Source organism: Actinomycetospora sp. 2LY8.5, from assembly GCF_057180585.1.
Window position 1 is genome coordinate 56,258 of record NZ_JBXUHE010000018.1, and the last position, 53,719, is coordinate 109,976.

47 protein-coding genes and 1 pseudogene (1 of these 48 only partly in view) are annotated in these 53,719 nt (G+C 67.5%); 38 read left to right on the forward strand and 10 right to left on the reverse strand.

The window, feature by feature from the left end; all coding sequences use genetic code 11:
• From AC2A1K_RS19545 to AC2A1K_RS19570, 6 genes are all read left to right on the forward strand, one after another.
• On the forward strand, nucleotides 1-152 hold the end of the coding sequence (locus tag AC2A1K_RS19545; protein ID WP_483897980.1) for a thiolase family protein. 997 nt of this gene lie to the left of the window's left edge; the window shows 152 of its 1,149 coding nt (coding positions 998-1,149); its start codon lies beyond the left edge, outside the window; the stop codon is at nucleotides 150-152.
• Between the two features lies 1 nt (nucleotide 153).
• Complete coding sequence (locus tag AC2A1K_RS19550; protein ID WP_483897981.1) at nucleotides 154-1,413, forward strand: NAD(P)/FAD-dependent oxidoreductase; 1,260 nt, start codon at nucleotides 154-156, stop codon at nucleotides 1,411-1,413.
• 208 nt (nucleotides 1,414-1,621) lie between these two features.
• A complete protein-coding gene (locus tag AC2A1K_RS19555; RefSeq protein ID WP_483897982.1) occupies nucleotides 1,622-2,920 on the forward strand; it encodes an acyl-CoA dehydrogenase family protein in 1,299 nt (432 codons plus the stop codon).
• A gap of 46 nt (nucleotides 2,921-2,966) precedes the next feature.
• Nucleotides 2,967-3,626, forward strand: coding sequence for a TetR/AcrR family transcriptional regulator (locus tag AC2A1K_RS19560; protein ID WP_483897983.1), 660 nt, complete (start codon nucleotides 2,967-2,969; stop codon nucleotides 3,624-3,626).
• A complete protein-coding gene (locus tag AC2A1K_RS19565; RefSeq protein WP_483897984.1) occupies nucleotides 3,623-4,687 on the forward strand; it encodes a phosphotransferase family protein in 1,065 nt (354 codons plus the stop codon). The genes AC2A1K_RS19560 and AC2A1K_RS19565 overlap by 4 nt, the downstream gene beginning before the upstream one ends.
• 96 nt (nucleotides 4,688-4,783) lie before the next feature.
• A complete protein-coding gene (locus AC2A1K_RS19570; RefSeq protein ID WP_483897985.1) occupies nucleotides 4,784-5,749 on the forward strand; it encodes an NADPH:quinone oxidoreductase family protein in 966 nt (321 codons plus the stop codon).
• Between the two features lie 65 nt (nucleotides 5,750-5,814).
• On the opposite strand, the gene AC2A1K_RS19575 is transcribed toward AC2A1K_RS19570, so the two are convergent.
• Nucleotides 5,815-6,489, reverse strand: coding sequence for an aromatic ring-hydroxylating oxygenase subunit alpha (locus AC2A1K_RS19575; protein ID WP_483897986.1), 675 nt, complete (start codon nucleotides 6,487-6,489; stop codon nucleotides 5,815-5,817).
• A gap of 64 nt (nucleotides 6,490-6,553) precedes the next feature.
• Nucleotides 6,554-7,192, reverse strand: a complete 639-nt coding sequence (locus tag AC2A1K_RS19580; RefSeq protein WP_483897987.1) for an O-methyltransferase — start codon at nucleotides 7,190-7,192, stop codon at nucleotides 6,554-6,556.
• Nucleotides 7,193-7,291: 99 nt separating this feature from the next.
• Here AC2A1K_RS19580 and AC2A1K_RS19585 point away from each other — a divergent pair, with 99 nt between their 5' ends.
• From AC2A1K_RS19585 to AC2A1K_RS19610, 6 genes are all read left to right on the forward strand, one after another.
• A complete protein-coding gene (locus AC2A1K_RS19585; RefSeq protein ID WP_483897988.1) occupies nucleotides 7,292-8,935 on the forward strand; it encodes an FAD-dependent oxidoreductase in 1,644 nt (547 codons plus the stop codon).
• A gap of 95 nt (nucleotides 8,936-9,030) precedes the next feature.
• Nucleotides 9,031-10,560, forward strand: a complete 1,530-nt coding sequence (locus AC2A1K_RS19590) for a class I adenylate-forming enzyme family protein (RefSeq protein ID WP_483897989.1) — start codon at nucleotides 9,031-9,033, stop codon at nucleotides 10,558-10,560.
• 49 nt (nucleotides 10,561-10,609) lie between these two features.
• A complete protein-coding gene (locus AC2A1K_RS19595) occupies nucleotides 10,610-11,440 on the forward strand; it encodes a mycofactocin-coupled SDR family oxidoreductase (RefSeq protein WP_483897990.1) in 831 nt (276 codons plus the stop codon).
• Nucleotides 11,441-11,568: 128 nt separating this feature from the next.
• Nucleotides 11,569-12,486, forward strand: a complete 918-nt coding sequence (locus AC2A1K_RS19600; RefSeq protein WP_483897991.1) for a DUF7064 domain-containing protein — start codon at nucleotides 11,569-11,571, stop codon at nucleotides 12,484-12,486.
• A gap of 42 nt (nucleotides 12,487-12,528) precedes the next feature.
• Nucleotides 12,529-13,431, forward strand: a complete 903-nt coding sequence (locus AC2A1K_RS19605; protein ID WP_483897992.1) for an SDR family NAD(P)-dependent oxidoreductase — start codon at nucleotides 12,529-12,531, stop codon at nucleotides 13,429-13,431.
• A complete protein-coding gene (locus AC2A1K_RS19610) occupies nucleotides 13,428-14,489 on the forward strand; it encodes a phosphotransferase (protein ID WP_483897993.1) in 1,062 nt (353 codons plus the stop codon). Before AC2A1K_RS19605 ends, AC2A1K_RS19610 begins: the two co-directional genes overlap by 4 nt.
• A 231-nt stretch (nucleotides 14,490-14,720) precedes the next feature.
• Here AC2A1K_RS19610 and AC2A1K_RS19615 read toward each other — a convergent pair whose 3' ends face one another.
• Both AC2A1K_RS19615 and AC2A1K_RS19620 read right to left on the reverse strand, forming a co-directional pair.
• Nucleotides 14,721-15,413 carry a TetR/AcrR family transcriptional regulator gene (locus AC2A1K_RS19615; RefSeq protein WP_483897994.1) on the reverse strand — a complete coding sequence of 231 codons (693 nt, stop codon included), beginning with the start codon at nucleotides 15,411-15,413 and terminating at the stop codon, nucleotides 14,721-14,723.
• Complete coding sequence (locus tag AC2A1K_RS19620; protein WP_483897995.1) at nucleotides 15,400-17,703, reverse strand: molybdopterin-dependent oxidoreductase; 2,304 nt, start codon at nucleotides 17,701-17,703, stop codon at nucleotides 15,400-15,402. The genes AC2A1K_RS19615 and AC2A1K_RS19620 overlap by 14 nt, the downstream gene beginning before the upstream one ends.
• A gap of 28 nt (nucleotides 17,704-17,731) precedes the next feature.
• Between AC2A1K_RS19620 and AC2A1K_RS19625 the strand changes: the two genes are divergently transcribed.
• The 11 genes from AC2A1K_RS19625 (at nucleotide 17,732) to AC2A1K_RS19675 (ending at nucleotide 30,370) form a co-directional block, all read left to right on the forward strand.
• Nucleotides 17,732-19,954 (forward strand): molybdopterin-dependent oxidoreductase, encoded by a 2,223-nt coding sequence (locus AC2A1K_RS19625; protein WP_483897996.1) that lies wholly within the window; start codon nucleotides 17,732-17,734, stop codon nucleotides 19,952-19,954.
• Nucleotides 19,955-20,965: an SRPBCC family protein gene (locus AC2A1K_RS19630; protein ID WP_483897997.1), complete on the forward strand. Its 1,011-nt coding sequence runs from the start codon at nucleotides 19,955-19,957 to the stop codon at nucleotides 20,963-20,965.
• On the forward strand, nucleotides 20,962-22,626 hold the full coding sequence (locus AC2A1K_RS19635; RefSeq protein ID WP_483897998.1) for an AMP-binding protein: 1,665 nt from the start codon (nucleotides 20,962-20,964) through the stop codon (nucleotides 22,624-22,626). Before AC2A1K_RS19630 ends, AC2A1K_RS19635 begins: the two co-directional genes overlap by 4 nt.
• Complete coding sequence (locus AC2A1K_RS19640; RefSeq protein ID WP_483897999.1) at nucleotides 22,623-23,417, forward strand: enoyl-CoA hydratase-related protein; 795 nt, start codon at nucleotides 22,623-22,625, stop codon at nucleotides 23,415-23,417. Before AC2A1K_RS19635 ends, AC2A1K_RS19640 begins: the two co-directional genes overlap by 4 nt.
• Before the next feature lie 375 nt (nucleotides 23,418-23,792).
• Nucleotides 23,793-24,770 (forward strand): cytochrome P450, encoded by a 978-nt coding sequence (locus AC2A1K_RS19645; protein ID WP_483898000.1) that lies wholly within the window; start codon nucleotides 23,793-23,795, stop codon nucleotides 24,768-24,770.
• A 3-nt stretch (nucleotides 24,771-24,773) separates the two neighbouring features.
• Nucleotides 24,774-25,526: an enoyl-CoA hydratase/isomerase family protein gene (locus AC2A1K_RS19650; RefSeq protein WP_483898001.1), complete on the forward strand. Its 753-nt coding sequence runs from the start codon at nucleotides 24,774-24,776 to the stop codon at nucleotides 25,524-25,526.
• A complete protein-coding gene (locus tag AC2A1K_RS19655) occupies nucleotides 25,523-26,989 on the forward strand; it encodes an MFS transporter (protein WP_483898002.1) in 1,467 nt (488 codons plus the stop codon). The genes AC2A1K_RS19650 and AC2A1K_RS19655 overlap by 4 nt, the downstream gene beginning before the upstream one ends.
• Nucleotides 26,986-27,180 (forward strand): ferredoxin, encoded by a 195-nt coding sequence (locus AC2A1K_RS19660; RefSeq protein ID WP_483898003.1) that lies wholly within the window; start codon nucleotides 26,986-26,988, stop codon nucleotides 27,178-27,180. Before AC2A1K_RS19655 ends, AC2A1K_RS19660 begins: the two co-directional genes overlap by 4 nt.
• An 85-nt stretch (nucleotides 27,181-27,265) precedes the next feature.
• Nucleotides 27,266-28,720 carry an aldehyde dehydrogenase gene (locus AC2A1K_RS19665; RefSeq protein ID WP_483898004.1) on the forward strand — a complete coding sequence of 485 codons (1,455 nt, stop codon included), beginning with the start codon at nucleotides 27,266-27,268 and terminating at the stop codon, nucleotides 28,718-28,720.
• A 55-nt stretch (nucleotides 28,721-28,775) separates the two neighbouring features.
• A complete protein-coding gene (locus AC2A1K_RS19670) occupies nucleotides 28,776-29,744 on the forward strand; it encodes a PDR/VanB family oxidoreductase (RefSeq protein ID WP_483898005.1) in 969 nt (322 codons plus the stop codon).
• Nucleotides 29,745-29,809: 65 nt separating this feature from the next.
• Nucleotides 29,810-30,370, forward strand: a complete 561-nt coding sequence (locus AC2A1K_RS19675) for a CBS domain-containing protein (RefSeq protein ID WP_483898027.1) — start codon at nucleotides 29,810-29,812, stop codon at nucleotides 30,368-30,370.
• A 254-nt stretch (nucleotides 30,371-30,624) separates the two neighbouring features.
• On the opposite strand, the gene AC2A1K_RS19680 is transcribed toward AC2A1K_RS19675, so the two are convergent.
• A complete protein-coding gene (locus AC2A1K_RS19680) occupies nucleotides 30,625-30,822 on the reverse strand; it encodes a hypothetical protein (protein WP_483898006.1) in 198 nt (65 codons plus the stop codon).
• A gap of 109 nt (nucleotides 30,823-30,931) precedes the next feature.
• A complete protein-coding gene (locus tag AC2A1K_RS19685; RefSeq protein WP_483898007.1) occupies nucleotides 30,932-32,221 on the reverse strand; it encodes a bifunctional 3,4-dihydroxy-2-butanone-4-phosphate synthase/GTP cyclohydrolase II in 1,290 nt (429 codons plus the stop codon).
• Nucleotides 32,222-32,581: 360 nt separating this feature from the next.
• On the opposite strand from AC2A1K_RS19685, the gene AC2A1K_RS19690 reads away from it, so the two are divergent.
• The 8 genes from AC2A1K_RS19690 to AC2A1K_RS19725 all read left to right on the forward strand — a co-directional run bounded on the left by AC2A1K_RS19690 (nucleotide 32,582) and on the right by AC2A1K_RS19725 (nucleotide 41,280).
• Nucleotides 32,582-34,207, forward strand: coding sequence for an AMP-dependent synthetase/ligase (locus AC2A1K_RS19690; protein WP_483898008.1), 1,626 nt, complete (start codon nucleotides 32,582-32,584; stop codon nucleotides 34,205-34,207).
• Between the two features lie 103 nt (nucleotides 34,208-34,310).
• The gene (locus tag AC2A1K_RS19695; RefSeq protein ID WP_483898009.1) at nucleotides 34,311-35,624 is read left to right on the forward strand and encodes a PucR family transcriptional regulator; all 1,314 of its coding nucleotides are present in this window, start codon (nucleotides 34,311-34,313) and stop codon (nucleotides 35,622-35,624) included.
• A 150-nt stretch (nucleotides 35,625-35,774) separates the two neighbouring features.
• Entirely contained in the window at nucleotides 35,775-37,058 is a 1,284-nt protein-coding gene (locus AC2A1K_RS19700) for a cytochrome P450 (RefSeq protein ID WP_483898010.1), read from the forward strand.
• Nucleotides 37,059-37,068: 10 nt separating this feature from the next.
• A complete protein-coding gene (locus tag AC2A1K_RS19705; RefSeq protein WP_483898011.1) occupies nucleotides 37,069-37,617 on the forward strand; it encodes a cupin domain-containing protein in 549 nt (182 codons plus the stop codon).
• Nucleotides 37,618-37,654: 37 nt separating this feature from the next.
• Nucleotides 37,655-38,074: a nuclear transport factor 2 family protein gene (locus AC2A1K_RS19710; RefSeq protein WP_483898012.1), complete on the forward strand. Its 420-nt coding sequence runs from the start codon at nucleotides 37,655-37,657 to the stop codon at nucleotides 38,072-38,074.
• A 159-nt stretch (nucleotides 38,075-38,233) separates the two neighbouring features.
• Nucleotides 38,234-39,490, forward strand: a complete 1,257-nt coding sequence (locus tag AC2A1K_RS19715; RefSeq protein ID WP_483898013.1) for an LLM class flavin-dependent oxidoreductase — start codon at nucleotides 38,234-38,236, stop codon at nucleotides 39,488-39,490.
• A 33-nt stretch (nucleotides 39,491-39,523) separates the two neighbouring features.
• The gene (locus AC2A1K_RS19720) at nucleotides 39,524-40,696 is read left to right on the forward strand and encodes a CaiB/BaiF CoA transferase family protein (RefSeq protein WP_483898014.1); all 1,173 of its coding nucleotides are present in this window, start codon (nucleotides 39,524-39,526) and stop codon (nucleotides 40,694-40,696) included.
• Nucleotides 40,693-41,280: a TetR/AcrR family transcriptional regulator gene (locus AC2A1K_RS19725; protein WP_483898015.1), complete on the forward strand. Its 588-nt coding sequence runs from the start codon at nucleotides 40,693-40,695 to the stop codon at nucleotides 41,278-41,280. Before AC2A1K_RS19720 ends, AC2A1K_RS19725 begins: the two co-directional genes overlap by 4 nt.
• Before the next feature lie 75 nt (nucleotides 41,281-41,355).
• Here AC2A1K_RS19725 and AC2A1K_RS19730 read toward each other — a convergent pair whose 3' ends face one another.
• The gene (locus AC2A1K_RS19730) at nucleotides 41,356-42,504 is read right to left on the reverse strand and encodes an acyl-CoA dehydrogenase family protein (protein ID WP_483898016.1); all 1,149 of its coding nucleotides are present in this window, start codon (nucleotides 42,502-42,504) and stop codon (nucleotides 41,356-41,358) included.
• A gap of 420 nt (nucleotides 42,505-42,924) precedes the next feature.
• Entirely contained in the window at nucleotides 42,925-44,808 is a 1,884-nt protein-coding gene (locus AC2A1K_RS19735; protein WP_483898017.1) for a flavin-containing monooxygenase, read from the reverse strand.
• Between the two features lie 292 nt (nucleotides 44,809-45,100).
• Between AC2A1K_RS19735 and AC2A1K_RS19740 the strand changes: the two genes are divergently transcribed.
• The 4 genes from AC2A1K_RS19740 to AC2A1K_RS19755 all read left to right on the forward strand — a co-directional run bounded on the left by AC2A1K_RS19740 (nucleotide 45,101) and on the right by AC2A1K_RS19755 (nucleotide 48,214).
• Nucleotides 45,101-45,547, forward strand: coding sequence for a nuclear transport factor 2 family protein (locus AC2A1K_RS19740; RefSeq protein ID WP_483898018.1), 447 nt, complete (start codon nucleotides 45,101-45,103; stop codon nucleotides 45,545-45,547).
• A 135-nt stretch (nucleotides 45,548-45,682) separates the two neighbouring features.
• The gene (locus AC2A1K_RS19745; RefSeq protein ID WP_483898019.1) at nucleotides 45,683-46,168 is read left to right on the forward strand and encodes a flavin reductase family protein; all 486 of its coding nucleotides are present in this window, start codon (nucleotides 45,683-45,685) and stop codon (nucleotides 46,166-46,168) included.
• Between the two features lie 92 nt (nucleotides 46,169-46,260).
• Nucleotides 46,261-47,409, forward strand: coding sequence for a thiolase family protein (locus AC2A1K_RS19750; protein ID WP_483898020.1), 1,149 nt, complete (start codon nucleotides 46,261-46,263; stop codon nucleotides 47,407-47,409).
• Nucleotides 47,410-47,455: 46 nt separating this feature from the next.
• Nucleotides 47,456-48,214: an SDR family oxidoreductase gene (locus tag AC2A1K_RS19755; protein WP_483898021.1), complete on the forward strand. Its 759-nt coding sequence runs from the start codon at nucleotides 47,456-47,458 to the stop codon at nucleotides 48,212-48,214.
• 219 nt (nucleotides 48,215-48,433) lie between these two features.
• On the opposite strand, the gene AC2A1K_RS19760 is transcribed toward AC2A1K_RS19755, so the two are convergent.
• On the reverse strand, nucleotides 48,434-48,706 hold the full coding sequence (locus AC2A1K_RS19760) for a hypothetical protein (RefSeq protein WP_483898022.1): 273 nt from the start codon (nucleotides 48,704-48,706) through the stop codon (nucleotides 48,434-48,436).
• Nucleotides 48,707-48,910: 204 nt separating this feature from the next.
• Between AC2A1K_RS19760 and AC2A1K_RS19765 the strand changes: the two are divergent.
• The 3 genes and pseudogenes from AC2A1K_RS19765 to AC2A1K_RS19775 all read left to right on the forward strand — a co-directional run.
• A pseudogene (locus tag AC2A1K_RS19765) lies at nucleotides 48,911-49,141 on the forward strand (reverse transcriptase domain-containing protein); the annotation flags it as partial.
• A 124-nt stretch (nucleotides 49,142-49,265) separates the two neighbouring features.
• Complete coding sequence (locus AC2A1K_RS19770; protein ID WP_483898023.1) at nucleotides 49,266-49,658, forward strand: group II intron maturase-specific domain-containing protein; 393 nt, start codon at nucleotides 49,266-49,268, stop codon at nucleotides 49,656-49,658.
• Nucleotides 49,659-50,382: 724 nt separating this feature from the next.
• Nucleotides 50,383-52,758 (forward strand): xanthine dehydrogenase family protein molybdopterin-binding subunit, encoded by a 2,376-nt coding sequence (locus tag AC2A1K_RS19775; protein ID WP_483898024.1) that lies wholly within the window; start codon nucleotides 50,383-50,385, stop codon nucleotides 52,756-52,758.
• A 385-nt stretch (nucleotides 52,759-53,143) separates the two neighbouring features.
• Here AC2A1K_RS19775 and AC2A1K_RS19780 read toward each other — a convergent pair whose 3' ends face one another.
• The gene (locus AC2A1K_RS19780; protein WP_483898025.1) at nucleotides 53,144-53,443 is read right to left on the reverse strand and encodes a hypothetical protein; all 300 of its coding nucleotides are present in this window, start codon (nucleotides 53,441-53,443) and stop codon (nucleotides 53,144-53,146) included.
• Nucleotides 53,444-53,719 lie beyond the last annotated feature (276 nt).

Sequence of the window (53,719 nt, forward strand, 5' to 3'; positions counted from 1 at the left end):
CGATCGCCCTGGGCCACCCGCTCGGCGGCTCGGGCGCGCGCCTCATGACGACGCTCGTGCACCACATGCGCGATCACGGGCTGCGCTACGGCCTACAGACGATGTGCGAGGGCGGCGGGCAGGCCAACGCCACGATCCTGGAGCTGATCTGAGGTGGCCGGTGGACTGGTCGTCGTCGGCGCCTCGCTGGCCGGGCTGCGCGCGGTGGAGGCCGTCCGCAACGACGGATTCGACGGCGACGTGACGCTGGTCGGGGCCGAGGAGCACGTGCCCTACGACCGGCCCCCGCTGTCGAAGGAGTACCTCGCGGCCGACGAGTGCCCCGACCCGCGCTACCGCGCCGAGGAGACCTTCGTCGGCGACCTCGACGTCGAGACGGTGCTCGGCACGCCCGCCTCCGCGCTGGACACCGCGGCCCGCACCGTCACGGTCGGCGACCGCACGCTGTCCTACGACGGCCTGGTGATCGCCACCGGCGCGCACGCCCGGAGCCTGCCGGGCACCGAGGGCCTGGCCGGCGTGCACACCGTGCGCAGCCTCGACGACGCGATCGCCCTGCGCGCCGCGCTGCGCGCCGAGCACGCGCGGCGCCTCACCGTCGTGGGCGCCGGGTTCATCGGCTCCGAGGTGGCCGCGGTCGGCCGCAAGCTGGGTCTCGAGGTCACGATCGTCGAGGCGCTGGGGACGCCGCTCGTCCGCGCCGTGGGCGAGCGCATGGGACGTGCGCTGACGCGCGTGCACGAGCGGCACGGCACCCGGGTGCGAGCCGGGGTCTCGGTGGAACGCGTTCTCGGGGACGATCGGGTCACCGGCGTGCGCCTGGGCGACGGGACCGAGCTCGACACCGACGTGCTGGTCGTAGGCATCGGTGCCGCGCCGGCCACGGGCTGGCTCGAGGGCTCGGGGCTGACGCTCGACGACGGTGTGGTCGCCGACGCGACGCTCGCGGCCGCGCCCGGCGTGTACGTCGCCGGCGACGTGGCTCGCTGGCCGAACGCGCTGTTCGGCGACGTCTGCGCGGCCCCGATGCGCCTCGAGCACTGGACCTCGGCCGCCGAGCAGGGCGCCCGCGCCGCCCGCAATGCGCTCGACCCGACGGCGGCGAAGGCCTACGAGACCGTCCCGTACTTCTGGTCGGACTGGTACGACAGCCGCGTCCAGTTCGTCGGGCTCGCGCACGCCGACGACGGTGTGGAGATCGAGGTCGTCGCGGGCGACGAGACCGACGGCCCGTTCACGGCGATCTACCGTGCCGGTGAGCGGCTCGTCGGGGCACTGGCCGTCGACATGCGCGCCGAGGTCATGAAGTACCGCCGCCTGATCGGCAAGCGTGCGAGCTGGGACGAGGGTCTCGAGCTCGCCGCCGAGCGCCGCGCGGCGCGGGAGGCGAAGGCTGCCGCGGTGACAGCCTGATCACAGCTCCTGCTCTCGGACCGTCGAGGACCAGGTTCGCGCGCTTCACGATCGGCACGGGTCGTGTCGGCGACGCGTCGTAGGAGCGCGGGCTCGAGGTTTGCCACATGGCTGTTCACTCGGCAGGCAGTCCGATACGACCCCGGTGAGCAGCATACTCGGATGGTGCAGTTGCACTGAGTCTTAGTGCGGTTGCACTATGTCTGGTATGGCGTGGGACTTCGAGACGGATCCCGAGTATCAGCTGAAGCTCGACTGGGCGAGCGACTTCGTGCGGGCCGAGGTGTGCCCCCTTGATCTGGTCCTGGGCGATCCGTTCGACAAGAGCGATGGGCAGGCGAGGGCCGTTGTTCGGCCGCTGCAGCAGGCGGTCCGCGCAGCCGGATTGTGGGCTTGCCACCTGCGGCCCGAGCTCGGAGGGCAGGGTTACGGGCAGGTCGAGCTAGCGCTGTTGAACGAGATCCTCGGTCGTTCACGGTGGGCTCCGACGGTGTTCGGCTGCCAGGCGCCCGACTCCGGGAACGCGGAGATCCTGGCGCGCTACGGGACGCAGGAACAGCGCGGTCAGTATCTCCAGCCGCTGCTGGACGGGACGATCTCGTCCTGCTATTCCATGACCGAGCCTCATGCTGGCTCCGACCCCGGTCTGTTTACGACCCGCGCGGTCCGTGACGGCGACGACTGGGTCATCACCGGCGAGAAGTGGTTCTCCTCCAATGCGCGCTATGCGTCGTTCTTCATCGTCATGGCTGTCACGGATCCCGACCTCGGGACCCGGGGTGGCATGTCGATGTTCATCGTGCCGGCCGGGGCCGAAGGGCTGAAGATCATTCGGAACGTCGGCATCGGCACCGAACCCGAGGAGTCCGGAGCCCACGCCTATCTGCAGTACGACGACGTCCGTGTACCGGCGGACCACCTGCTCGGAGGAGAAGGCGACGCCTTCGCGATCGCCCAGGCGCGGCTCGGTGGTGGCCGCATCCACCACGCGATGCGGACGATGGGGCGCGTGCGGCAGGCGTTCGACGCCATGCTCGAGCGCGCGGCCTCGCGCCGGCTCAAGCGCGGGACGCTCGGTTCGTACCAGATCACGCAGGAGCGGATCGCCGAGTCGTGGTTGCAGATGGAGCAGTTCCGGCTGCTTCTGCTGCGCACTGCGTGGCTGATCGACAAGCACCAAGACTACGAGGCGGTCCGTAAGGACATCGCCGCGATCAAAGCCTTGATGCCGCAGGTGCTGTCCGACGTCGTCCGCCGGTCGATGCACCTCCATGGGTCACTGGGAGTGTCCAACGAGATGCCCTTCGTCTCGATGCTGGTGAACGCCGAGGTGATGGCGCTGGTGGACGGTCCGACGGAGATCCACCAGACGACTCTGGCCAAGCAGCTGCTCGCCGAGGCAACCCCGAGTCGGACGGGCTGGCCCTCCGAACACCTTCCGACCCGCCGTGCCGAGGCGCAACGACACCTGGCCGAGCTCGTCGACCTCGATGCGCTGGCGCACTGACCCGGGGCCCGGGGCAGCTCGCGCCGACGTCACGAGGAGCACGCTGGTGACACCCAGGAACCACGACGCGCCGGCCCAGCTCGTCCAAGCCGCCGAGCGCCTGTTCGCCGAGCACGGCATCGATGCCGTCAGCCTCCGTGAGGTCGTCCGCGAGGCCGGAGTCAAGCATGCGACCGCTGTCCAATACCATTTCGGGAACCGTGAAGGTCTGCTCGCCGCGGTCCTCGAGGAGCACCTCCGAGCCGTCGACGGGCGCCGCGACGTCATGCTCGAGCAGGCGGCGCTGTCAGCGGACCGCGAACCCCGCCTCCTCGCCGAGGTCCTCGTCCGGCCTTTGGCCACGGCCCTCGGCGACCTCCGTGGGCGCCTGTTCCTGCGCGTGTATGCACAAGTCGTTCTGCGTTCGGAGGCCCTGCACGAGGACGACGGCACGAGCATCTGGCGATGGCGCGAGGTCGTTCGTTCCCGCGGGATCGCGCGCTACGACGAACTCCATCCCCGTTTCACGGCATTGACCTACGCTGCCGTGTCGCTCGCTCGGCGGGCGGCGTCGCCGCCTCACGCCGACGACCGCCTGTTCGTCAGCAGGCTCGTCGACGTCGTCACGGCGATCCTCGACGCCCCCGTCTCGTCCGAGACACAGCGATATCTCGACGAGCGCATCGGTACGAGGGCCAGGGGCCACCGGAGGGGAGACGAGCGATGACCGCCGAGCCGGCGACAGCAGGATCGGCGGGTGGTGTCGACTTCCACCGGGTCCAGGAGTGGATGGACGTCCAGGGGCTCGGTACGGGGCGGATCGAGGGGATCGAGCCGATCCTCGGCGGGACCCAGAACGTCCTGTTCCGGTTCGTGCGCTCCGGGACGCCCTATGTCCTGAGGCGACCACCGGTGCACAAACGTTCCCAGAGCGACGCGACCATCCGCCGGGAGGCGCGGGTCCTGCGGCACCTCGTCGACACCGCCGTACCTCATCCTCGCCTGATCGCGGAGTGCCAGGACCTCGACGTCATCGGGGCCGCCTTCTACCTGATGGAGGCTGTCGACGGCGTGAATCCCACCTCTGGTCTGCCCGCGACCTGGGGTCAGGAACCGACGAGCCTCCACCGGCTGGGACTGGCGATGGTCGAGGCGCTCGCCGCGCTCGCCGCGCTCGCCGCGCTCGATGTCGAGGCAGAAGGACTCCTCGACTTCGGCCGGGCCGACGGGTGGCTCGAACGTCAAGTGCCGCGCTGGCGAGCCCAACTCGACTCCTACTCGTCGCTGGCTGGCTATCCGGGCCCGGACCTCCCGCACCTCCGGGACGTCACGGCGTGGTTGAACGCGCACCGACCTCGCGACTTCCGTCTCGGTCTGATCCACGGGGACTTCCACTTCGCGAACGTCCTGGTGCGGCCCGACGCGCCCGAGCTTGCCGCCGTCGTCGATTGGGAGCTCTGCACGCTCGGCGACCCCCGTCTGGATCTCGGTCATCTCCTCGCTCTGTGGCCATCACCGAGCCGGCCCGACTCCGGCCTGAATCCGAGCCTGCCGCCCGGCCTCCCAGACCCCGCCACCGTCGCCGAGCATTACGCCCGAGTCGCCGGACTCGACCTCGACGACCTGACGTGGTTCCGCATCCTGGCCTGCTACCGACTCGGCGTTCTGCTCGAGGGCAGCCATGCGCGAGCTCACGCCGGAACGACGTCGCGTGAGGTCGGCGAGCGTCTCGGCGGTATGGCCGTCGAGTTGTTCGACCTGGCGGCGTCGCTCATGTCTCCGAGCTGAGCGGCGCGGGGCGGGGCGGCTCGGCAGTCCGACGCGGCCGACCGTCCAGGGAGTGTTCCGGGTCAGGTGCAGTCCATGCGAGATGGGAGGTAGTACATGCGCGCAGTTCGTCTGACAAGTACGAACGGACCGTCGGCACTCGAGGTCCATGAGATCGCCGAACCGGTGGCGGGCGCGGGCGAGGTGCTGATCGAGGTCGAGGCGGCCGGTGTCACGTTCCCGGATCTCCTGCTCACTCACGGCCGTTACCAATTCGAGTTCCCCACACCGTTCACGCTCGGAAGCGAGCTAGCCGGCACGGTGCGTCACGCACCCGAAGGTTCCGGGCTCATCGCCGGTCATCGGGTCGCCGCATTGTGCGCCACGGGCGCGTTCGCCGAGGTCGCAGCGGTCCCGGCGAACCACGTGTTCCCTTTGCCGGCCCACATCCCCGCCACGGCCGGAGCCTGCCTCCCCGTCAATTACCTGACGATGAGCTACGGCCTCGGCGCACGCGGACGCCTGTGCTCCGGCGAGACCGTCCTGGTGCTCGGAGCGGCAGGCGGCATCGGCACAGCCGCGATCCAGATGGCGAAGGCAATGGGTGCCACGGTTGTCGCCGCGGCGTCGACGGACGAGAAGCGACGGTTCGTCGCGGATGTCGGTGCCGACGAGGTGGTGCCGACCGACCACCTCCGGGAACGGGTGACCGCGGTCGTGTCCGGCCACGGCGTCGACGTCGTTGTCGATCCCGTCGGCGGAAGTCGGTTCGGCGAGGCCCTGGGATGCCTCGCCCCGCTGGGTCGCCTGCTCGTCGTGGGCTTCGCCGCGGGGCAGATCCCCGTCGTCGAGGTCGACCGGCTGGCGCTCGACAACATCGATGTCCGTGGCGTGTCCTACAGCGCCTACGCGATCCCGCAGCCGACACGTCATCAGCGCGAATGGCGGAACCTGTGGCCCCATCTGGCTGCGGGCGCACTCGATCCGCCCATCGGCGGCCGCGTACCGCTCGAGGGCGCAGCGCAGGCTGTCAGTGCCCTGGGTCATCGAGCCGTGCTGGGCAAGATCGTCATCGAACCATGAGCTGAGGGTGTCGGCGGCACCCTTGGCGTCGACGGTCGCTGCGCTCGGTGCTCGCGGCAGGACGATCATGCGTTGAGCGACGCCCAGCGTGCTTCGGCAGCCTCGCGATCGGTGGAGTCCGCGTCGGCCGCGACCAGGATCCAGAGGTCGAGCTCGGTCGTATCCTGTCGGCGGCCCGCAGCGCGCACCGCCCACACCTCGGTGTGGGTCGGCGCATCGACGACCCGGAGCCCGGCGACGTCGGCCCCGTCCGGGAGCTCGGCCCTGACCTCGTCGACCGCGCGGGGGACCAGGGTCCGGTCGGTGTGTAACAGGACTGCGGAGCCCAGGCGCTCCAGGCCATCGCCGTCGAGGCTGTCAGCGTCCAGGGCGAGCGTCCGTTCCGGGACCGTCCAGACGATGCCGTGCCGGACAGCCGAGGGAAACGGGAGCAGCGAGCGATCGACCTGGTCGACACCGACGAAGCCGTCGTCGAACGGCATGGAGCGGATGCCGCCGTCGCGGCTGTAGCACCAGCGGTGGTATGGGCAGCTGAACATCTTCCGGCGCCCCGAGACCTCAGTCTCGACCTGCGCTCCGCGGTGTCGGCAGACGTTCGAGAGAACCGCCACCGAGTCATCGTCCTGGCGGACCACCAGCAGCGGCGCCCCGGCGACGTCGGTGGTCAGGAAGGACCCGGGCTTCGGGATCTGGCTCTCGTGCGCCACCGGGACCGGCGTGCCTACGGCAAGTTCGGGCATGACTTTCGTACCTCCTTCGTGGACGCGAGCTCCTCGCCGGGGCTGGCAGCGTCGATGATCTCTCTCAGCCGGCGACTGACAGGACCCCCAGGTCCAGGACCGTGGTGCGGAAGCCGCTGGACGGGTCACGAACGAGGTCGAGGTAGTCCGACTCGCGGCTGTCGTTGAGGACGAGTGCGCCCCGCCGAAGTCGTGGTGCGAGGACCTCGAGGGTGCTCCGGGCGCGGGACGGGGCAGCGATCTCGGGCCAGCCGTCGACGGCGACGAGATCGATCGGTCCTCCGACGTCGGCCAATACCTCCGCGGGCTCGCCGCACCGAAGGTCGACGTACTCGGCCAGCCCGGCTTCCTCGACGTTGGCCCGTGCTGCGCGCACCTTCTCTGGCCGGGGGTCGGCCCCGATGACCGTCCCACCGCCGTTGTCCCTCAGGGCGGCAGCGAGATAGATGGCGGTGGCGCCCTCCGACGTGCAGAACTCGACGGCGGTGCGGGCCCCGAGGCTGCGGCACAGCAGGTACAGCAGCTCGTACTGACCGGGGCGTAAGGAGTAGCCGAAGTCCCCCACCGCCTCCGGATCGCCCTTCTGCTCGTCCGCCGAGAGCTGGGCCCGTGCGTAGAGCTTCTCCAGCGCGAGCTCCGCCCGCGGGTCCTCCAGTACGTGGGCGGTCCCCGCGAGGATGTGATTGATCAACCGGCGTGCCACCTCGGCCCCTCCTGATTCGCCGGACAAGTTTTGTCCAGTGTTGCACGTGCGTTCGTTGCGGCGTTAGCGTTCGCCTCGGTCTGCGAGAGGTGCATCGCTATGCCCCACGTCATCTCGCAGTCGTGCTGCAACGACGCCACGTGCGTGGACGTCTGCCCGGTCGACTGCATCCATCCCCGCCCCGACGAGCCCGGATTCGCCGGCGCTCAGATGTTGTACATCGATCCACGCGCGTGCATCGACTGCGGTGCCTGTGTGGAGGTCTGCCCGGTGAGCGCGATCGCTCCCCAGGACGAGCTGTCCCAGGACAACCAGGTGTACGCAGAGCTCAACGCCCTCGCCTACGCCGGGGCGCCGCAACCCGACCCGGTAGCGAGTCGGGCCGATGCGCGGCCGGCCCGGGCCCAGGAGCGGCCCAGCCTGCGCGTTGTCGTCGTCGGATCGGGTCCCGCGGCGTTCTACGCGGCGGAGGAGCTCCTGGCTCGGCCGGACGTGCACGCCGAGGTTCTCATGGTCGAGCGGCTGCCGACGCCGTTCGGCCTCGTACGCGCCGGGGTGGCTCCCGACCACCAGCGCACCAAGGAGGTCGTCCGGCTGTTCAAGCGGACGGCTGCCCGGATCGACGTGCACCTCGGCGTCGACGTGGGGGTCGACGTGTCCCACGAGGAGCTCGCTCAGCACGCTCACGCCGTCGTCTACGCCGTCGGGGCGCCGCAGAGCCGTGGCCTGGGGATCCCGGGTGAGGGCCAGGTCGGGAGCGTAGCGGCCACTGACCTCGTCGCCTGGTACAACGGCGCTCCGCACGCTGCCGGGTGGGAGTTCCCCCTCGACGCGGAACGTGCCGTCGTCATCGGCAACGGCAACGTCGCCCTGGACGTCGCGCGCATGCTCGTCGCGGACGAGGCCCATCTCGGTCGCACAGACATCGCGGATCACGCCGCGTCCGCCCTGCGGCGCAGTTCTGTCCGTGAGGTCGTCGTGCTCGGCCGACGTGGGCCGGAGCAGGCGGCCTTCACCGTTCCCGAGCTCCTCGGGGTGCGGGACCTGGATGGTGTGGACCTCGGGGTGGTCTCTCCGGATCTGTCGCCGGCGGACGACCCGCTCACGGAGTTCACCCTGCGCGTGCTCAGGGAGCATGCGGGCCGAGAGCCGCGCGACGGCCGGCGCCGCATCGAGCTCCGTTTCCTGGCCTCGCCGGTCGCGGTCCTGGGAGACGGTGAGGTCCGCGGGGTGCGCATCGAGCACAACCATCTCGTTCGTCGCGATGACGGGGTCCCCGCCGCACAGGGGACCGGGCGCACGGAGGACTTGACGTGCGGGCTGGTCGTGCGGGCCGTCGGGTACCGCGGAGCGGCGATTCCCGGTCTGCCGTTCGACGACCGCCGCGGGGTTCTGCCGCACGAGGCGGGCCGGGTTCTCGGCGACAACGGCCCGATGACCGGCGTGTATTGTACAGGATGGATCAAGCGCGGACCCTCCGGGGTTATCGGGACCAACCGTGGATGTGCGCGGGAGACCGTCGCGTCGCTGGTGGCCGACCGGCTCGGAGGCAGACTCGCCGACCCTGTCCGCTCCGGGGCGGATCTCGCCGCCCTGATCGCTCGGCGACGGCCCTCGGCGATCCGCTTCGACGGCTGGAAGGCCATCGACCGCCTCGAGCGACGTCGGGGTGCTGAAACGGGACGGCCGCGCCGAAAGCTGGTCGATCTCGCCGAGATGTACGCAGTGGCCGCGGGCACGTGACACCGGATTGCTGTTGTTGTCACCGTCACGTTCCAGCCGCTAGTGTTACATCGAACACGATTCGTCATGTGTAATACGACCGCCAAGGACAGCAGATGACAACCCTGGCCGATCTGTCGACGTACTGGGCCCGCTGGCAGCCCGAGGCGGTCGCCTGGACCAAAGATGGCGATTCGGTCACCTGGGCCGACCTGGACAGATCGACCGGTCGTGTCGCCGCCGCGCTGCACGCACGCGGCGTGGCGCCGGGGGACCGGGTCGGCATCCTCGCGAACAACTCGCTAGCATGGTGCGAGATGGCCATCGCCATCCTGAGGGCGGGATGCGCCATCGTGCCGCTGAACGTCCGGGCGACCTCGAGCGAGATCGCCTACATGGTCGACAACGCCGGTTGCCGCGCGATCGCGGTCGACGGCGCCCTCTCGGACCGTCTCGACCCCGTCACCGGGGAACGACCCCACGTTCAACGTATCGGATTGGACGGCAAGGCTTCGGCCACAACCACGCTCGCGGAGCTGCGGTCCGCCGAGCCCGGTCCGTGCAGCCCCACCGCCGACCTGAGGCCCAGCAGTCCAGCCGTCATCGCCTTCACCTCGGGAACTACCGGGTATCCGAAAGGCGCCACGCTCACGCACGCCAACGTCGCAGCGACGATCGACACCTACGTGCGCTGGGAGGACTGGGGGACCCACACGACATCGCTCCTCTTCGCGCCGTTGGCCTTCACTGGCGGTGTCGTGAACGCCCTGCTCGGTCTCTACGGGGTGGGCGGCCGACTCATCCTCGAGGAGTTCAAGCCCGCCATCGCGCTCCAGCACATGGTCTCGGCTCCGGTGACCGCGATGACCGGGGTGCCGATCACGTACGAGTCGATCGCGGCACTGCCCGAGTTCGCCGAGGCGGACCTTTCCGCGCTGCGCACAGCGATCACCGGCGGCTCTGTGGTGACCCGCAAGCTGCTTCAGGCATACGCGGACAAGGGCGTCCAGCTCCGGGAGGCCTACGGACTGACCGAGGCAGGGGGAGGATCGGCGCTGGTGCCGCGCTCGCACTTCGTCACGAAGTCCGGAACGGCCGGCATCCCGGGGGTCCACTGTCGCATGCGGATCGTCGACGACGAGGGGAACGAGGCCCGCATCGGGGAGGTCGGAGAGATCATCGTCGCCGGTCCGCAGGTCATGGCCGGATACTGGGGCGACGAGGTCGCGACGAGCGCCGCACTGCGCGACGGCTGGCTCCACACCGGCGACCTGGGCCGATTCGACGAGGACGGCTTCCTGTCGGTCGTCGACCGCAAGAAGGACATGATCATCTCTGGCGGAATCAACGTGTACCCGGCAGAGATCGAGAGGGTCGTCTCGACGTTCCCCGGCGTCGACGAGGCGGTCGCGGTCGGCGTGCCGCACGAGCGCTGGGGCGAGACCGTGGCGGTGATCGTGGGCGGCGACGTCGACCTCGAGTCGCTGTTCGCGTACACCCGAGAGCATCTCGCTGACTACAAGGTCCCCCGCTATCTGCGCCGGGCCGAGGAGCCGCTTCCCCGCGGATTGTCGGGGAAGCTCCTGCGCCGGACTGTGCGCTCCGAATTCGATGTCGCCGACGCCTTCCGTACGCCGGCGTCCTGACACAGCAGCAATCCCCGAGTTCGCCAGTACCCCGATGAAAGGAACCAGGATGGGACGTGTTCAGGGCAAGGTTGCCCTCGTTTCTGGTGCGGCACGCGGCCAGGGCCGCTCGCACGCGGTCCGCCTCGCCGAAGAGGGCGCCGACATCATCGCGTTCGACCGCTGTGAGCAACTCGACACCGTGCCCTACGAGATGGCCACCGAGGCTGATCTGGAGCAGACGGTGAAAGCGGTCGAGGCGCTCGACCGCCGAATCATCGTCAAGAAGCTCGACGTACAGGACACGGCCGGCCTGGCCGACCTCGTCGCCGAGGGAGTGTCGGCCCTGGGTCGCCTGGACATCGTGGCGGCAAATGCCGGGATCATGCCTCTCACGCCGTTCGAGCAGACGACCGACGAACTCTGGGACGATGTGATCGGCGTGAACCTCACGGGCGTGTTCCGCACGATCCGTGCCGCGATCCCGGCGATTCTCGAGGGAGGACGGGGCGGATCGATCGTTCTCACGTCCTCGACCGCTGGAGTGAAGGGGCTGGCCAACACCGCTCCCTACACGGCCGCCAAGCACGGAGTCATGGGGCTCACCCGGGTCATCGCTAATGAGTATGGCGACCGGTGGATCCGCGCCAATGCGCTCCTGCCGACGTCGGTGGGGACCGACATGATCCGCAACCAGGCGACGTTCACGCTCATGTCGGGTGGGCTGCCCGACGCCACCGAAGAGCAGGCGGTGCCGGGATTCCAGTCGCTCAACACCCTCCCGATCCCCTGGATCGAGCCGGTCGACGTCAGCAACGCACTCGTCTGGCTGTGCTCGGACGAAGCCCGCTACATCACCGCCGCAGCTCTCTCCGTGGACGCCGGGTCGATCCAGAAGTAGACGCGATCAGCGTTTCATGCGGCCGCTCGCACCGGGGGTGCACACGTGGTCACACCGCGTGAGCGCGCGTTCTGCCCGAGATGTTGGAGTAGTTCAAGCTGACCTGACAAGTCGAGGAGTGGTTCGTCATGCAGGACGTTTCTTTCGAGGATCGGAGACGGCACCATCCCAAGGAAGGGCAAGAGCTGGGTTGGCAGGAGAGCTACTTCCTCGGCTGGGTGGACTTGAAAGCCCTCGCTGCGGGGTCGCACCACATAAGCCTCGCCCCTGGGGAACGCGTCGCGCATGTATGGAGCTGGCTCGTCGCTGGCGGCCAGCAGGTGGGGCGCGTACAGCATCACCGGCTGCCGCTACCCGACGACGATCTCGAGGACATCTCGCTGCCGGGCCTCCGGGCTCGGGCCGGCCGGTCCCTGCGCGACCTCAGTCTCGTCGCGGAATTCGACGAAGCGACGGCGGAACTCGATTTCGCGGGCTTGTGTGATCCGGTGTCGATCACTCTCGACGTCGGCGACACGGTGCTCGGAGACCGCCATTACGAAGCAATGGGCCGTGTGACGGGGAAACTGACAGTCGACGGCTCGACGACCACTGTCGACGGGGTCGGCTGGCATGATCACTCGTGGGGCATTCGTGACTTCGGGAGCAACCCGTCCAGTCGGTGGATCTTCGCCGTATTCGGGGATGACTTGGCGGTTTCGGCATTCTCGTTCGTGACCTCGCAAGGTTCCTTCCAGTTCGGCTGGGTCTACGACTCCGGCCGGATTCACTTGGTCAGGAGAGGGCGGTTCGATACCACGATGAGTGAGGACGGTGCGTCGCCACGTGCATGCGACGTCACCGTCTGGACCGATGGGGGACGTGGGTACCGCATCACCGGTCAGGTTCGGGCTACCGGATTGACTGGTGGTGAGGGTTGGTTCGGCGTCGACGGGCTCGCCGAGTTCGAGTGCGGCGGACGGGTGGGACAGGGATTCTTCGAGCCTGCCGAATTGAAGTCTCTGACGGCTGCAATGCGTGAGCAACTGGGGCTGTCCCCCGCTTGAAGCTCCGCGCACGGATCCTGTGGACGCAATCAGGAGGACGGCATGGATACAGCGCCGGTCAATGGTGACCTGGCAGGCAGAACCATACTCGTGACCGGATCAAGCCGCGGTGTAGGACGTTCGATAGCCGAGCGTTCGGCATCGCGGGGAGCCAACGTCGTGATCGTGTCCCGAACGCCGGAAAGAGGCGAGGAAACAGCGGCACGCATTCGCGACGCCGGTGGAGAAGCCCTCTACATCCGTGCCGACGTCGGCGCGGAAGCCGACGTACGCGCGATGATCAACACGACGATGTCGATGTTTGGTCACCTCGATGGCATCGTGTGCAACGCTGCCACACTCGACCTAGGTCGCCTCGACGGCCCTGTGACGGAGATAGAGCTCGACGGCTGGAACAAGATCATCGCGGCCGACCTGACTTCGGTGTTCCTCACGGCCAAGTACGGCCTGCGCGCGATCATGGAGGGAGGGAAGGGGGGGTCGATCGTGATGATCGGTTCGATGGCCGGGATTCGGGGAAACATCGGACATGACGCGTACTCGGCGGCGAAAGGTGGCGTCGTCGCACTGAACCGCGCGATCTCCGCCTATTACGCGCGGTACGGAATCAGATCGAACTGTTTGAACCTCGGCTTCCTCGACAGCGGAGCAGACCGCATCGAGCAGTACTTCGACGCCCTTCCGGGCTACCGGGAGGAGCTACGCCGCTTCCATCTGGGTCGATGGGGCCATGTCGATGACGTCGCGGGCATCACTGCCTTCCTGCTGTCACCGGACGCGCGCTACCTCAGTGGCGCGGAGATCGCCGTAGACGGGGGCGCGAGCTCCGCCTCCCACATGCCCCGGCCCACGGTCGGCGACATCCCTGGGTTCGATGCCTGGTCGGCCTCGATGTCGGGGCCCGCGCCGAATGGCAGTGCTGCCCGATCGGAGGGAACCGCATGAACCTTCGCCTCGTACCGCACTCCGAAGGGGAGCTCACCGAACAGTGGTTTACTGACGCGCTCGGCCGTCGGTTCCCGGGCGCGGATGTCGTGCGGGCGGAGGAGACGGCTCGTATCGACGGAACGGCGACCAAGATTCGATACGCTCTCACGTATCGCGAAGGAGCGACTCCGGGCTGGCCTCGATCGCTGTGGGTTAAGAGCGGATTCGATCCTCGCGGAGCGAACCAGGGTGAAGCATTCGCCAACGAAGCGCGATTCTTCCTCGACATCTCGCCCCAGGTACCTGCCAACCAACCGGAATGCTACTTCGGCGCCGTGGACTCGGGCACGGGTGGGGGTATCGTCCTCCTCGAAGATCTCCTCACCCGGGGCGCGCGGTTCGAGATCTCTGACGATGGTCTGGGCGTTGCCGGCGTAGCGCGCGTGCTCTCCCTGCAAGCTCGATACCATGCGGCGTTATGGATGTCGGACGAGCTGGCCAGGCATTCTTGGTTGCGAACCGGCGGCGCGATCGCCGAGGCCGACATGGTTGATCAGTTTTTCGGGTACTGGGATTCAGCCCTGGAGACCGAGCGATTTGAGCTGGTTCCTCCGCGGCAACGCAACAGGACCCGCATGCAAGGAGCTTTGACCCGGTTGACGGATCGACTGCGCCGCGACTCAGTCTGCCTGGTGCACGGCGACGCACACCAAGCGAATCTGTTCTTCGACGGCACGGGCGAGCCCGGCTATCTCGACTGGCAGCACGTCATGCGCGGGAGCTGGGCGTTCGATGTCGTCAGCCTTGTTATCCCTTCGCTGTCGGTCGAGGACCGTGCCGCGAGCGAGCGAGAGCTGCTGAGGGGCTACAGAACGGAACTGGAGAGACACGGCGTGACTCCTCCGCCGCTCGATCTGATGTGGGAGACCTATCGGAAGTACGCGGTGTGGACCTACATGTGGGCGCTCTTGCCTGAGGGCATCCATCCCGAAGAACTCTGTCGTCGCACGACGATCCGCGCCACGGCAGCGATTGAGCAGCTGGACTCCGTCGGCGCGCTGGAGGAGGGCGATTGACGGTCGTCTGGCTCGAACCCACCGCGAGCGCTGCGGATATTACTCCCGAGTGGCTCACCGACGGGTATGTGGGATTCCTTGACGGGCGGACTCCGATGCACGGGGTTCTGGGCGCAGAACGTCGGCCGTGAATTTATCATAACAGCACTGATCGTCGGAGCGCCGACGATACGATTTGGGATCTCCTTGAGTACTATATGGGATCGCTCCGGAAATCGGGCAACGATGATTTCAGCTGTCATCGGCCCGGAGGACCTGGCTTCGAACGAATGCTGGGGCGAGGAACTTGCGAAGGATGCGTCTCTTGTACTCCAGGGGCTGCTGGTCGTAGTCGTGCCAACCGATGAGCATAAAGGACACCGATGTCAGCCAGCGGTACGCCATCTCCGGGTCGAACCCGTCAGGCAACTCCCCGTCCGCTTGGGCGGACATGAAAGTGTCCGCCCAGACCGACTCGGCGAAAGCATCTGCGGTGCCCCGGGCAGTCATCAGCGGATTGGTGACCTGGTCGGAGTCTGCGCGGAGCATCTCGCCGATGAACTCGTCCTTCCGCCCGACATCAACGATGAACAACATGCCGGAGACTAGCTTCTCCTCCAACGTGACTTCCTTGGCGATGACCCGCTGCACCTTCTCCACCAGCCGGTCCGCCCGATCGAACACAATGGTTCGGATCAGGGTGTCGCGGTCGCCGAGGTGGCGGTACAGCGTGGGCCGGGACACGCCCGCCGCCACAGAGATCTCGTCCATCGTGGTTCGACGGACCCCGTAGCGTTCGAAGCACTCCACCGCCGCCGCCATCAGCGTGGAACGTGTCTGCACCGTGCCGACGGCCCCCGGCGCGGCACCGCCGCTGGCGGACGCCCGTCGATCGGCGGCGGTCTCGGCGACGGACCGCGTACGACCGATTTCACGTGAACTCACTGGGAGGGCCTCCGTTCAGCGGGGCCGCGGGCGCGACCTCCACCGGGATCGCGTTGAGCACCGCGGTCCCGCTGAGCGGATCACCTCGGTACGGATCGGTGAGCAGGTTGCTGTTGACCCCAGGATGCTCCTGCGCAACCCCGAGACGCACGCGATCACCGTTGTGACCCCAGCCATGCGGTAGGCAGACTACTCCAGGACGGAGGTCGACCGTCGTCTCTACCGGGACGGTGAGACGTCCGATCTCGCTGCGGATCTCGGCGGCGTCACCGTCGTCGAGACCGCGCGCATCCGCGTCGTCCGGGTGCATCAACAGGGTGCAGGCGTCGCCCCCGGCAACGAGCAGAGGCACGTTGTGCATCCAGGAGTTGTTGCTGCGCAGCCCCCGTCGACCGATGAGCAGCAGCCCGTTCGGCTCTTCCTCGGCGATGAGGCCGCGACCTTCGTCGACAAGGGCCTCGGGGGCAAGGGCGATCATGCCGTCCGGGGTTCGCAGGATGTCCGGGAGCATCGGCACCAGCGGGCCGAAGTCCATCCCGTGAGGATGGCGACGAAGCTGGTCGAGGGTCAGGGTCCCGTCGCCCCGGCCGAAGCCGTCGCCGTACGGCCCGACGCGGAGCATGAGGTCGAGTAGCCGCTCCGGGCCGTAGGCCGGGGCGAGGGCTCCGAGAATCTCCTCAGGATCGACTCCGTGCAGGATGTTGCCCGGGTCCCGGACCATGGACCGGACCATGGAGCGGGCCAGTCGCTCGTCGATCTCTCTTGGATCGGCCTCCGGATCCCCTCTCTCCAGCACGGCAGCGAGGCGGCACAGTACCTCCCACTCGTGCAGCTGCCCCGGCGGCACTGGGAAGGGGGAGGGGCTGTAGTTCGCGACGTTGCGCACGGCGTACTGCATCATCGCGAAGTCGTAGTGGGGCCGCTCGAGCGGCGAGGGCGGAGGAAGGATGACGTGGGCGTGCCGCGTCGTCTCATTGATGTACTGGTCGACGGCCACGAAGGCGTCCAGGCCTGCCAGCGCGGTGTCGAGGCGGGCCGAGTCCGGGGCGCTGAGCACGGGGTTCCCGGCGATCGAGACCAAGCCTCGAAGGGCGCCCTCGCCCGGCGTGTCGATCTCCTCGGCGAGACAGGACACCGGGAGCTCACCGAGGGTCTCACCCGCTTGCCGGACCCGGGTGTGAAAGCGGTGGAGCTCCACGGGTTTGCCGTAGCGGGCGCGGCCCCGCGCGTTGGACGCCCAGCGGGCCGCCGGCCGGGTGAACATCGAACCGCCGGGGCGGTCGAGGTTCCCCGTGAGGATGTTCAGCAAGTCGATCAGCCAGGTCGTGAGGGTCCCGTGCGGCCCGGTGGTGGTGCCCATCCGTCCGTAGGCGCAGGCCCGTGGGGCGCGAGCGAATGCCCGGGCGGTGCGCCGGATCGTCTCGGCGTCGACCCCTGCCCTGGCCGCCACTGCTTCCGGGACGAAGTCGGCGACGAGGCTCTCGACCTCGTCGAGACCGGTCACGAGACCGTCGGCGTGACCGAGCTCGACGAGCCCGTCCGTGACCACCACATGGAGCATCGCGAGCAGCAACCACGGGTCGCCGCCCGGGCGGACAGCAAGGTGCTCGCTGGCCAGGTGGGCCGTGCGGGTGCGTCTCGGGTCCACGACGACGAGCGTGCCGCCGCGCGCGGTCAGGGCCTTCAGCCGACCCGGCCAGTTGGGTGCAGTGGCGAGGCTCCCGTTGGAGACCGCGGGGTTGGCGCCGAGCATCAGGAGGAAGTCGGTGCGGTCGAGGTCGGGGATCGGACATGTGAACCGCTCGCCGAACACGAGTGCGCTCGCCAGGTCCCGAGGACGGGAGTCCGCGGTGGACGGGGTGAAGACCGACCGCGTCCCCAGCGCTTTGACGACGACGCTCGGGTAGAGCGTGAGCGACATCGTGTGGGCGACCGGATTGCCCTGGTAGACCGCGGTCGCCTCGCTTGTCAGCGGTCCGAACAAGCGGGCGACCTCGGCGAACGCCTCCGTCCAACTCACCGCGACGAAGTCCTCGTCACGGCGGACGACAGGTCCGCGCAGTCGGTCGGGGTCCTCGTGCAGCGCGGGCAAGGTGGTGCCTTTGGGGCAGAGGTAGCCGCGGCTGAAGACGTCGTCGGCGTCGCCGCGCACCGCAACGACCCGACCGTCGTCCACCTTGAGCTCGAGGCCACAGGTGGACTCACACAGCGGGCACGTCCGCACGATCGTCTCCATCGGCACCTCCTCCTGTGTAACAGTTGACATTATGTGTAACATAGTTACACTCACGAGGACCAGCGAGGCGAGAAGGGGGCCGATGTCTGCAACCGCCCGGGCCCCGCGAATCTGCCCGCTGTGCGAGGCGTCGTGCGGCCTGCTGTTCGACATGGCGGTCGACGGGACCGTGGACGCCGTCCGAGCTAACCAGAACGACGTCTTCAGCCGGGGACACTCGTGTGCCAAGGGCCTAGGCCTCGGCGCATTGGAGAACGACCCCGACCGATTGCGCTCTCCTCTGGTGCGGACCGACGGCCGGCTGCGGCCCGCCACGTGGGAGGAGGCTTTCGCGGCGGCGGGCCGCGGCCTCCGTCCGATCCTGGCCGAGGATCCGAATGCTTGCGCCGTCTATTTCGGCAACCCCGGATCGCACCATCTGGACCATGCCTTCTACCTCCACGCCCTGCTCAGTGCGGTCGGCACACGGAACGTCTATTCACCCGCGGCCGTCGACAGCCTGCCCAAGCACCAGTCGTCGGCCTTGATGTTCGGGACACCGCTCTCGATCCCGGTACCGGACATCGACCGGACCGACTTCCTGCTCGTTCTCGGGTCGAACCCGCTCGTGTCGAACGGCAGCATGATGTCGGCCCCCGGCATGCTCCGGCGGCTCACCGCGTTGCGTGAGCGCGGCGGCACCCTGGTGGTGGTGGATCCGGTGCGCACCCGCACCGCCGCCTTCGCAGATCGGCACCTCGCCATCCGCCCCGGTGGCGACGCCCTGCTCCTGATGGCGATCGTCAGGGTCCTCGCTGACGAAGGCCGCACCCGTCTCGGTCGGACGGAAGGCCTCGTCGACGGTCTCGATGACGTCCTCGCTGCGGCAGGACCGTTCACGCCGGAGGCGGTGGCGCCGGCGTGCGGCCTCCCTCCCGAGGTGATCAGGGAGCTGGCCCGGGACCTCGCCGACGCGCCGCGCGCAGCAGTGCACGGGCGCATCGGTACGTGCACCCAGGAGTTCGGCTCGCTCGCGAGCTGGCTCGTGGACGTCCTCAACGTGATCACCGGCAACCTCGACTCCCCGGGCGGAGCCATGTTCGGCCTCCCGGCCGCCGGCGGCCCGACCACGTGGCCCGGAGGCGGAAAGGGATGGCCTCGCGGCCGATGGCACAGCAGGGTCCGCGGGTTTCCAGAGATCGCGGGAGAACTGCCCGCGGCATGCCTCGCCGAAGAGATCGACACCCCGGGCCGCGGCAAGGTACGAGCCCTCGTCACCGTCGCCGGCAATCCCGCCCGCTCGGTGCCCAACAGCGTCCGGCTCGAGGCGGCCATGACGGGGCTCGATTTCATGGTCAGCGTCGACGGGTACGTCAACGAGACCACGCGCCACGCAGACGTCGTGTTTCCCCCTCCGCGCCTCGTCACCCGCGGGCACTACAGCCTCACCACGAGCACGTTCGCGGTCCGCAACGTGGCCCGTTACACCCCGCCGATCGACCGTCTGCGCGACGACGAGATGCCCGAGTGGGCCACCTTCCTGCGGCTCGCAGCCGAGCTGCGGAGCGAGTCCGGCCGTACGCTCGACGAGCTCGCGGACGAGGTCGCGGAGCTCACGGCACGGCGGTCCGCGAAGGTGGTCGGCACGACCGCCGACAAGGTCCTGGCCGCCACCGCCCACCGCTCCGGCCCCAGCCGCCTCCTGGATATGCGGATTCGCAGTGGCCCCTACGGTGACCGCTTCGACGCAGCGCTCGGCGGGCTCACCCTCGACGAGCTCGAGCGCCACCCGGACGGTATCGACTACGGACCGCTGGAGCCGCGGCTCCCGGAGGTTCTCCGGACGCCGAGCGGTCGGATCGAGCTTGCCCCGCCCCTGCTCCTCGACGACATCCCCCGGCTCGCCGAAGCCCTCGACAGACCCCCGGTCGGCCTGGTCCTGGTCAATCGACGTCAGGTTCGCGGTTTGAACTCGTGGCTCCACAACGCACTCGAGCAGCCGGACAGCGGGCTGTGTGCCCTCCTTCTGCACCCGCAGGACGCCGCGGCGCGCGACCTGGGCGACGGAGACTCCGTACTCGTCCGGTCGAGGGTCGGGGAGATCCTGGCCGAGGTGCGGGTCACCGACGAGATGAGACCGGGAGTGGTCTGCCTGCCGCACGGGTGGGGACACACCGGCGAACTTCAGATGAGCGCGGCCGCGGCGAGGCCCGGCACCAACGTCAATGCACTCACCGACGACCTGCGCCTCGAGCCGCTGACCGGGACCGTCCTGCTCAGCGGGGTGCCGGTCGACGTCGTACCCACCGACAGGGAGGAACGGTAGATGCACCGCGACACCAAGGTGGAGATGCGCAAGCTCCTCCTCAACTTCATCGACACCCGCACGACCGACTATGCAGACGATCCGATGTGGGTGGAAGCAGGCCGTTATCACGATCTCGAGTACCTGCGGGCCGAGTTCGACACGGTGTTCACCTCCCACCCGCGCATCGCGGCACACCGGGACCAGCTGGCAGATCCCGGCGACCAGATCACCACGGTTGCCGGCGCCTGCGAGATCACGATCACGCGGACGAGCGACGGTGGGCTGGAGGCCGTGGACACGGCGGGCGCTCGCCACGGGGTGGACGAGCACGTCGGCCTGGTGTGGGTCTACCCGAGACCGGGCGGGGAGCTCGACATGACGGCCTGGTTCGGGTCTGCGCTCGACCGGGACGTCCAGGCGTGCGGTGTCGCCGAGGCTCAGCTCTACAGGCACGAAGTCTTCCAGCTGGACATGAACTGGAAGACCGTGATGGACGGCTTCACGGACGCCTACCACCTGCAGTTCGTGCACCCCGAGACCGTCGGCCCGTTCTTCCACACGAACATCTACAAGTGCGATGTCTTCGACAAGAACTGGCGAATGGTGGTGGCACGCAAGGGGATCGAGGAGTTCCGCGACGAGGACTTCGACTATGATGTCTTCACCAAGTACGCGATCGCCAATTTCACCAGCTACCCCGGCTCGGTCATCGCCTTGGCCCCCGCGCACTTCGAGATCTGGAACGTGCGGCCGGACGAGACCGACCTGAGCCGCAGCGTCGTCGAGCTATGGTTCCTCGTTCCGGAGCTCCCGACCACCGAGAAGGCGGTGCGTTTCCGGGAGAAGAACTGGGAGATCGTCATCAAGGCCGTCCGCGACGAGGACTGGGTCGTCGCCAAATCGGTCTCGGACAGCCTGCCCCGCGGTGGTGTCCCCGCGCTCGTCCTGGGTCGCAATGAGAAGGCGACGCAGCTCCTGCACGGCACCCTCGCGGAGGACGTGCCCTGGTCCTGGGACTCCTCCCAGTGAGCGCAACGACGGACCGCGGCGTCGCGCCCGTCCGGACGCTCGAACCGCCACTCGCGCCGGCCATGCCGGTGCTGCTCGCCGAGCGGGCCGCGAAGGATCCGGACGGCAGGCTGATCGACTGCGTCGACGGGTCTGCCGGCTACACGAACGCCGCCTTCCAGAGCGAAGCGTTGCGTTTTGCCTCAGGTCTACGGGCCCTGGGGGTGGGTCCGGGGGACCGCGTGGCGGTCATGCTCGACGCGACGCCGACCGCCCACGTCTGCTGGATCGGGATCGCTTGGCTCAAGGCCTACGAGGTGCCGGTGAACCCCGAGTTCCGCGGTCGTTCGCTGGAGCACGCCCTCTCCGACTCCGGCGCCCTCGTCGTGGTGACCACGAATCGATTGGCCGAGCGAGTGGCCGATGTGCGCTCGTCGCTGCCCGAGCTCCGTCATCTCGTGACGATCGACGACGTCGTGCCGGACGTCGGGCTGCCCGCCTTGACGATGGCCGAGGTGTCGAGCGGCCCCGAGCTACCCACGGACGACCCACCACGTCCGTCCGATCCTTACGCCGTGATCTACACGTCCGGCACGACCGGTCCGTCCAAAGGCGTGGTGGTGCCGTGGGCGAGCCTCCACTCGGGTGTGATGCAGATGTTCCCCGAGGACACCGAGGCGGACGGTTTCCACTACGCGGACGGGGCGTGCTACTCGCCGTGGCCGACGTTCCATTCGTCGGGCAAAGCGATGATCACCTATGCGGCGATCCGCGGGCTCCGAGTCGTGATGCGATCGCGTTTCAGTGCCAGCGCCTTCTGGAGCGACGTCAGGGACTTCGGGTGCACCCATGCCCATCTCCTCGGCTTCGCCAGTCTCCTGGCAAGCGCTCCGGAGCGCCCCGACGACGCGGACAATCCGCTCGTCCGTGTGCTGACCATGCCAGTCCCGACGGACCGGGCCGCGTTCGCCCGCCGCTTCGGGGTCCGGGTCGCCACCGGCTGGGGCATGACGGAGATCGGCTTCCCGATGGCGGCCACCGACCCGGAGGTGCCGGGGACCTGCGGGCGCCTCAGCCCGCTCTACGAGGCGAGGATCGTCGACGACGACGACCTGGAGCTGCCCGAGGGTGAGCCGGGAGAGTTGATCGTCAGGTCGCATGTCCCGTGGCTGATGATGACCTGCTATCTCGGGCGGTGGGAGTCGACCGCGAGGGCGTGGCGCAACGGCTGGTTCCACACCGGCGACGTGCTGCGGCGTGACGAAGCCGGAAACTACTACTTCGTCGACCGGAAGGCGGACTATCTGCGTACACGCGGGCACAACGTCTCCTCGATGGAGGTGGAGGCCGAGGTTCGTGCTCATCCCGCGGTCCAGGACTGTGCCTGCGTGGCTGTGCCGTCGGACCTCGACCGCCTCGACGCCGGGGACTCCGGGGGACCGCTCGCGCTCGACGACGACATCAAGGTGGTCGTGGTGCTCGCCGACGGCGAGGTGCTCGATCCGGCCGACCTGATCGGGTTCCTCGCTCCACTGATGCCGCGCTACATGATCCCGCGGTACGTCGAGATCGTCGCGGAACTCCCGCGTACTCCCACGGGCAAGGTCCGCAAGGCCGCACTGCGCGGGAGCGCCGGCAACGCCTGGGACCGGGTCAGCGCCGGCGTCGAGATCGAGCGGTGACCGTCGAGGAGGCCGCGGCGTGGGAACGTCTCGCGATCGACCGCCCCGAGCCAAACCTGTTGAGGGTTCGACTCCGCGGACCGGGCCCTCGAGGGGCAATGGACGCAAGGACGCACCGAGAGTGCGCCGACATCTGGTCCGCCGTCGAGGCGGACGAGTCCGTGAGAGCTGTGTTGCTCACGGGCCAGGACGGGCAGTTCTGCGCCGGCGGCGACATTCGGGACATTGCGACGGGCAGTCCGGCCAGCGTGGCTCGCATGGTGCGCGAGACCAGAAGAGTCGTCCACGGCGTCCTGAGCTGCCGCGTGCCGGTCGTGTGTGCTGCACGGGGCGCTGCGGCGGGCGCCGGGCTGGCCCTGCTTCTGCTGTCCGACGTGTCGATCGTCGCCAACGATGCTCGGCTCGCCGACGGGCACGTCCGCCTCGGACTCGCCGCAGGGGATCACGCGGCGATCGTGTGGCCGCTCCTGTGCGGAGTGGCCAAAGCCAAGTACCTCCTGCTCACCGGCCGGTCCTTCTCCGGGGCGGAGGCCGAACGACTGAGCATGGTCTCGCTGGCGGTGCCCGATGCGGACGTCGACCCCCAGAGTGAGGAGATCGCCTCAGCGCTCGCGGCCGGCCCGCCCGAGGCCCTCCGTGCGAGCAAGCAGGCCATCAACCACTGGATCCTCCAAGCGATGCCGATCTTCGAGGCCACGCTGCAGGCGGAAGCACTCGCGGTGGGCGGCCCGGAGAACGTCGAGGGCACGACGGCGTTCATCGAGGGTCGGTCGGCCCGCTGGACGAGTTGATACGCCGTTACACTTGACGTCCTTTGTAACTTGCAACACGATGTGAGACGTACGTCTCGTGAGGGCCTCGCCCTCGGCCTGCACTCTCCGAACTCGCACCACGGCGACTCCCTGTGGAGGCGCCCGATTGGAGAACACGTGACCACAGAGAGCGTCGATCGGTCCGATGTGACCGACGTCGGGTACGACCTGGCCCAGTTCGATCACTTCAGCCAGGAGTTCGCCGAGAAGCCCGAAGGCCTGTGGGCGGCTCTGCGACACGCGGACGGACTCGTTCGGAGCGAGAAGTACGAGGGCTTCACGGTCGTCGCCCGTTACAAGGACCTCTGCGACGCAGCGCGCAACGCGGAGGTGTTCTCCTCTGCGGTCGGTGGTGTGGCGATCCCGCCGCAACCGATGCCGGCGCTGATCCCGGTCGAAACGGATGCTCCGCTGCACGGCCAGTACCGCAAAGTACTCTCCGCCGCCCTCGGCCCCACCGCCATCGCACGACGTGAGCCGGAGTTCCGTGAGCTCGCCGACCAGCTCCTGGCCGCTGTCGCGGATCAGGAGGAGTTCGACTTCTGCGAAGCCTTCTCCAACCAATTCCCGCAGCGGGTGTCGCTACGAACCATCGGCTTCGACCCCGAGGACAGGGCGACGCTGGGGAAGTGGTTCCACAACGTCACCCATCTGCGGGGGATCGACGACGAGCTCGTCGCGGACTCGGTGGCCAAGATGTTCGGCCGCATCAAGGAGGTCGCGGCGGAGCGCCGGGATGCGCCGCGCCGCGACGACTTGTTGAGCCTGCTGCTCGACGGTGAGGTCGACGGCCGGAAGATGACCGACGACGAGATCCTCATGTACGTCACTCTGCTGCTCTTCGGTGGGCTCGACACCACGGCCGTCGCGATCACCGGGGCGTTTTGGTACCTCGCCGAGCACCCCGAGGCCAGAGAACAGCTCATCAACGACGAGGTGGCGCTGGACAAGGCGGTCGAGGAGATCGTCCGTTGGACGAGCCCGGTCCAGGCGCTAGCCAGGACCGCTACGGAGGACACCGAACTCGGTGGTTGCCCGGTGTCCAAAGGCGAGCAGGTGCTCCTCCTCTGGGGCGCAGGTAACCACGACGAGACGGTGTTCGACGAGCCGGACGAGATTCGGTTGGACCGCACGCCCAACCGGCACCTCGGCTTCGGCATGGGTCCGCATCGGTGCATCGGCTCCCACCTGGCCAAGACCATGGTCAAGATCGCCGTGGAGCGCGGTCTGCCGGCACTCGGCGATTTCGAGATCGCCGACAGATCGCAGATCCGGTGGGGAACGGGCGAGGCCCGTGGCATCGTTCACCTCCCCCTGCGGCGCAAGCGCTGAGCCATGTCCGATGTGCGCTACTACCCCGAGGTCGGTGACGGTGTCGGGCTGATCGAGATAGACCGACCGGAAGCACACAATGCGCTCGACCGGAAAGCACAGATCGAGATCGACCGGATTCTCGCGGAGGCCGTCGCCGATACCTCTGTCCGGTCGCTCGTGCTGACCGGGTCGGGCGGGCGGTCGCTGTCAGCGGGATGGGATATCCACGAGATGCGGTCGCTGGGTGCCGACGAGAACCTGCGGCTGGGTCTCGAGCGCGAGGAGTGGCTCTGGCGCTGGTTCGGCGTTCCGGTGGCCACCGTCGCCGCGGTCCGGGGCATCGCGTACGGCGCGGGCGCCCTCTTGGCGGCCTGTGCGGACATGCGCGTCGGGGGGCCGGGCACTCGGTTCAAGGTCACCGGCATGAGCTACGGCTATCCAGCCCTGACGTGGCTGCTTCCGGAGCTCCTCGGCGGTTCGCGGGCCAGCGAGGTGCTCCTGACCGGAGAGGTGGCGGGACGGGCCGTTGCGGATGTCGGGCTCCTCAACCGTTACGTCGAGTCGGATGACGACATCCTCGGTGCGGCGATCGTGCTTGCGGAGAAGGCGGCGGCCTTGCCTCCGGCGGCGGTCCGCTCCGCCAAGGAGTTGCTGCGACAGCGGCTTCGTCCGCTCTACGACGCGGAGAACGTGGTCGCCCGTCGTGCACTCCTCGACCACCGGGCGGACGAGATCTTCTCGACGTTCGTCGACCGCAAGGTGACCCACGAATGACGGATCCTGCGACTCTGACGCCCTCACGGCTCGCCGCACGCATCGACCGGTTGCCGGTCAGCGCCTTGCACCGACGCGTCATCCTGGTGGCGCTCGTCGCATACGTCTTCGAGTACGCGGACCAGTCCGCCATCGGGGTCGCCGCGACGGGGGTCCGCGCCCATCTCGGTGTCTCGATCGACGGTATCGCTCTCGCGATCTCGGCGACCTACCTCGGTCTCGCAGCGGGAGCCATGGGTGGTGGCTGGCTGAGCGACCGGATCGGTCGCAAGCGCCTCCTGATCATCGGGCTCGTCGGGATGTCGGTGCTGTCCGGCGCAACGGCGTTCGCGTTCGACATCGCCAGCCTCGTCGTGCTTCGTGCGGCGACCGGGCTGGCGATGGGCGTCACGTACCTGGTGGCGGTGGTGTACCTGGCTGAGATCATTCCAGCCCGTCGGCGAGGTGTGGCGATCTCCCTCGCGGTGGCCGCGGGCGGGCTCGGGGCAGTGGCCATATCCCTCCTTGCACGCGCGACGATCCCGATGGGCGACATCGGGTGGCGGCTCGTGTTCGGCGCCGGAGTGCTCGGTCTGCTCGTCGTGCCGGTGGCGCTCTCGCTTCCGGAGTCGCCGCGCTGGCTGCTCATGCGGGGCCGAATCGGTGAGGCAGAGGGGGTCCTGCGCCGTATCGAGCAAGCGTCGGGCGCTGACGTGGCCGCTGCGCCCGCCGAGGACGTCCTCGACGCCCAGTCGGAGCCGACGGCGGCCGACAGGCCACGGCTGTCGCTGGTGCGGCGTCCGCTGCTCCGGGGCACCGTTGTGATCGCTGTGTGCTGGGTGTTCTTCACCGCGCTCGGCCAGATCCTCGTCACATGGTCGCCCACGGTTCTCGATCTTCGTGGATTCGGACCGGGCGCGGCGTTGACCATCGTTGCGCTGCTCCCGCTGGGCTCCATCGTCGGCTCGTTGCTGGCCACCGCCGTCATCCATCGGGTCCAGGCCTACACCCTGCTGATCGGCCTCGCGGTCGCAGGCGCCGTCTCCGCGCTGGTCTTCGGGCTCGTTGCCGCGCCGGTGGTGCTCACCGTCGGCGGCATGGTGTTCGGCTTCGTCATCGGCCTCTTCGCCCCAAGTCTGTCGACCTACATGACAGAGCAGTTCCCGACCGAGGTGCGTGGCCGCGGAACCGGCGCCGCGTGGTCCATCGGTCGGGCCGCGAGCGTTGTGGCACCGTTCGTCGTGGCTGCTGGCCTCGCTGCGTACGGCCCGCCGGCGATTGCCTGGGGTGCCGCGAGCGGATGGCTGGTCATCGCCCTCTCGGTGGCCGTCCTCGGCCGTCGAACTCCGCCCGGACAGTCACTGGAGACCGTCGATCCGACTCGGGCAGACGTCTCGGACGCAGCGCGGAACCAGACCGCGGAAGAGGTCGCCGGGGGTCCCGCGTCGCGATCGACCATGGCGGGAGAGGAGGTAAGACCATGACACAGCTACGCGTCACCACTGCCTGTCAGGGTCACGGCCAGTGCTACAGCCTGTACCCCGATCTGTTCGAGCCGAACGACGAGGGCTACGCGGTCGCCGTCGCCGACCCGAACGAGATGCCCGGCAGCATCCACGATGCGGCCGCCTGCTGCCCCGAGCGCGCGATCGAAGTCCTCGAGGGCGAGCCCTGACCCACGGACCGGTGGACGGGCGACCACCCCATTGCTCGCCGCGGTCGGTGGTGGCCCACTTCTCTCCAGAAAGGACAACAACGTCGTGATCGTTCGTGACGAGCTGTTGATCGACGGCGAGTGGCGCAAGCCGTCGTCGTCAACACGTATCCCCGTCGTCTCACCCGCGACCGACGAGGTGATCGGCGAGGCGCCGGACGCGAGTGCCGAGGACGTCGATGCGGCGGTTGGGGCGGCACGGCGTTCGTTCGACGAGGGCGTGTGGCGGTCCCGATCAGCCGAGGAGCGGTCCCAGACGCTGGAGCGCGCGCTCGAGTTGATGGAGCCGAGGCTGGACGAGATCGGTCGGCTCGTGACGGCCGAGATGGGCCTGCCGACATCGGCCGCCGCCCTGCAGATCCCGGGTGCTCTCGCGGTGGGGAAGTACTTCCTCGACGTCGCGCGGTCCAGCCCTCTGCAGGAGGTCCGGCAGACGATGTACGGCCCCGCGGCGGTGGTGAAGGAACCGGTCGGGGTGGTGGCCTCGATCGCGCCCTGGAACGGGCCGTTCAACATGGGTGTCGCCAAGATCTGGCCGGCGTTGGTCGCGGGCTGCAGCGTTGTGTACAAGCCCGCGCCCGAGACGCCGCTCGACGGTTTCTTCATCGCGGAGGCACTTGCGGAGGCCGGTGTGCCGGCCGGTGTCTTCAACTACATCACCGGTGACCGCGACGCCGGACGGGCGTTGGTGAGGCACCCGTTCGTCGACAAGGTCAGCTTCACGGGCTCGACGGAGGCCGGACGCCAGATCGGCGAGGAGTGCGGTCGTGGTTTCAAGCGCCTCCAGCTGGAGCTCGGCGGGAAGTCGGCCGCGATCGTCCTCGACGACGCCGACCTTGAGACGACCATGGCGGCACTCGCGATGGGTTCGTTCTTCAATACCGGACAGGTCTGCGCGTCCTTCAGCCGGGTGCTGGTCTCGGAGCGCCGGTACGACGAGGTCGTCGGCGCCCTGGTGGCCACGGCGGAGTCGTTCGTGGTGGGGGACCCGTCTGATCCGGCCACCACGATGGGTCCGCTGGTCTCCCGGCGTCAGCAGGAACGGGTCCTGGGCTTCATCGAGGCGGGGAAGGCCGAGGGCGCCACGGTGGCGACCGGTGGAGGCGTCCCCGCCGGTCTCGAGCGGGGAGCTTTCGTCGCGCCCACGGTGTTCACCGGGGTGCAGAGCAGCATGAGGATCTCGCAGGAAGAGATCTTCGGGCCAGTGGCGTCGGTGCTGCGGTACGACTCGATCGACGAGGCCGTCGCGATCGCGAACGATTCCGACTACGGGCTCCACGGTGCTGTCTTCACCGCCGATCCGTTGCAGGCCGCGGACATCGCGCGCCGTGTGCGGACCGGGACCTTCAGCGTCAACTCGTTCACGTACAACACCGAGGCGCCCTTCGGCGGTGTGAAGTGCTCGGGCGTGGGCCGGGACACGGGGCCGGAGGCGGTCGAGGCATACTACGAGCTCAAGACCGTCAACCTCACCGAAGACATGACGGCGCTGTTCTCTTGAGATCCGCCGGAGCGACCTCTGCGGGGCCCACCCTCCGGTGTCGGAGGAGCCAGCTGTGAGCAGGAGCGCCGAGACGGGCGACAACGAGACGGAGGTAGAGGTCACCTCTCGCCAAGAGGTGGCCGACGAGGTCGTCCGGCTGACCCTGAGCCCGACATCGGGAGGTGACCTGGTCGGCTGGGAGCCAGGGGCTCATGTCGATCTGCATCTCACGTCGGAGCTCGTCCGCCAGTACTCGCTGTGCGGTGATCCTCACGACTACGGCTCCTATGAGGTAGCGGTACTACGTGAGCGTGACGGGCGGGGCGGATCGGCCTACGTCCACGACAAGCTGGACGTGGGGCGGGTCCTGCGCGTTCGTGGACCGCGGAATCACTTCGTGCTCGAGCCAGCGTCGCGCTACCTGTTCATCGCCGGCGGCATCGGCATCACGCCGATCATGCCCATGATCGCCGAGGTCGCGAAGGCCGGCGTCGACTGGAGGCTCGTCTACGGAGGTCGCACGCGGGCGTCCATGGCTTTCCGTGACGTGCTGGTCGAGCTGTACGGCGAGCGCGTCGACATCTGTCCGCAGGATGAGTGTGGTCTCCTGGACCTGGATGCCCTCCTGGGGACACCCGACGACGCGACCTCGGTCTACTGCTGTGGTCCCGAGGCCCTGCTCGTGGCGGTCGAAGACCGTTGCCGAGCCTGGCCGGCGGGAACGCTGCACGTCGAGCGTTTCGCACCGAAGGATGTCCCCGCACCGGCCGAAGAAGGGTCGTTCGAGGTCGAGTTCGCGGAATCGGGGCTCACGGTCACGGTAGGCCCAGGGACCAGCATCGTCGAGGCCGCGGCCGAGGCAGGGCTGAGCATTGAGACGTCGTGCCGAGAGGGTGTCTGCGGTACGTGCGAGTCGGTCGTTCTCGAGGGCTGCCCGGAGCACCGCGATTCCCTCCTCACTGCGCAGGAGCGGGCCGAGAACGACGTGATGTACCCGTGCGTGTCGAGGGCGGTCTCGCCCAAGATCGTCCTCGAGCGGTGAAGACTCGATCGCCTTCAAGGAAGGCCTGCCGGGGTCGACCGCGGAATGGAGGTTCGTTGACATTCGTGGACGCAGGTTTGGAAGCCGGCGCGGTGGTGGCGGACGTGATGGTCGCTCACCCGAAGATCCACGCCCCGTCCACGACGGTCGCGGAGGTCCGGCGGTTGTTCTCGAACGACCACGTCCACCTCGCGTTGATCGTCGATGGACAGGGTCGACTTCTCAGCACTGTCGATCGGTCCGACCTGGAGGACGAGGACGCGCGCGACCTACGGCCGGCATCGGAGATCGGCGGCCTCGATGGACGTATCGTCGCGCCCGCCGACCTCGTCGCCGGTGCACTCCGCACGATGCTCGGCCGTGGGACCAGGCGTCTCGCAGTCGTCGATGACGGCTTCATCCTGGTGGGGTTGCTATGCCTCAAGCGGACTCTCAGGGGCTTCTGCTCCGACGCGGGCATCCAGGCCCGAGCACGGGAACGAGGCGCTGACAGCGACCGGGATCGGTCGATCGGCCCCGATCTCGGACGAACAGGCGGCGGACGGTCACGAGTCGTCCTGGGGGCCGGCGGGCCCGCCATCGACCCCGCCCCGCTCCTTCGCGAGGAACGCTGGCCGACTGGCTGAGTCGGCCTGGGGTGCGGTGCCGGGGTTGCTCCCGGTCCGTTTCCCCAGGCCGCTCGCCGAACCCGTCGTGCCGATCTCTCGGCAACGGGCTCTCCGCGGTGTCTGCCATCAGGCGGGGTTGGGCAGCGTCCGGGGGTTGGCGGTTCACGAGTCAGACCGGCCAGCGCTCCAGCGAGGACGCTAGATCAACTACCTCCACCGTCCCGGTAGCCATACAAGTCGGCGGTTCAGGGCTACTCATGGCACAGGGCTACTCATGCCGGCTCCTCGAGGTTCTCGCCGGCGGGGTCGGTCGGGGCCCGGTCGGTGATGGGGCGTCCGGTCAGCGCCAGGAAGACGTCGTCGAGCGTGGGCTCGTGCACCGTGATGCCGCGGATGGCGACGTCGGCCGCGTCGAGCCGCCGCACGATCGCGGGCAGGGCGGCGGCGGGATCGAGAACCGGGACGTCCACGGCGTCGAGGTCGAGGGTGGGCGGGGCCGTCCCGAGCCCGGCCGGGTCACGACATCTGCTCTCGCGGAGGATGGTGGGGGCTCGATCGGCTCGTACGCGCGGGCACGGCTCACCCGACGCCGTCGACGGCCCCGGTTCGCCGATCGGCCAGACCCCTGTGGGTTTCCCTGACGTCAGTCACCCCGAGGGCATGACCCATCCGTACCTGCTTCGTCTGCAAGTACCGCAGGTTGTGGCGGGTCTCGACGACCGGCAGCGCCACTCGGCCGACAACCTGCAGACCGTGACCCTCGAGTCCGCCGCGCTTGGCGGGGTTATTGGTGATCAGCCGAACCCGGCGGACTCCCAGATGTGCCAAGATCTCGGCACCGACGCCGTAGCTGCGCGAATCGGCTGGCAGCCCCATGGCGATGTTGGCATCGACAGTGTCGAGACTCAGGTCCTCCTGCAGCGCGTACGCACGGATCTTGTGGCCTAGCCCGATCCCGCGGCCCTCGTGTCCCCTGAGGTAGACCACGGCGCCCACGCCCTCGGCGGCGACAGCACCGAGGGCTTGCTCGAGCTGCCCGCCGCAGTCGCAGCGCAACGAACCGACGATGTCTCCCGTAAGGCATTCGCTGTGCACTCGGACCAGTGCTCCGGGCCGGGACCGTCCGGCTGCGGCGACATCGCCCATCACCATGGCGAGATGCTCGGTGCCGTCGAGGTGTGAGCGGTAGGCCACGGCGCGGAAGTCCCCGAACACAGTCGGCATCGCGGCTTCGGCGACTGGGCGGACGGTGGGCTCCGCCGCCCGCCGATAGCGGATGAGGTCGGCGATGGTGAGCAACGGCAGGTCGTGGGCAGCGGCGAAGTCCGCCACCGCGCGACCGCGCAGCATCTCGCCGTCGTCGCCCACCAGCTCGCCGATGACGCCGACCGGTGCGCGCGTGGCGAGGCGAAGCAGATCGACAGCAGCCTCGGTGTGGCCCGTGCGCACCAGCACCCCACCCTCCCGGGCGCGCAGCGGGAAGACGTGCCCCGGTCGCCGAAGCGAGTCCGGGCGAGTCGTGGGGTCGGACAGCGTGCGACACGTCAGGGCCCGTGCGCTCGCAGCCACGCCCGTTCCCGCATCCCGATGGTCGACGCTGACGGTGAAAGCCGTGCCGTGGACGTCCTCATTCCCCCCGACCATCGGGGGCAACCGCAGGCGGTCGGCGTGCTCGCCGGGCATCGGAGCGCAGATGATGCCCGTGGTGTGAGAAACCATGAAGGCCATCTGCTCCGCTGTCACCGAGTCGGCCGCGGCCACGAGATCGCCCTCGTTCTCGCGATCCTCGTGGTCGACGACGACGACCATGCCTCCGGCCCTCAGGGTTTCGACGGCGGAGCGCACAGTGTCGGCGGGCGTGCTGGGCAATGGACAGCGCCTCCTCGTTCGCGCGGCACCACCCTCAGACCTCGGCCGGTCCTCGCATCCACCGCACCCCGAGTCTGGGAGACCGCATCCGGTCAGCACCACGGCTCGGTGGGCGCATCTCCGACCTCGACACTGTCGAAGCTAGACAGTTGTACCGATCAGTCGGTACAGTGTGAGCGAAGTCGCACCAGCGATGATCTTCGTCAATCAAGACGACAGTCGTGTGGTGCAGCACCGCGACGTTCGCGTCGATACCGGTGGCTTGCGGAGGGTCCGGTCCCGGTATGTGTCATCACGGCGACGATCGACGCGAGCGAGCGATGCGGTCCCGAACGGTTCACCGAGATCAGGAGTGTGATGATGAGTTCACCGCGTGCCTCGGGTTCGCGCCCGCTCTCGATCCTCGAGCAGTTCGTCACGACCGCCGAGCGCTTCGCTGCGGACACGGCGCTACGGTGGCGGTGCCACACGGACTGGCGCTCTTGGACCTGGCTGGAGTATCGCCAGTGGGTCGAGAGAACCTGCGAGTTCCTCCGATACCGCGGTGTTCGCCCTGGGGATCGGGTGGTGCTGCAGCTGCGCAACCGGCCCGAGTTCCACGTCCTCGACCTCGCGCTGTTGGCGAGCGGGGCGATCCCAGTCTCGGTCTACTCGACAGCGTCCATCGCCGACCTGAGCCACGTCCTCGCCGACACCGGAGCCCGGTTGCTGATCAGCGAGGACGGAGCGACCGTTCCGGACGACGCCATGGGGGCCCTCACCGTCCTTCGGCTCGAGGATGCCGCCGAGGGCACCCAGGCGACGCTCAGACGGCTTCTCGAAGATCACCATGGGTGCCCGGTCGTCGGCGCGGATAGCGTCGAGGACCCCGAAGGGGTGGCCACGATCATCTACACCTCAGGGACCACCGGCCCACCGAAGGGTGTGGTCCTGATCCAGCGCAACATCACGTGGACGCTGCAGGCGATTCAGCGCATGTACCCGCCGGGCCTCGAGCGCTCCCGCCTCGTCTCCTACCTGCCGATGGCTCATGTCGCTGAGCGAAATACCAGTCACTACCTGCCGTTGTGGCTGGGCGCGGAAGTCACGACATGTCCCGCGCCGCCGTCGGTGTTCGACTACGTGGCCGCTGTCCGGCCGCAGATCTTCTTCGGCGTCCCGCGGACCTGGGAGAAGCTCGCGGACCGCCTGGACGACGCCGGATCGCCCGCCGCCGTCGGCCTCGACGACTGCAGGGTCGCGATGGTGGGAGCAGCTCCCGCGAACCCGCGAATGATCGAGAAGTTCAACCGGCTTGGGGTGCCGCTCGGGCAGGTGTACGGCCTGTCGGAGAACACCGGTCCCATGACCTACGACGCGGAGCACGTCCGCCACGACACCGTGGGCCGTCCAATCCCCGGATGTGAGGTACGGCTGGACGTCGACGGCGAGATCCTGTGCCGCGGCGAGAACGTGTTCCCTGGCTATTTCAATCGCCCCGAGGAGACCGCGAAGACACTGGTCGACGACGGCTGGATGCGGACCGGAGACATCGGTGAGTTCACCGAAGACGGTCTTCTGCGCGTCGTCGACCGGAAGAAGGACCTGATCATCACCGCGGGCGGCGAGAATGTGGCCCCTGCGCTCATCGAAGCACTCTTGCGTCGCTCGCCACTGGTGGATCAGGCCTGTGTCGTTGGTGACCGGCGGCCGTACGTCGCCGCGCTTGTCACGCTCGATCCAGCGGAGGCGGAGCGTCGCTACGGCCAGCGTGATCGTGCGGCGCTCGCTGGCCACCCCGAGGTGCAGCGCGAGATCACGGCGCACCTCGAGACGATCAACCTGGAGCTATCGCCCTCCAACCAGGTCAGGCGGTTCGTCGTCCTCCCGGACAGTTGGACACCCGGTGGCGGTGAGCTCACCCCTACGCTCAAGATCAAGCGACGCCCGATCCTTCAGAAATACCAGAGCGCGGTCGAAGATCTTTACCGACCCGCCCGTGTGTGAACGCGCCTCGCCGAACAGAGCCGGACGTCGGCGACTCGACGACATCCGGTGTCCCGTCGCGCCCGAGTCGCCCGTCAACGTCGACCATCTGGAGGGAAGACCGGTGACTACCACTCTGAGCACGGCCCAATTGCGTCCGCAGCTCGTGGGTGTCGAGCCGGCCGGAGAAGGCGCCGGTCCGACATCCGGGGGCCCAGGTCTGCGTCCCCGCGAGCGGGAGGCGACGGTCCAGGAGCAGAACCGCGCACTGCGCCGTCGCATCGCCAACCACGATGCCCTCACCGAGTGTCTGTTGCGCGGTGCCGGCGTCGATGCCATCGCCTCCGAGCTTGCCCGCATCCTCGAGTGCGACGTCGTCGTCGCGTTGAGGCAGGTCGGCGTACGGAGACACTGCTACCGGATGGGGACGGGTGGCTCCGCAGAACCGGTTCCACTCGGGGAACAGGACCGGGTGGATGGCCACCGTGTCTCTGTCACCGCAGGGGAGCAGGAGTACGGGTCGGTGACCGTCCCCGCACCGCAGGGCCTCAACGCCGTCGAGGAAGACGCCGTCGAGTTCGCGGCATCAATCATCGCGCTTGAGATGGCACGCATACAATCGGCGCTCGAGGTCGAATGGCGCCTACAGGGCGAGATGCTCGACGAGATGCTCAAGACCGGCCAGCCTGACCAGGGGCTCCTGGCCCGTGCCCACCGCTTCGGGATCGACCTTTGCGCACGGCGAAAGCTGGTCGCGCTGGCTCCTTTGTCCGGGGCCACCATGGCCGTGCTGATCGACTGTGTTCGGCGGACCTTCCGTGCGCTGGGCGACTCAGGCCCGGAGCTCGTCACCCTTCGCGGCGACGCTGTGGCGGTGGCCCTGCCGGCGGACGTGCCGGCCATCAGTGAACGGTTCATCGCCCAGCTCGTACCCGTGGCCCAGGCCGCCGGTGTCACCTTCGTCGCCGGGATCGGGACCTGCGGACGCCACCTCGCTCAGAGCCTGCGCGAGGCCCAGGCCGCCTTGGCCCTCGCGATCAGCTCCGACCGGCCAGGCGCCGTCGTGCTCTACGCGGACCTGGGTCCGTTGCGGTTCCTGCTCGATGCGCCCAACTCCGGGGAGATGGTGGCCGTCGTCCGAGAACAACTCGGGCCGCTCGCCGAACAGGACTCGAGCCGGCAGTCGGACCTGGTTGGGACGTTGCGGGTGTACCTGGAGGCGGGCGGCCACCAGCAGACCGCGGCAGCGCGCTGTCACATCCATACGAGCACCCTGAAGTATCGATTGCGCCAGATCCGCGACATCCTGGACCGACCGGTCACCGATGACCCGCAGGTACGGTTCGAACTCGGGTTGGCTTACGCCATCCTGCGCGTTCTCGGTCTGCTCGGTATCGACCCGTTCGCTACTCCCGCAGCGGTCGCCGCCTCGGCGTGACCGCCCGTCAGGCAACACCTCCGAGAGTCGAGGCGACGACGATTCTTGGTCCGACTCGGACATGGTCACCCAGTCATCTCACTCCTAATGTTCCGATCAAGGCTAGTTGCCGTTCCGTCGGAGTCACGGCCTCGAGGAGGAGAATGCACGATGGCGTCCCTGAGCGATCGCGACCGTGACGCGACATCCACCCGCTGCCCGGTCTTGGCGGATTTCGATCCGCTGGAACCGGAGCAGGTCACCAATCCGTGGCCGTACCTCTCGCTTGCACGTCGGGAGGCGCCCGTCTTCTATATGGCTGCCTACCAGCAATGGTGTGTCACCCGGTACGAAGACGTCCTCGCGGTCTACCGTGACCTGGAGACCTTCTCCAACCAGGGCGCCCACGAGATGCGCGTACCCATCCCTGACGTACTGAAGGACGAGCTCCCACCCGGGTACCGCTTCCCGTTCAAAGGCCAGGTCAACACGATCGACCCGCCCGAGCAGAGCCGAGTGCGTAAGCTGATGCTGCAGCTCGCCTTCGCGCCACGTCGGGTCAATGCCAAGAAAGACGAGATAGGTGAGCTCGCCGACCGGCTCATCGACACCTTCATCGATAACGGGAGCTGTGATCTCAACCGCGACCTCTGTAGCCCGGTCCCGGTTGCCGTGATCAGTCGGATGCTCGGGGTACCCGATTCTGAGACAGAGGCGTTCGTCATGTGGGCGGAGGACTTCTTCCAGCTCTCCAACTCGATCGACATTCCTGAGGAGGAAGCGGTCACCCGGTGGCGTCGACTCTACGAGTTCCATCAATGGACCTCGGAGTTCCTGAGCGAGCGTCGGGCGCGCCCGCGCGACGACATGGCGAGCGACCTATTGCAGGCCACCACCGACGATGGCGCTCCCTCACTGAGTGACGACGAGGTCCTTGCGAACATCCTCGGCATCGTCGCCGCCGGCGGGGATACGACGGCCATCACTCTGACCCACATGTTCTACCTGTTGCTGCAGCAGCGGGACAGATGGGAGGAGACTCTGGCTGATCGCTCGTTGGTCCCCAACGCGTTCGAGGAGACCCTGCGATTGATGGGACCGGTTCGCGGCCTGTGGCGGACTGTCACGAAGGACACCGTGCTCGGCGGGGTGCCGATCCCGGCTGGTGACCGGATCTATATCCACCTCGGTTCGGCTAGCCGCGACGAGGGGGTGTTCCCCGAACCCGAAACGTTCGACCTGCATCGCCGTAACGCACAAAAGCATCTTGAGTTCGGAATCGGCGGCCGTTTCTGCATCGGGGCGCCCTTGGCCAGACTCGAAGGACGGGTGGTCCTCGAGCGAGCGCTGGACCGGCTGCCGAACCTACGTCTCGTCGAGGGCCAAGAGGACCTCGGCTACACCGTGAACATGATGATGCCATCCCCGCGATCTCTGCGAGTGGAATGGGACTGACAAGGAGAATATGGTGTCGCACAAGGGGATCGACCTGCCCGATGGTCTGCACAGCGTGCGCCGAATCGTTACAGGCTTCGACGCCAAGAATCGGTCGACGATCGTGTCGGCCGGACCGTCTCCACATGTTAAGCAGGCCTCGGCGGAGACGGGGATCAGTTTCGCGGAAATCTGGAACACTCCTTCGATCGCGCCGGAGAAGGACGCCGAATACGACGCCGGTTACCATGCACCCGCTGCGATGAACCCCACCGATCCGCGAGGCTCGCTGGTGCGGCTCGCTGCGTTGGGCAAGGACCCGAACAGCGATCCGGCTGCCACGATGCACAGCACCAACACGGTGGACTACGTCGTGATCCTGAGTGGCTCGGTGTTCGGTGTGTTCGAGGACGGGACACACGAGGAGTTCGTCCCAGGTGACGTGATCGTCATGCGCGGAGTCCCGCACGCCTGGTCGAACCCGAGTGACGAGCCGTGCATCGCACTTTTCGTCCTCGTCGGCGCACCCGACCACGGCACACGCGGCGGCGGCCACGACTATGTCGGCGGTGGAGCTTGACCGGGTTGCGGGGCCGGGACGCGCCGGAAGGTGCGGCATGATGCAGAGCGTCGGCACGGGCATCCGGCTTAAGGAGCCCGGTGACGTCGTGGAGTTGACGATCAGGTATTTCCAGCTCCACGACGCTCGAGACAGCGACGCCGCGGCGGACTGCTTCACCGAGGACGGGCGGGCCTACGGGCGAACCGGGCGCGAGGAGATTCGTCGGTTTCTCCAGGACATGCACACTGCCGTGGTCGCCGAAAGACGCCACGTGCTGACCAATCTCCAGGTGTCCGCGGACGGCCTCGGACTGTCGACCTACCTCCAGCTGTATCTCGTCTCGGAGCAGTCGCTGGAACTCGCCGTGATCGGGCAGGTGACGGTCGTGGCGCGCGGCGGGGAGGGAGGGTGGCGGATTCGTGAGCTGAACGTGTCGCTCGACGCTCCCTACAGTCCGACCGATCTGAGCAGATGATATCGAGAAGTCGGCATAACGGCGCTACAGATGTCTCATCAACGAGACAGCAAATCACCGCAACGACGACCCGGGTGTCTTGTGGTGTCTCCGTCCCATCGATCGTTACTGGCGGGCTGACTCCACTGCCAGAGAGAAAACAAGCAAAGGTGGTATGACATGAAGATGCAGCTGCTGATGCATCCCGAGATTCCGGCCACTCTGGAGGAGATTCGCGAGTATCGTCCAATCGGGCGCAACACCGAGTACTTCCAGAAGATGCTGGACGAGACGGTTCAGCTTTCCAAGGCGTGCGATCGTTACGGTATCGAAGGCTTCGCCACGACAGAGCACCATTTCCACACGGAGGGCCGCGAAATGAGCGGTAATCCGATGATGCTCTACACGTACCTCGCGATGCAGACCGAGAACGTCATCTTCATGCCGATGTCACTGGTGATGGCCGCTCGCGACCCGCTTCGGACCGCAGAGGAGGTGGCGCTGTTCGACCAGATGTTCCCAGGCCGGGTCCGTTGTGGGTGCGCCCGCGGTTATCAGCGTCGCTGGATGCAGGTGCTGATGCAGGACGAGTTCGGGTTCTCGTCTTTCCGTCCGGAGGAGCAGAAGGCGAACAAGCGCAATCGCTCGATCTTCCGCGAGCACATGGACATCATGCTCAAGGCGTGGGCCGAAGACTGCTTCAAGTATGACGGCGAGCACTACAAGGTGCCCTTCCCCTACACCGGAATCTATGACCCACCTGCCTCGGAGGTGGCCGCCGAGTACGGTTCCCCGGGAGAGGTCGAGAAGGAGGGATACCTGAACAAGATCGGTGTGGTGCCCGCGCCGGCTACGGAACACGTAATGGAGCTGTTCGCACCGTACGCCGGTTCACCGGAGACACTGCACGACTGCGCCCGTCGCGGGGTCGTGGTCGACAGCCTGGAGAGCAAACCCGAGAAGTTCAAGGCGCAGTGCGTGCAGTATCGTGACTTGCTGCACGAGTACGGTCGCCCCGCCAAGCTCGGCGAGAAGATGATGGCGGCCCGCACCATGGCCATCGCGGACAGTAAGGACGAAGCATTCGAGATCGTGGTCCGCACCGCCGGCCGCGAGTTCTACGAGTACTTCCAGAGATTTGGCTTTGCTGAGGGCTTTCGGTTGCCCGAGGACGATCCCAACACTTTTGAGATCCTCAAGAGCAGGGAGCACGCAGCTGAACGGATCATTGAGGTCGGGAATTGCATCGCAGGCACGGCGGACGAGGTCGTTGAGCAGCTACGGGAGCTCAAGCGTTGTTACGCCGATGAGAGTGAGGACGGCGACCTCGACTGGTTCTCGTGGATCTTCTACCAGCAGGGCAACCTGCCGATCGATCAACAGGTCGACCAGATCCGACGGTACGCCGAGGACGTCCGTCCGCACCTTGAGCGCTGAGACTCGGACCCTCGATAGGGAGCAGGGGTTCTGATGACGTCGGACCGCCTTGCCGACGGTCAGCGGCGCCCTCATGGCACCGGTCCACTCGACGAGATCCGGGTGCTCGACCTGACCCGGCTGCTCCCCGGAGGGATCTGCACTCAGCGTCTCGTGGACCTGGGGGCGGACGTCCTGAAGGTGGAGCAGCCGGGGACCGGTGACTATGCACGGGCTCGGGAACCCCACTACGACAGTTCGGAATCGAGCACCACGTCGGCGGGATTCATCGCCCTCAACCAGGGCAAGCGCTCGATCGTACTGGACCTGAAGGATGGGAGAGATCGGGCTCGCTTCCTCGAGCTGGTCGAGAGCGTGGACGTCCTGATCGAGTCGTTTCGACCCGGTGTCATGGAACGCCTAGGACTTGGATGGTCCGAGCTCTCGAGCCGCCACCCACGGCTCGTCTACTGCGCCCTCAGCGGCTGGGGTCAAACGGGCAGCCATGCCGGGCGCGCGGGGCACGACATCAACTACCTCGCCGAGGTCGGTCTGCTGTCCTTCACCGGTGGCGTCGACGAGCAACCGGTTCTCCCGACCGTGCAGATCGCTGACGCTGCCGGCGGGCTGATGGCTGCCCTGTCTGTCCTGGCCTCTCTGCGAAGACGTGACCGGACGGGGGAGGGGGAGTTCGTAGACATCTCACTGGCCCACTCTGCGCTGTCGCTCGCGGCGATGCCGTCCGCGGCCGTGCTGTCCGGTGTCCCAGCGCCTCCGCGTGAGCAGAGCATCTTCTCCGGAGGGGTCGTGTGCTACCAGGTGTACCGGTGCCGTGACGGCTGGGTAGCGGTCGGTGCCCTCGAAGAGAGGTTCTGGGCCGAACTCTGCCGTGGTCTCGACCGGCCGGACCTCCTAGCGTGCCGTTACGACCCGGTCGGGTCGGCGACCTACGCCAGCCTCGCCGCTGAGTTCGCATTGCGCGATAGGGCGACGTGGGCTCAGTTCGCAGCACGGTACGATTGCTGTATCAGCGTGGTCAGAGGGCTGGAGGAGGCGCTGGCGTCAGCATTGGTCCGTGACCGCGACATGGTCGTGGATCTCACGCAGCCCGGCATCGCGCACACGATCGAGACCGTGGGCAGCCCGCTCCGGCCGGGTGGAATCTCAGTGCCCTCGCGCCCGGCGCCCCTACTGCCCAGAGAGCATGAGGAGGCGAGGGGAGCGTGACGACAACACGCGGCGCAGACAACAGAGCGCGGGTGCTTCGGGTCGGCGCAGAACTATTCGCCCGCTATGGGTTCCACGCGACGAGCATCACCGAATTGGGGGACGCGGCGGGGCTCGGTCGCGGTGCGCTTTACCACCACATCGGCAGCAAGGAGACGCTGCTGCTCGACATCAGCCTCGGCCTGCTCGGTGACGTGACGAGCCGGGCTCGCGAAATCGAGCGTTCGGACAGGAACGCGATCGACAAGTTGCGGCTGCTGGCCCGGGACCTGGTGCGCGAGCACGCATCGAATGGTGACGCCTGGGCGGTGGCGATTTACGAGGTGCGCGCGCTTTCGTCGGAGTACCAGCAGGAAGTGATCGCAGCGCGCGACGCTTACGAGTCGATCTGGGCTGCGGTTCTTCAGCAGGGTGTCGTCGAGGGGCTCCTCGTTCCACTCGACGGGGTCGAACGCCGAGCAATCCTGGGAGCACTCAACGCGACCGCGCGCTGGGTGCACGCCTGGGGTCCACTGACTCCTGAACAAATCGGCGACCGGCAGCTCGACATGTTCCTGAAGGGCATCATGGTCCCACCGTCTTGATCGCGTGTGCGTCCGCCGAGGCCCGCCCCACGAAGCCCGGGGCCGGCCTCAGCGGACGTGATCCTCACCGCAGCCTCACAGGCCCATCGACTTGCTGATGATGAGCTTCATGACTTCGCTGGTGCCGCCGTAGATCCGAGAGACTCGAGCGTCTGCGTAGAGCCGCGCCAGCGGGTATTCGAGCACGTAACCATAGCCTCCGAACAGCTGCAGGCACCGATCAATTGCCCGAGCCTGCACCTCGGTGCAGACGAGTTTCGTCTTGGCCGCGTCGGCCACGCTGAGTTCGCCTCGGATGTGGTCGACCACTGCGCGGTCCAGCATGGCCTGGGCCGCCTCGATCTCCGCCGCGACCGCGGCGAGCTCGAACTTCGTGTTCTGGAACGATGAGATGGCGGTACCGAAAGCCTTGCGCTCCTTCACATAGCCGACGGTCTCGTCGAGCGCCGCCCGCGCCTGCGCGACCGAACCGACGGCGATCGCCAGACGCTCCTGCGCCAGGTTCGCACTCAGACAGGAGAAGGCCGCCCCCTCCTCGCCGAGCAGGTTGGCTGCCGGCACTCGCACGTCGGTGAACGACAGCTCGATCGTGTCCTGGGTCTTCAGGCCTAGCTTGTCCAGCATCCGCCCCTTGGCGAAGCCGGGCATCCCATCTTCGACGACAAGCAGCGACAGTCCCGCCCGTCGGTCGGCCGGATCGGGGTGCGTGCGCGCCACGACGATGACGAGGTCGGCCGTAGCGCCGCCGCTGATGAAGGTCTTGGCTCCATTCAGCACCCAGTCCTCACCGTCCCGGACAGCCACACTTGCCATACCGGCAAGATCCGATCCGGTCCCAGGCTCGGTCATCGCTATAGCGGTGAGCAGCCTGCCAGCCGCAATGCCCGGCAGCCACCGACGACGCTGCTCGTCGTTCGTGTAGCGCAGAAAGTAGGGCTGAATGACGTCGAGCTGGGTGCGTAGCGTCCCGAGCGTTACGAGCGCCCGGGCTGCCTCTTCCTGAAGGACGACATTGTAGCGATAGTCCGGCTGTCCTCCGCCGCCATACTCCTCGGGGATCGCCATGCCCATCAGGCCCAAGTCGCCGAGATGCGCAAACACGTCCCGAGGAAGATGGCCGTCCTTCTCCCAGTCCGCGTAGTGCGGCACGACCTCTTTCGCCAGGAAGCTCCGGACGACCTCCCGAAAAGCGTCATGGTCGTCGGTGAACAATGTGCGACGCACGAAGCCTCCCAAACAATTCTATACTCTCGGTGTCGCGCTTTCAAGCGTCGGCGCAGCAGCCGTTGCTAATTTATCAGTGGAAGTGTCGTAGTCAACTGCGTTCGAGATCGAGCGTCGTTGAGTTTCAGTCTAACTATCGCCGCAGGCCCTCTGTCGACCCGAGCGACATCGGTACCGTTGTTGACATGCTCGCAGAACAGACCGCTGGTGTTCCTTGTACGCGCGAACGACCACTATGGAAGCGCGGGGATGGGCACGGACCTCGATTGCCGCCACTCGCTCGCCGGTTGCGCGGCCAACGTCGTCCGCGGTGGGGACGCAGCGCGTGTGCAGAGTGTTGCTGTCCTTCCTGGGGGGACGCGGTCGAGCACCACACAACAGCTGCGCCGCCGGCGCGGACGAGCGCCTCTCGCTCGCCGACTAGACCGCGTGGTAGTCGCCGAGATCCGCGTGCCGGGTCATGCTCCAGTAGTCGACGTGCCGCCATGGACTGTTGGTCACTACTCGGCCCGCTGCGTTGCGGTACCAGGTATCCGTGGCCGGATGGGTCCATATGAGCCGATCGTGTGCCGCGTCGAGCCGGCGGTTGTAGTCGGCGCAGGCTTGCGGCCGGACCTCGACGCTGGTCAGTCGCCGCTCAGCCATCTGCTTCAGCAGATCCATGACATAGTGCATCTGGCACTCGGCCTGGAAAATGACGCTCCCTCCCTGGCCGAGGTTGGTGTGCGGCCCGTACAGGCAAAAGAAGTTGGGCAGATCCGGGATCGTGATGCCGAGGTAGGCATACGCGTCGTCCTCGCCCCAACGGTCGCGGAGATGGGTCCCGGAGCGGCCGGTGATCGACAAGGTGGAGAGTATCTGCCTGGCCAGGAAGCCCGTGGCCAGTACTATAAGGTCACAACGGTGTAGCCGTCCCTGGCCGTCCCTGATCCCGTCGGGCTCCACTGCCTGAATCGGGGCCGTCTCGATCCGCACGTTCTCCCGCTGTGCGGTGCGGAACCACCCGCAGTCCATCAGCATGCGCTTTGCAAACGGCGGATACGCGGGCACAACGACATCCAGAAGGTCGGTGCGGTCACCGAGCTCGGACTTGATGTAGCTGGTGATAAAGGCCCGGTACCGGTCGTTGAGCTTGCTGATCGAGTGGGTCTGGTCGCTCCAGTCCGCGTCCTGAACCAGTGCGGCGTGGATGTTGTCATCGAACAGCCAGAACAGCCGCATGCGGTACCAGGCCCAGTAGCCAGGAACCTCGTCGAAGAGGCGTCGCAGCGCGGGCGAGACGGCTTGCCGGTAGCGCGGGTTCGGTACCGCCCACTGGGGTGACCGCTGGAACACGGTCACCTGGTCGGACCGCGGGGCGATGGCGGGGACGATCTGCATCGCGCTCGCGCCGGTACCGATGACCGCGACCGATCGGCCCGTGACGTCGATGTCCTCGCCCCAGCGGGCACTGTGTATCACGGGGCCGTCGAACGAGTCCAGTCCGTCGATCGAGGGGATCGCCGGCTGGTTGAGCTGCCCGACCGCGCTGATCACGATCGAGGCGGTGACCTGCCTCCGGTCGCTCTGTGAATCTTCAACGACCAGACACCACCGGTGCCGCTGGTCGTCCCAGGACGCCGACACAACGGTGGTCGAGAACTCGATGTCCTCGTCCACCCCGTACTTCGCCGCGCAGTGCTGCAGATAGGCACGGATCTCCGCGGCGGAGGGATAGAAGCGCGACCACGCCGCGGGCTCGAACGAGTAGCCGTAGAGGTGTCCCGGGGTGTCAACACCGCAGCCCGGGTAGCGGTTCTCCCACCAGCAGCCCGCGGGGCCGGCGCTCTGCTCAAAGACTCGGACCGAGACTCCGGCTCGGCGGAGTCGGATCGCTGCGAGGATGCCCGAGGCGCCTGCTCCGATGACAACCGCTCCCTCGGGGAAGGCGCCGTTGAAGTCGAGCCGGCCTTCTGCGACCCGCTCGAAGCCCATCTGTTCCCGCAGCATCCGCTCGTGCTCCGGGTCGACCTCCTCGCCCGTCGTGGCGCGCAGCATGGCGAGCAACCGCTGCGGAGTGGGAACCGGGACCTCGGCGGCCGGGTCGTCCCGCCATCGCCGGAGCACGTCCAACGCGGTCGCGCGGATCGTCGCCGCGGTGGGCTCGTCGAATCCGCCATCGTGGTTGTCGTCGAGGCCCGGCTTCTGGGTCGGCTTGAACGGATCGTCGAGGTACCGGTCGTCGCCGGTCAGCTGAGCCAACACCATCACCAGGACCGGCAGGTTCGCCTCGTCGAGCGAGGTGCGTAGTTCCTCGTCGGTCATGCTGATGATCAGTCCGCACGACCGCGCAGGCGCGATGGGTTCGGAACCGTCGTAGAACAGAGAGGACATTCAGCTGCAACCCCACGTCTCTCGAGGGACGCTCCAGGCGATCTGCCGGACCATCATTCGACGGTAGCAACGGATCGAGACGGCCTGGATAGATCGTTCGAGACCAAATGAGAGACTGATTCTGTCCCGACTAGACAATCGTTCTCGACGACCACGACGGTCTCACGTTGCTAGCGTGGCCCGTGGTCGAGAGGCCCAACTGGGCGCTTCGAGGAGGGCGAAAATGTCGACGTTCCTAGAGGTTCAGCGTTTGGTGACCGAGTTCGCCGCGGCGAACGACGCCCACGACGCGAAGTGGATGAGCTCTCTGTTCGCTGAGGACGCGACCTTCCACGGTGCGACTGGCCGTCGGGAGATCGAGGACTGGTTCACCCGGGTGTGGGACGGGCAGCAGGCGCGCCGTCGCCACATCCTGACCAATCACCTGTTGAAGGAGGACCACGGAGACTCGGCCCGGATGGTCTCCTACGAGCAGCTCTACCTGATCAAGGGGGACGCTGTGCACCTCGAGCTCACCGGCGAGTACGATATCGACGCCGTACGCGAGGACGGGCGTTGGGTCATGAAAGAGGTTCGGATCAACCTCGACGTGCCCTACAACCCTGGCGACGTGCCGTCGATGACTTCGAGTATCGACGACAGCGGGGCACACGTACTCACGCGTGCGTGAACTGTGTCTTCCGCAGCAGGCGATCGGTCACGCGACCAGTCCCGCGGGGCGGACAGGTCGGGCCGTGGGTTGCCCGGGTGTCGCGGGCCGTCGAGCAGCGCGGCGGAAGCAGTCCGGACTGTTGCCCCGGGGGTGATGCGCGATGTTCTGGGGCACTTCGCGTCGGGAGTTGTCGTGATCACCGCGCAGGGCCCGGATGAGCTGCTGGGCTTCACCTGCCAGTCATTCGCATCCTTATCGCTGGATCCGCCTCTGATCTCCTTCTCTCCTGCGCTCACTTCGTCCACGTGGCCGCGGATCCGCGAGTTGGGGTCGTTCTGCATAAATGTGCTCGCCGAGAACCACCAGGGGTACAGTAACGGGTTCGCGCGCTCTGGAGTGAACAAGTTCGCTGGTGTCACCTGGAGCCCCGCACCTTCCGGGAACCCCGTCCTGGAAGGCGTCAGCGCCTGGATCGATTGCACGTTGTACGCCGAGCATGACGGCGGCGATCACACTGTCGTCCTCGCGAGTGTGTCGGACCTCGGCGCCGAGGCCACGCGACGGCCCCTACTGTTCCATCGCGGCGGGTACGGGCTGCTCGCACCGCCCGCGCCGAGCGACTCCGAAGAGACCGGCTGAGTACCGGTACTTCCCCTCCAGGGGCTCGGGCGTTCGGCGCTACCTTCTGCATGTGGACGACTGGACATCCACAAGAGTGTAAGGAATGAAGTTTGAGCGAGGCTGTCGTCGTCGACGCCGTTCGCGCGCCCATCGGGCGTCGCAACGGATCCTTGAGCGGTGTTCATCCCGTCGATCTCTCGGCCGAGATTCTCATGGCATTGGCTCGTCGCAACCTGGTCGATCCTGAAGTGGTCGAGGACGTGATCTGGGGGTGCGTCACGCAGATCGGCGCTCAGTCCACCAACGTCGGCAGGCTGGCGGTGCTCGCGGCGGGCTGGCCGGAGACGATCCCGGGGACAACCGTCGATCGGGCGTGTGGGTCTAGTCAGCAGGCCCTCCACTTCGCCGTCGCCTGTGTCCTGGCCGGACAGTGTGACGTTGTGGTCGCGGGGGGGATCGAATCGATGTCGACGGTTCCCCTTGGCTCCGCCCGCGCGGTCGGCGAGCCGTTCGGACCGCGTGTCAAGCGGCGCTACGGGCGAGACAGCTTCAATCAGGGTCTCGGTGCGGAAGCCGTCGCCCAGCGCTGGGTGCTGTCCCGAACCCAGCTGGACGAGTATGCCGCCCGTTCGCACTCCCTTGCTGCCGTAGCGATCGATTCCGGGGCGTTCACCGACCAGCTGGTCCCCATCGGCACCGGAGACGCATGCTTCGCGATGGATGAGGGAGTCCGCCGTGGGACCACCGTCGAGGCGCTGGCCAAGTTGAAGCCGGCCTTCACCGACGACGGCAGTATCCATGCAGGCAACAGTTCGCAGATCTCCGACGGGGCTGCCGGTCTGCTGATCATGACCGGCGAACGGGCCGCTGACCTCGGGCTGAGACCGTTGGCCCGTTTCGTCGGCGGCGCCGTCGTCGGTGACGACCCGGTGACGATGCTGACCGGGCCCATTCCCGCCACTCAGAAAGTGCTGGGGCGGCTGGGTTTGACGATCGACGACATCGATGTCTACGAGGTCAACGAAGCTTTCGCCAGCGTCCCCTTGGCGTGGGCCACGGACCTCGGTGCCGATCTCTCACGTCTGAACCCCTTGGGCGGAGCGATAGCGGTGGGGCATCCACTCGGCGCTTCCGGTGCGATCCTCATGACCAGAATGTTGCACCATATGCGCGCCCATGGGTTGCGCTACGGCTTACAGACGATGTGCGAGGCGGGTGGGATGGCCAACGCGACAGTCATGGAACTGCTGCCGGCCTGATCATCGTCCCGGTCCCGGAGCTGGCTCGGCCACGAGGAGCGATCCCATGCGTCTCGATACAATTTCGGCACTCGTCACGGGCGGAGCGTCCGGCCTCGGTCTGGCGACCGCACAGCACCTGCACGCCGCGGGAGCGCGAGTTTGCGTGGCCGACCTCAACGAACCCGAGTCCGGCTCACTCGATCCCGCCATTCCTCACGTGCGGGCAGACATCAACGACGAGTCATCGGTGAACCATGCGCTCGACGTGGCCGAGGAAGCCAACGGTCCCCTCCGAGCCGTCGTGCACGCGGCGGGGCGGGGTAGTGACAGAGTGCGGATCCTCGACCGCAGCGGTGAGCCTGGGCCCCTGGACACCTTCGCCGAAGTCGTCCGCACCAACCTTCTCGGTACCTACAACGTGCTGCGACTCTGCGCAGCCCGAATCGCCCGCACAGCGACCGTCGACGGCGAGCGTGGCGCCATCGTGTTGACTGCCTCCGTTGCGGCCTTCGAGGGTCAGGTCGGGCAGACCTCCTATGCCGCCTCCAAGGCCGCGATTGCTGGCATCACTCTCGTCGCGGCCCGCGACCTCGCGAGCCGGAGCATTCGTGTGAACACCATCGCACCAGGCGTCTTCGACACGCCCATGCTCGGTCGGCTGCGTTCCGACATCCGCGACGCACTCGCGACCAGTGTCCCGCACCCCAAGCGACTGGGTCGGGCCGAGGACTACTCGCACATGGCGGTCGCGCTCCTGGAGAACGGCTACGTCAACGGTGAGACGGTGCGCCTCGACGGAGCGATCCGCATGTCCCCGCGCTGACCTGATTCTTGTCGCCGCATCGCCTCCTGCCGGACCTCTTCGGACCCACTCCGCGTCGAGGAGTGACCGAACGGGCGTGTCGGGGCTGTCCGATGACCGGTGTCCGGCGCCGAGTGTCGTCGGTCAGTGCTCGCACTCGCCGGATCAGCGAGGTCGTAGTGCGCTGGGTGCACCCCATGCCTGCGCCGAGCGTGTATCCGGTGAACTCGTATCCGAGTGTCAACGGCGGCAGAACCTGGCCCCTGGCGGCGGTCGAAAATGGACCCCTCTCGGTGGTTGTTGATGTTCAGTCGTCGGTCTTGCAACGGTCAGCTGCGGTCGCCCGCCGCGCCAGGAGCCGACCGCGGACTCGTTGTCCCACACCAGCGCCCGCGGGCTCGCGCCCCACCCGGCGAGCAGGACCCAGTGCCCGGCCAGCAGATCCGGGCCCTGGCGCGACGGCAGCATCCGAGCCGTCATGATCTGCGAGTAGCCCGAGACCATCACCAGCACCGGCGGCGTCCCCGTCTGCCCGCCGCCAAGCGGCACCCGGGTCGGGGAGTGTCCGACTGACGGTGTAACTGGCCCTCTCGCTCCGGGCGTGTCCTGGGGGAAGGACCAGCGATGACCGACACGATCGAGCCTGTGGCGGCTCGGATCGATCAGCTGAGCGCGGTCGCTGAGATTCAGCGGTAGGGCACCGTGGGTTACCGCTGGGTGCTCGACGCTGATATCGAAGCGTGCTTCGACTCGATCTCACACACCGCCCTGATGGACCGGGTGCGCAGGCGGGTCAAGGACAAGCGTGTGCTTGCGCTGGTCAAGGCGTTCCTCAAGGCCGGACTGCTCACCGAGCTCGGCGAGCGCGAGGACACCTCGACCGGCACGCCGCAGGGGGGCATCTTGTCTCCGCTGCTGGCCAACATTGCCATGCACGGGCTCGATGAGCATGTGCACGGGCCGTGGCGACCGGGCGGGATCATGAGCACCCCCGAGGCGACGCACCCGACGCCGCGCCAAGAACCTGCCGAACCGGCGCATCGTCCGCTACGCCGACGACTTCGTCATCCTCGTGCACGGGGACCGGGCCGACGTCGAAGCTCTGCGCGAAGAGATCGCTGCCGTGCGCGCTCCCCTCGGGTCGCGGCTTTCCGCAGCCAAGACCAGGGTGCTGCATATGAGCGATGGGTTCGACTTCCTGGGTTTCTGCATCCAGTGGAAATGCAAGCGAGGAACGAGCAAGTGGCACGTTTACACCTTCATCGCCGACCGGCCCATCCGGTCGTTGAAGGCCAGAATTCGTGCCCACACCGACAGGTTGTCGCAGCAGGCTCCCAGGCCCACGCTGATCAAGCTCAACCAGATCATGCGCGGCTGGGCCAGCTATTTCCGGCACGCAGTCTGTAAGCACACCATGGGCCTCTCGAGCGCTTCACGTGGTGGAGGGTGGTCAGTTGGTGGATGAAGCTGCACCGCTGGAATTGGAGGGTCGTCCGTCGACGCCTCACCGGCCCCTCCGGGCGGTGACACAGGCCCTCGGCGGACGGGATCGAACTGTTCAACATCGCCTCGGTACCGATCACTCGGTACCGGTATCGAGGCTCCAAGATCCCCAACCCCTGGGCGCTGCCCAACCCCGCCTGACGGCAGACACCGTGGAGAGCCCGTTGCCGAGAGATCGGCACGGCGGGTTTGGCGAGCGGCCTGGGGAAACGGACCGGGAGCAACCCCGGCACCCAGGCCGACTCAACCACCGAGCCGCCCCAACCAGGCGGCCCGCGGGTCAAGGCATGGGCGGTCTCGTCGAACCCGGCTATCGCACATCGTGAGCCCCGAACGCAGACGACGACGCCCGCGGTGACGCCGCGGTAACGTCCGTTACCACGACGAAGATTCGATCCGTGGAGGGTCTCCCTGCTCGTGGGCGAGCGAGCTCCATCGGTGGGCACGGGTGCACCGGCCAGCTCGGGCGGGTCGTGACGCAATGGCCGCCGGCGTCGTCGTGGGCGGACAGGGTGCGGCAAGGCGTTCACGAACGTTCTCTGGAGCAACCTGAGGTATCGTTCCGCTGGAGGTCGCAGCAGCCAGGGCTGGCCTGACGTCGGGTCCTTGCCGGACCGAAACAGGGCTCGACGTGCAACGTGTCTGAAATCCGCCCCCAACGCCATGACACCACGGGAGTACCCGCGATGACGATCACGCCCAGTCGTTCGGGATCGATCTTCGGCCACTCGGTCAAACGGACCGAGGACCATGCTCTGATCACCGGTGCCGCCAAGTACACCGGCGATCTACCGATGACGAACTCGTTCCACGTGGTCTTCGTCCGCTCGCCCATTGCCCACGGCACGCTGAACTCGGTCGACGTCGAAGAGGCAAGGTCCCGGCCGGGAGTGGTGGGCGTATACGTCGACGGCGATCTAGACCTCAACGACCGACCGGGACTACCCGGTGTGGTCGCCGAGGAGATGTCGCGCCCGCCATTGGCCAGGGGACGCGTGCGGTTCGTGGGCGACATCGTCGCAGCCGTGGTCGGGGAGACGGCTGCGCAGGCCCTGGACGCCGCCGAGACCGTCCTTCCTGACATCGAACCGTTGCCCGCCGTCGTCGGGATCGAAGAGGCGCTCGCGGCCGACGCACATGTCATCTACAGCGCGCACGGCTCGAACGTGGTTGCCGGCGACGGAACGGGTGAGGTTGCAGGGATCTTCGACGCGGCCGACCGGGTCGTCTCCGCGACGTTCTACAACCAGCGGGTCGCCGGAGTGCCTATGGAGCCGAACGCCTGCGTAGCGGTTCCTGATGAGCCAGATGGTGGCGTGACGCTGTGGCTCTCGGTCCAGACCCCGCACAGCGTGCGAGATGCGATCGTTGGAGATCTCGGGCTCACCGCCGAACAGGTCCGCGTCATCGCGCCGCGGGTAGGCGGCGGATTCGGGCCGAAGGCGACGGCCTACCCCGAGTACTCCATTGCCGCCCGCGCGGCGATGGTCCTCGGCAGGCCGGTGCGTTGGACCGAGACGCGGTCGGAGAACATGCTGTCGATGGTGCACGGGCGAGCCCAGGTGCAATATGCCGAGCTCGGCGTCAAGAACGATGGGACGATCGTCGGACTGCGCGCTTCGGTCATCGGCGACGGCGGCGCGTATCCGGCGGTCGGAACGATCCTGCCGAGCCTCACGCAGCTCATGGCGCAGGGCGTGTACGCCATCCCGGCGATCGAGTTCTCGTGGAAGACGGTCACCACGAACACCACGACCGTTGGGGCCTATCGCGGCGCGGGGCGCCCGGAAGCCACCCAACTGCTCGAGCGGATCATCGACATCGCCGCGGATGAGATCGGTGTGGACCCGCTCGAGATGCGCCGGAAGAACTTCCTGCAACCTGATGCATACCCGATGACGAGTTTGACCGGCGCCGAGTACGACAACGCCGACCACGAGAAGGCGCTGGATGCAGTGAGGGCGGCGGCGGACTACGAGGGCCTTCTTGCTGAACAGGCCCGACGCCGTGCCGAGGGTGACCGAGTAGCGATGGGCATCGGTGTGGCCTCCTACGTCGAGGTCACGGCCCCGCTCGGCCTCGACACCGAATTCGGCTCGGCGCAGGCCCATCCCGACGGCACGTTCACGGTGATGGCGGGTACGAGCGCCCACGGTCAAGGACACGAGACTGCGTACGCCCAGCTCGCGGCAGGGGTGCTCGAAGTGCCGATGGAGAAGATCAAGGTGATCCAGTCCGACACCTCGCTGGTGCGCAGCGGCGCCGGCACGCTCGGATCGCGTTCGCTGCAGACCGGCGGGAGCGCGATCCACAACGCTTCCAAGCAGCTCGTCTCGCGAGCGCGCGAGATCGCCGCTCATCTGCTGGAGGCGGGGGTGGACGACGTCGAGCAAACCGAGGGGGGCTTCGGCGTCAAGGGCATCGCCGACCGAAAGATCACCTGGTCGCAGGTGGCCACCGCGGCCGAGGACGGAGCCGGCTTCGAGGACGGGTCGAAGGGCCCACTGCTAGAACAGCTCGACTTCTCGCAGGGACAGTCGAGCTTCCCGTTCGGCTCCCACATCGCGGTCGTCGAGGTGGACCTCGATACGGGGATGGTGCGTCAACGTCGCCACGTCGCAGTGGATGATGCGGGCCGCATCCTCAACCCGATGCTCGTCGCCGGCCAACAGCACGGTGGGATCGCCCAGGGCATCGCTCAAGCCCTCTATGAGAGGGTGACCTTCGACGAGGACGGGAACCCGACCAGCGGCAACCTGGCGTCCTACGTCATCCCATCGGCGGCGGACCTCTGCTCATTCGACGTCTCGAATACCGAGACGCCGACGCACCTCAACCCGATCGGCGCGAAGGGTATCGGGGAGTCGGGAACGATCGGCTCCACTCCAGCGGTCCACAATGCCGTCATCGACGCGCTCTCGCCGCTCGGCGTTCGGCACATCGACATGCCCCTGACTCCCGAAGCCATCTGGCGAGCGGTCGAGGGTGCGCGCGGAAGTGACCCGGCGAACCGTCAGCCCGCCGGCCCCAGCTACGCGGGAGAGCCGGGGGCCCAGCACTAGCCAACACGACGATCAGACGAGTTGAGCGTCGCGGTCTCGGCCTCGAGCATCGGGGTCGGGGCCGGGTACGTCCATGCAGTCCTGCGAGGCTTCGGCACCACATTCGCCGTGCACACCGCGCGGTGCTCGACGAACCCGACACCACGACACTGTGCCGGTGTCCGGACGGCAACCACCGCACATGAGTACGGATTGACCAGGAATCGGCCACCTTCGCGGGGGACGGGGTCGAGAATGACGATCGAGCCGTCAGCCAGCCGGCAGCGGTACCGCACTCCGCCGCACGAAGGGCAGTGCGTACGCGCGTCCGATGGGGGTCGGACATCATGAGGTCCGACGACGGTCCGCCGGATCCTGCGCAGTGGGTAGGTCATGGGGAGCCTCTTCAGATTCGATCGAAGTGCTGCGGCGACGGAGGCACGAGTGCGTGGCCTCGCGATCGGTGGACACGAAGTGGCCGCGCCGTCTCTTCGACCGGGCTCCGCGTCGTCCCGTTCTTGTCGGCGACCTCACGGAGGAGCATCTCCCGCGAGAAGTAGGTCGACCGCGTCAAGGCGCGGAGAGCGGCTCGGGTGCGGAGATCGGCGCCGTAGGACTCGGCCGCCATGACCAGCTCCCAGCGGTGCACCGGGAACGTGACGGTGTCCAACACGGGGGAGAGGTGGTGGTCGAGCGACACGCTCACGGGAACCTCCGCGGGGTCGGGGCCCGAGTCGGAGAGGGTCCGGAGAAGGGCCCGCTCGGGCGATCTTGATTCTGGAACAGTCAGTCTCAAAAGTCAACCGTACGTATCCGTCTCGTTGCCGACCGTTCACGACCGTTGGGTTCAGAGCACGATGCGCCGGATGCCGGTGAGGTTGGAGCGCACGTCGGAGACCTTGACGACGTCGCCGGACTGGGGTGCTTCGAGGAACTTGTCGTCCCCGACGTAGAACCCGACGTGGGTGACCGGGTCGTTGAA

What these genes read in the sequence shown, in the direction of transcription:
- AC2A1K_RS19555 (WP_483897982.1), top strand. Translation starts at nt 1,622, where the DNA reads ATGGCGTGGGACTTCGAGACGGATCCCGAGTATCAGCTGAAGCTCGAC.
- AC2A1K_RS19565 (WP_483897984.1), top strand. Translation starts at nt 3,623, where the DNA reads ATGACCGCCGAGCCGGCGACAGCAGGATCGGCGGGTGGTGTCGACTTC.
- AC2A1K_RS19570 (WP_483897985.1), top strand. Translation starts at nt 4,784, where the DNA reads ATGCGCGCAGTTCGTCTGACAAGTACGAACGGACCGTCGGCACTCGAG.
- AC2A1K_RS19575 (WP_483897986.1), bottom strand. Translation starts at nt 6,489, where the DNA reads ATGCCCGAACTTGCCGTAGGCACGCCGGTCCCGGTGGCGCACGAGAGC.
- AC2A1K_RS19585 (WP_483897988.1), top strand. Translation starts at nt 7,292, where the DNA reads ATGCCCCACGTCATCTCGCAGTCGTGCTGCAACGACGCCACGTGCGTG.
- AC2A1K_RS19590 (WP_483897989.1), top strand. Translation starts at nt 9,031, where the DNA reads ATGACAACCCTGGCCGATCTGTCGACGTACTGGGCCCGCTGGCAGCCC.
- AC2A1K_RS19595 (WP_483897990.1), top strand. Translation starts at nt 10,610, where the DNA reads ATGGGACGTGTTCAGGGCAAGGTTGCCCTCGTTTCTGGTGCGGCACGC.
- AC2A1K_RS19600 (WP_483897991.1), top strand. Translation starts at nt 11,569, where the DNA reads ATGCAGGACGTTTCTTTCGAGGATCGGAGACGGCACCATCCCAAGGAA.
- AC2A1K_RS19605 (WP_483897992.1), top strand. Translation starts at nt 12,529, where the DNA reads ATGGATACAGCGCCGGTCAATGGTGACCTGGCAGGCAGAACCATACTC.
- AC2A1K_RS19610 (WP_483897993.1), top strand. Translation starts at nt 13,428, where the DNA reads ATGAACCTTCGCCTCGTACCGCACTCCGAAGGGGAGCTCACCGAACAG.
- AC2A1K_RS19625 (WP_483897996.1), top strand. Translation starts at nt 17,732, where the DNA reads ATGTCTGCAACCGCCCGGGCCCCGCGAATCTGCCCGCTGTGCGAGGCG.
- AC2A1K_RS19630 (WP_483897997.1), top strand. Translation starts at nt 19,955, where the DNA reads ATGCACCGCGACACCAAGGTGGAGATGCGCAAGCTCCTCCTCAACTTC.
- AC2A1K_RS19650 (WP_483898001.1), top strand. Translation starts at nt 24,774, where the DNA reads ATGTCCGATGTGCGCTACTACCCCGAGGTCGGTGACGGTGTCGGGCTG.
- AC2A1K_RS19655 (WP_483898002.1), top strand. Translation starts at nt 25,523, where the DNA reads ATGACGGATCCTGCGACTCTGACGCCCTCACGGCTCGCCGCACGCATC.
- AC2A1K_RS19660 (WP_483898003.1), top strand. Translation starts at nt 26,986, where the DNA reads ATGACACAGCTACGCGTCACCACTGCCTGTCAGGGTCACGGCCAGTGC.
- AC2A1K_RS19690 (WP_483898008.1), top strand. Translation starts at nt 32,582, where the DNA reads ATGAGTTCACCGCGTGCCTCGGGTTCGCGCCCGCTCTCGATCCTCGAG.
- AC2A1K_RS19700 (WP_483898010.1), top strand. Translation starts at nt 35,775, where the DNA reads ATGGCGTCCCTGAGCGATCGCGACCGTGACGCGACATCCACCCGCTGC.
- AC2A1K_RS19705 (WP_483898011.1), top strand. Translation starts at nt 37,069, where the DNA reads ATGGTGTCGCACAAGGGGATCGACCTGCCCGATGGTCTGCACAGCGTG.
- AC2A1K_RS19710 (WP_483898012.1), top strand. Translation starts at nt 37,655, where the DNA reads ATGATGCAGAGCGTCGGCACGGGCATCCGGCTTAAGGAGCCCGGTGAC.
- AC2A1K_RS19715 (WP_483898013.1), top strand. Translation starts at nt 38,234, where the DNA reads ATGAAGATGCAGCTGCTGATGCATCCCGAGATTCCGGCCACTCTGGAG.
- AC2A1K_RS19720 (WP_483898014.1), top strand. Translation starts at nt 39,524, where the DNA reads ATGACGTCGGACCGCCTTGCCGACGGTCAGCGGCGCCCTCATGGCACC.
- AC2A1K_RS19735 (WP_483898017.1), bottom strand. Translation starts at nt 44,808, where the DNA reads ATGACCGACGAGGAACTACGCACCTCGCTCGACGAGGCGAACCTGCCG.
- AC2A1K_RS19740 (WP_483898018.1), top strand. Translation starts at nt 45,101, where the DNA reads ATGTCGACGTTCCTAGAGGTTCAGCGTTTGGTGACCGAGTTCGCCGCG.
- AC2A1K_RS19745 (WP_483898019.1), top strand. Translation starts at nt 45,683, where the DNA reads ATGCGCGATGTTCTGGGGCACTTCGCGTCGGGAGTTGTCGTGATCACC.
- AC2A1K_RS19755 (WP_483898021.1), top strand. Translation starts at nt 47,456, where the DNA reads ATGCGTCTCGATACAATTTCGGCACTCGTCACGGGCGGAGCGTCCGGC.
- AC2A1K_RS19775 (WP_483898024.1), top strand. Translation starts at nt 50,383, where the DNA reads ATGACGATCACGCCCAGTCGTTCGGGATCGATCTTCGGCCACTCGGTC.